58 protein-coding genes and 1 tRNA gene (1 of these 59 cut by a window edge) are annotated in these 54,223 nt (G+C 68.2%); 32 read left to right on the forward strand and 27 right to left on the reverse strand.

What is annotated here, in order from left to right:
* Positions 1-237: 237 nt before the first annotated feature.
* Positions 238-669 carry an OsmC family protein gene (locus FBZ89_RS11475; protein WP_145750134.1) on the reverse strand — a complete coding sequence of 144 codons (432 nt, stop codon included), beginning with the start codon at positions 667-669 and terminating at the stop codon, positions 238-240.
* 240 nt (positions 670-909) lie between these two features.
* Here FBZ89_RS11475 and FBZ89_RS11480 point away from each other — a divergent pair, with 240 nt between their 5' ends.
* Positions 910-1,698, forward strand: coding sequence for a hypothetical protein (locus FBZ89_RS11480; protein WP_145750135.1), 789 nt, complete (start codon positions 910-912; stop codon positions 1,696-1,698).
* A 2-nt stretch (positions 1,699-1,700) separates the two neighbouring features.
* Here FBZ89_RS11480 and FBZ89_RS11485 read toward each other — a convergent pair whose 3' ends face one another.
* The 3 genes from FBZ89_RS11485 to FBZ89_RS11495 all read right to left on the reverse strand — a co-directional run bounded on the left by FBZ89_RS11485 (position 1,701) and on the right by FBZ89_RS11495 (position 3,597).
* Positions 1,701-2,228, reverse strand: a complete 528-nt coding sequence (locus tag FBZ89_RS11485) for a hypothetical protein (protein WP_145750136.1) — start codon at positions 2,226-2,228, stop codon at positions 1,701-1,703.
* An 86-nt stretch (positions 2,229-2,314) separates the two neighbouring features.
* Positions 2,315-3,010, reverse strand: a complete 696-nt coding sequence (locus FBZ89_RS11490; RefSeq protein WP_145750137.1) for an aspartate/glutamate racemase family protein — start codon at positions 3,008-3,010, stop codon at positions 2,315-2,317.
* 38 nt (positions 3,011-3,048) lie between these two features.
* A complete protein-coding gene (locus tag FBZ89_RS11495; RefSeq protein WP_186457308.1) occupies positions 3,049-3,597 on the reverse strand; it encodes a TetR/AcrR family transcriptional regulator in 549 nt (182 codons plus the stop codon).
* Positions 3,598-3,692: 95 nt separating this feature from the next.
* Between FBZ89_RS11495 and FBZ89_RS11500 the strand changes: the two genes are divergently transcribed.
* A complete protein-coding gene (locus FBZ89_RS11500) occupies positions 3,693-4,562 on the forward strand; it encodes an alpha/beta hydrolase family protein (protein WP_145750139.1) in 870 nt (289 codons plus the stop codon).
* Here FBZ89_RS11500 and FBZ89_RS11505 read toward each other — a convergent pair.
* Positions 4,559-5,233: a hypothetical protein gene (locus tag FBZ89_RS11505; protein WP_145750140.1), complete on the reverse strand. Its 675-nt coding sequence runs from the start codon at positions 5,231-5,233 to the stop codon at positions 4,559-4,561. The two genes, FBZ89_RS11500 and FBZ89_RS11505, sit on opposite strands and share 4 nt — an antisense overlap.
* Positions 5,234-5,444: 211 nt before the next feature.
* Here FBZ89_RS11505 and FBZ89_RS11510 point away from each other — a divergent pair, with 211 nt between their 5' ends.
* On the forward strand, positions 5,445-7,829 hold the full coding sequence (locus tag FBZ89_RS11510) for a FecR family protein (protein WP_145750141.1): 2,385 nt from the start codon (positions 5,445-5,447) through the stop codon (positions 7,827-7,829).
* A 31-nt stretch (positions 7,830-7,860) separates the two neighbouring features.
* Here FBZ89_RS11510 and FBZ89_RS11515 read toward each other — a convergent pair whose 3' ends face one another.
* Entirely contained in the window at positions 7,861-8,178 is a 318-nt protein-coding gene (locus FBZ89_RS11515; RefSeq protein WP_088873795.1) for a chorismate mutase, read from the reverse strand.
* 168 nt (positions 8,179-8,346) lie between these two features.
* Here FBZ89_RS11515 and FBZ89_RS11520 point away from each other — a divergent pair, with 168 nt between their 5' ends.
* The 4 genes from FBZ89_RS11520 (at position 8,347) to FBZ89_RS11535 (ending at position 11,608) form a co-directional block, all read left to right on the forward strand.
* Positions 8,347-8,883, forward strand: a complete 537-nt coding sequence (locus tag FBZ89_RS11520) for a DUF3291 domain-containing protein (protein ID WP_211115198.1) — start codon at positions 8,347-8,349, stop codon at positions 8,881-8,883.
* 119 nt (positions 8,884-9,002) lie between these two features.
* Positions 9,003-9,245, forward strand: a complete 243-nt coding sequence (locus FBZ89_RS11525) for a hypothetical protein (RefSeq protein WP_145750142.1) — start codon at positions 9,003-9,005, stop codon at positions 9,243-9,245.
* A 305-nt stretch (positions 9,246-9,550) separates the two neighbouring features.
* Positions 9,551-10,177, forward strand: coding sequence for a hypothetical protein (locus FBZ89_RS11530; RefSeq protein ID WP_145750143.1), 627 nt, complete (start codon positions 9,551-9,553; stop codon positions 10,175-10,177).
* Positions 10,178-10,393: 216 nt separating this feature from the next.
* Positions 10,394-11,608: a glycoside hydrolase family 27 protein gene (locus FBZ89_RS11535; RefSeq protein WP_145750144.1), complete on the forward strand. Its 1,215-nt coding sequence runs from the start codon at positions 10,394-10,396 to the stop codon at positions 11,606-11,608.
* On the opposite strand, the gene FBZ89_RS11540 is transcribed toward FBZ89_RS11535, so the two are convergent.
* Genes FBZ89_RS11540 through FBZ89_RS11550 form a run of 3 tightly spaced genes read right to left on the reverse strand, consistent with a single transcriptional unit; the run spans position 11,580 to position 12,842 of the window.
* Complete coding sequence (locus tag FBZ89_RS11540; protein WP_145750145.1) at positions 11,580-12,098, reverse strand: YeeE/YedE family protein; 519 nt, start codon at positions 12,096-12,098, stop codon at positions 11,580-11,582. The genes FBZ89_RS11535 and FBZ89_RS11540 overlap by 29 nt on opposite strands.
* Before the next feature lie 4 nt (positions 12,099-12,102).
* Positions 12,103-12,528, reverse strand: a complete 426-nt coding sequence (locus FBZ89_RS11545) for a YeeE/YedE family protein (protein ID WP_145750146.1) — start codon at positions 12,526-12,528, stop codon at positions 12,103-12,105.
* Positions 12,525-12,842, reverse strand: coding sequence for an ArsR/SmtB family transcription factor (locus tag FBZ89_RS11550; RefSeq protein ID WP_145750147.1), 318 nt, complete (start codon positions 12,840-12,842; stop codon positions 12,525-12,527). Before FBZ89_RS11550 ends, FBZ89_RS11545 begins: the two co-directional genes overlap by 4 nt.
* Positions 12,843-12,950: 108 nt before the next feature.
* On the opposite strand from FBZ89_RS11550, the gene FBZ89_RS11555 reads away from it, so the two are divergent.
* Positions 12,951-13,814, forward strand: a complete 864-nt coding sequence (locus tag FBZ89_RS11555) for an MBL fold metallo-hydrolase (RefSeq protein WP_145750148.1) — start codon at positions 12,951-12,953, stop codon at positions 13,812-13,814.
* 25 nt (positions 13,815-13,839) lie between these two features.
* On the opposite strand, the gene FBZ89_RS11560 is transcribed toward FBZ89_RS11555, so the two are convergent.
* From FBZ89_RS11560 to FBZ89_RS11575, 4 genes are all read right to left on the reverse strand, one after another.
* Complete coding sequence (locus FBZ89_RS11560; protein WP_145750149.1) at positions 13,840-14,937, reverse strand: alpha/beta fold hydrolase; 1,098 nt, start codon at positions 14,935-14,937, stop codon at positions 13,840-13,842.
* Positions 14,938-15,014: 77 nt separating this feature from the next.
* A complete protein-coding gene (locus FBZ89_RS11565) occupies positions 15,015-15,239 on the reverse strand; it encodes a helix-turn-helix transcriptional regulator (protein WP_145750150.1) in 225 nt (74 codons plus the stop codon).
* A gap of 4 nt (positions 15,240-15,243) precedes the next feature.
* Entirely contained in the window at positions 15,244-15,645 is a 402-nt protein-coding gene (locus FBZ89_RS11570) for a hypothetical protein (RefSeq protein ID WP_145750151.1), read from the reverse strand.
* Between the two features lie 127 nt (positions 15,646-15,772).
* A complete protein-coding gene (locus FBZ89_RS11575) occupies positions 15,773-17,134 on the reverse strand; it encodes a chloride channel protein (RefSeq protein ID WP_145750152.1) in 1,362 nt (453 codons plus the stop codon).
* Between the two features lie 277 nt (positions 17,135-17,411).
* Between FBZ89_RS11575 and FBZ89_RS11580 the strand changes: the two genes are divergently transcribed.
* Positions 17,412-19,238 carry a tetratricopeptide repeat protein gene (locus FBZ89_RS11580; RefSeq protein ID WP_145750153.1) on the forward strand — a complete coding sequence of 609 codons (1,827 nt, stop codon included), beginning with the start codon at positions 17,412-17,414 and terminating at the stop codon, positions 19,236-19,238.
* A gap of 39 nt (positions 19,239-19,277) precedes the next feature.
* Here FBZ89_RS11580 and FBZ89_RS11585 read toward each other — a convergent pair whose 3' ends face one another.
* A complete protein-coding gene (locus FBZ89_RS11585) occupies positions 19,278-19,619 on the reverse strand; it encodes a BufA1 family periplasmic bufferin-type metallophore (protein ID WP_145750154.1) in 342 nt (113 codons plus the stop codon).
* A gap of 178 nt (positions 19,620-19,797) precedes the next feature.
* Between FBZ89_RS11585 and FBZ89_RS31925 the strand changes: the two genes are divergently transcribed.
* Positions 19,798-22,041 (forward strand): tetratricopeptide repeat protein, encoded by a 2,244-nt coding sequence (locus FBZ89_RS31925; protein ID WP_145750155.1) that lies wholly within the window; start codon positions 19,798-19,800, stop codon positions 22,039-22,041.
* Positions 22,042-22,129: 88 nt separating this feature from the next.
* Entirely contained in the window at positions 22,130-22,813 is a 684-nt protein-coding gene (locus FBZ89_RS11595) for an alpha/beta hydrolase (RefSeq protein ID WP_145750156.1), read from the forward strand.
* A gap of 34 nt (positions 22,814-22,847) precedes the next feature.
* Here FBZ89_RS11595 and FBZ89_RS11600 read toward each other — a convergent pair whose 3' ends face one another.
* From FBZ89_RS11600 to FBZ89_RS11625, 6 genes are all read right to left on the reverse strand, one after another.
* The gene (locus FBZ89_RS11600; protein ID WP_040845296.1) at positions 22,848-23,048 is read right to left on the reverse strand and encodes a helix-turn-helix transcriptional regulator; all 201 of its coding nucleotides are present in this window, start codon (positions 23,046-23,048) and stop codon (positions 22,848-22,850) included.
* Between the two features lie 33 nt (positions 23,049-23,081).
* Complete coding sequence (locus FBZ89_RS11605) at positions 23,082-23,486, reverse strand: hypothetical protein (protein ID WP_186457309.1); 405 nt, start codon at positions 23,484-23,486, stop codon at positions 23,082-23,084.
* A 108-nt stretch (positions 23,487-23,594) separates the two neighbouring features.
* The gene (locus FBZ89_RS11610) at positions 23,595-24,356 is read right to left on the reverse strand and encodes a substrate-binding periplasmic protein (RefSeq protein WP_186457310.1); all 762 of its coding nucleotides are present in this window, start codon (positions 24,354-24,356) and stop codon (positions 23,595-23,597) included.
* A gap of 208 nt (positions 24,357-24,564) precedes the next feature.
* Entirely contained in the window at positions 24,565-25,440 is an 876-nt protein-coding gene (locus tag FBZ89_RS11615) for a protein phosphatase CheZ (protein WP_186457311.1), read from the reverse strand.
* A complete protein-coding gene (locus FBZ89_RS11620; protein WP_040842469.1) occupies positions 25,440-25,811 on the reverse strand; it encodes a chemotaxis response regulator CheY in 372 nt (123 codons plus the stop codon). Before FBZ89_RS11620 ends, FBZ89_RS11615 begins: the two co-directional genes overlap by 1 nt.
* 295 nt (positions 25,812-26,106) lie before the next feature.
* Positions 26,107-27,357 carry a glycosyltransferase gene (locus FBZ89_RS11625; protein WP_145750158.1) on the reverse strand — a complete coding sequence of 417 codons (1,251 nt, stop codon included), beginning with the start codon at positions 27,355-27,357 and terminating at the stop codon, positions 26,107-26,109.
* A 180-nt stretch (positions 27,358-27,537) separates the two neighbouring features.
* Between FBZ89_RS11625 and FBZ89_RS11630 the strand changes: the two genes are divergently transcribed.
* The 5 genes from FBZ89_RS11630 (at position 27,538) to FBZ89_RS11650 (ending at position 34,079) form a co-directional block, all read left to right on the forward strand.
* Positions 27,538-28,221 (forward strand): hypothetical protein, encoded by a 684-nt coding sequence (locus FBZ89_RS11630; protein ID WP_145750159.1) that lies wholly within the window; start codon positions 27,538-27,540, stop codon positions 28,219-28,221.
* Positions 28,222-28,366: 145 nt separating this feature from the next.
* A complete protein-coding gene (locus FBZ89_RS11635) occupies positions 28,367-28,909 on the forward strand; it encodes an FKBP-type peptidyl-prolyl cis-trans isomerase (protein WP_145750160.1) in 543 nt (180 codons plus the stop codon).
* A gap of 186 nt (positions 28,910-29,095) precedes the next feature.
* A complete protein-coding gene (locus FBZ89_RS11640) occupies positions 29,096-32,248 on the forward strand; it encodes a ligand-binding sensor domain-containing diguanylate cyclase (protein WP_145750161.1) in 3,153 nt (1,050 codons plus the stop codon).
* A gap of 66 nt (positions 32,249-32,314) precedes the next feature.
* Positions 32,315-33,178, forward strand: coding sequence for a type 2 periplasmic-binding domain-containing protein (locus FBZ89_RS11645; RefSeq protein ID WP_186457312.1), 864 nt, complete (start codon positions 32,315-32,317; stop codon positions 33,176-33,178).
* Between the two features lie 103 nt (positions 33,179-33,281).
* Positions 33,282-34,079 (forward strand): crotonase/enoyl-CoA hydratase family protein, encoded by a 798-nt coding sequence (locus tag FBZ89_RS11650; protein ID WP_145750163.1) that lies wholly within the window; start codon positions 33,282-33,284, stop codon positions 34,077-34,079.
* On the opposite strand, the gene gcvA is transcribed toward FBZ89_RS11650, so the two are convergent.
* From gcvA to FBZ89_RS30850, 4 genes are all read right to left on the reverse strand, one after another.
* On the reverse strand, positions 34,080-34,985 hold the full coding sequence (gene gcvA / locus FBZ89_RS11655) for a transcriptional regulator GcvA (RefSeq protein WP_145750164.1): 906 nt from the start codon (positions 34,983-34,985) through the stop codon (positions 34,080-34,082).
* Positions 34,986-35,066: 81 nt separating this feature from the next.
* A complete protein-coding gene (murA, locus tag FBZ89_RS11660; RefSeq protein WP_145750165.1) occupies positions 35,067-36,350 on the reverse strand; it encodes a UDP-N-acetylglucosamine 1-carboxyvinyltransferase in 1,284 nt (427 codons plus the stop codon).
* A 137-nt stretch (positions 36,351-36,487) separates the two neighbouring features.
* A complete protein-coding gene (gene dcd, locus FBZ89_RS11665) occupies positions 36,488-37,042 on the reverse strand; it encodes a dCTP deaminase (protein ID WP_088873773.1) in 555 nt (184 codons plus the stop codon).
* A 169-nt stretch (positions 37,043-37,211) separates the two neighbouring features.
* Positions 37,212-37,367, reverse strand: coding sequence for a hypothetical protein (locus FBZ89_RS30850; RefSeq protein ID WP_186457313.1), 156 nt, complete (start codon positions 37,365-37,367; stop codon positions 37,212-37,214).
* 223 nt (positions 37,368-37,590) lie between these two features.
* Here FBZ89_RS30850 and FBZ89_RS11670 point away from each other — a divergent pair.
* From FBZ89_RS11670 to FBZ89_RS11680, 3 genes are all read left to right on the forward strand, one after another.
* Positions 37,591-37,665: transfer RNA gene (locus FBZ89_RS11670), tRNA-Thr, on the forward strand.
* 259 nt (positions 37,666-37,924) lie between these two features.
* Positions 37,925-39,334 carry a DUF2252 domain-containing protein gene (locus FBZ89_RS11675; protein ID WP_145750166.1) on the forward strand — a complete coding sequence of 470 codons (1,410 nt, stop codon included), beginning with the start codon at positions 37,925-37,927 and terminating at the stop codon, positions 39,332-39,334.
* Positions 39,335-39,644: 310 nt separating this feature from the next.
* Positions 39,645-42,053, forward strand: coding sequence for a TonB-dependent receptor (locus tag FBZ89_RS11680; RefSeq protein ID WP_145750167.1), 2,409 nt, complete (start codon positions 39,645-39,647; stop codon positions 42,051-42,053).
* A 62-nt stretch (positions 42,054-42,115) separates the two neighbouring features.
* Here the strand turns inward: FBZ89_RS11680 and FBZ89_RS11685 are convergent, their stop codons facing one another.
* Complete coding sequence (locus tag FBZ89_RS11685) at positions 42,116-43,120, reverse strand: helix-turn-helix transcriptional regulator (RefSeq protein WP_145750168.1); 1,005 nt, start codon at positions 43,118-43,120, stop codon at positions 42,116-42,118.
* Positions 43,121-43,228: 108 nt separating this feature from the next.
* Here FBZ89_RS11685 and FBZ89_RS11690 point away from each other — a divergent pair, with 108 nt between their 5' ends.
* From FBZ89_RS11690 to FBZ89_RS11700, 3 genes are all read left to right on the forward strand, one after another.
* Positions 43,229-43,870 (forward strand): DUF1579 domain-containing protein, encoded by a 642-nt coding sequence (locus tag FBZ89_RS11690; RefSeq protein ID WP_145750169.1) that lies wholly within the window; start codon positions 43,229-43,231, stop codon positions 43,868-43,870.
* A gap of 89 nt (positions 43,871-43,959) precedes the next feature.
* On the forward strand, positions 43,960-44,790 hold the full coding sequence (locus FBZ89_RS11695; protein WP_211115199.1) for an NIPSNAP family protein: 831 nt from the start codon (positions 43,960-43,962) through the stop codon (positions 44,788-44,790).
* 96 nt (positions 44,791-44,886) lie between these two features.
* Positions 44,887-45,237 (forward strand): hypothetical protein, encoded by a 351-nt coding sequence (locus tag FBZ89_RS11700; RefSeq protein ID WP_211115200.1) that lies wholly within the window; start codon positions 44,887-44,889, stop codon positions 45,235-45,237.
* Between the two features lie 18 nt (positions 45,238-45,255).
* Here the strand turns inward: FBZ89_RS11700 and FBZ89_RS11705 are convergent, their stop codons facing one another.
* On the reverse strand, positions 45,256-45,777 hold the full coding sequence (locus FBZ89_RS11705) for a hypothetical protein (RefSeq protein ID WP_145750170.1): 522 nt from the start codon (positions 45,775-45,777) through the stop codon (positions 45,256-45,258).
* A 511-nt stretch (positions 45,778-46,288) separates the two neighbouring features.
* On the opposite strand from FBZ89_RS11705, the gene FBZ89_RS11710 reads away from it, so the two are divergent.
* Positions 46,289-46,705: a hypothetical protein gene (locus FBZ89_RS11710; RefSeq protein ID WP_145750171.1), complete on the forward strand. Its 417-nt coding sequence runs from the start codon at positions 46,289-46,291 to the stop codon at positions 46,703-46,705.
* A 41-nt stretch (positions 46,706-46,746) separates the two neighbouring features.
* Here the strand turns inward: FBZ89_RS11710 and FBZ89_RS11715 are convergent, their stop codons facing one another.
* Positions 46,747-47,220, reverse strand: a complete 474-nt coding sequence (locus FBZ89_RS11715; RefSeq protein WP_145750172.1) for a helix-turn-helix domain-containing protein — start codon at positions 47,218-47,220, stop codon at positions 46,747-46,749.
* A 144-nt stretch (positions 47,221-47,364) separates the two neighbouring features.
* On the opposite strand from FBZ89_RS11715, the gene FBZ89_RS11720 reads away from it, so the two are divergent.
* The 9 genes from FBZ89_RS11720 to FBZ89_RS11760 all read left to right on the forward strand — a co-directional run.
* Positions 47,365-47,619: a hypothetical protein gene (locus FBZ89_RS11720; RefSeq protein WP_145750173.1), complete on the forward strand. Its 255-nt coding sequence runs from the start codon at positions 47,365-47,367 to the stop codon at positions 47,617-47,619.
* Entirely contained in the window at positions 47,616-48,242 is a 627-nt protein-coding gene (locus FBZ89_RS11725; protein WP_145750174.1) for a hypothetical protein, read from the forward strand. The genes FBZ89_RS11720 and FBZ89_RS11725 overlap by 4 nt, the downstream gene beginning before the upstream one ends.
* Positions 48,243-48,262: 20 nt before the next feature.
* Positions 48,263-49,489 carry a hypothetical protein gene (locus tag FBZ89_RS11730; RefSeq protein ID WP_145750175.1) on the forward strand — a complete coding sequence of 409 codons (1,227 nt, stop codon included), beginning with the start codon at positions 48,263-48,265 and terminating at the stop codon, positions 49,487-49,489.
* Between the two features lie 85 nt (positions 49,490-49,574).
* Positions 49,575-50,198, forward strand: a complete 624-nt coding sequence (locus FBZ89_RS11735) for a hypothetical protein (RefSeq protein ID WP_145750176.1) — start codon at positions 49,575-49,577, stop codon at positions 50,196-50,198.
* Positions 50,195-50,755 (forward strand): hypothetical protein, encoded by a 561-nt coding sequence (locus tag FBZ89_RS11740; protein WP_145750177.1) that lies wholly within the window; start codon positions 50,195-50,197, stop codon positions 50,753-50,755. Before FBZ89_RS11735 ends, FBZ89_RS11740 begins: the two co-directional genes overlap by 4 nt.
* Before the next feature lie 303 nt (positions 50,756-51,058).
* Positions 51,059-51,931, forward strand: coding sequence for a YfgM family protein (locus tag FBZ89_RS11745; RefSeq protein WP_145750178.1), 873 nt, complete (start codon positions 51,059-51,061; stop codon positions 51,929-51,931).
* 9 nt (positions 51,932-51,940) lie between these two features.
* Complete coding sequence (locus tag FBZ89_RS11750; RefSeq protein WP_145750179.1) at positions 51,941-52,333, forward strand: SEL1-like repeat protein; 393 nt, start codon at positions 51,941-51,943, stop codon at positions 52,331-52,333.
* Between the two features lie 356 nt (positions 52,334-52,689).
* Entirely contained in the window at positions 52,690-53,244 is a 555-nt protein-coding gene (locus FBZ89_RS11755; protein ID WP_145750180.1) for a helix-turn-helix domain-containing protein, read from the forward strand.
* Positions 53,162-54,223: the 5' portion of a terminase family protein gene (locus FBZ89_RS11760; protein ID WP_145750181.1), read on the forward strand. It continues 519 nt past the right edge of the window; the window shows 1,062 of its 1,581 coding nt (coding positions 1-1,062); it begins with the start codon at positions 53,162-53,164; its stop codon lies beyond the right edge, outside the window. Before FBZ89_RS11755 ends, FBZ89_RS11760 begins: the two co-directional genes overlap by 83 nt.

Here is a 54,223-nt window from a genome sequence, read left to right on the forward strand (position 1 = left end):
CGCCTAAACCACGCTTCATGAACCGCCGTATACGGAACCGTACGTACGGTGGTGTGGGAGGGGGGAGGTGTGAACCTTCCCCCTACCCGATCTGCACCTAATGGCCCTGCGTACGGGCGACCGCGCCCAGGGATAGCCCGCGACCGCGGGCGCCGCAGATTTCCGGGGAGCGGAGCGAACTGGAAATCGAGGACAAGGCAAGCCGGCGGATGCCGGCGCCTGCCGCTTGAGGGCGCATCAGGCTAAGACCGCATCCAGCGTGATCTCGGCGTTCAGCACGCGCGACACCGGGCAGTTGGCCTTGGCCTCGGCAGCCAGGTCCTGGAACTTGCCGGGCTCGATCCCCGGGATCTTGGCGCGCACCGTCAACTTCACGGCGGAGATGCGCCAGCCGCCACCTTCGCCTTCCATTGTCAGCACCGCGTCGGACTTGATTTCCTCCGGGGTGAAGCCGGCGCCGGACAGCATGAAGGCCAGCGCCATGCTGAAGCAGCCGGCATGGGCGGCGGCGATCAGTTCTTCGGGGTTGGTGCCTTTGCCGTCGCCGAAGCGGGCGACGTAGGAATAGGGCACGCTGGACAGGGTGGCGCTCTGCGTCGTCAGGGTGCCGTCGCCATCCTTGCCGGTCCCATGCCAGACGGCATTCGCGGTGCGCTTCAACTGGGCCATGACGATCCTCCTTGATGCAATGGATTACACCGTTGGCTGCTCTATCGAGGGCCTGGGCGTTGGGGGTAGAGTAGCAAGCTATCGTGTCAGTTCCATGCGGCGACTCCCGTGATGCGCTGATCGCAACCACTCCAGGCCGTCCATGCACCATCTTCCGCGCCGCTTGTATTTTCCTCCGGCCGCCCTGTGAGGTGCCGGCTTTTATATATCAGCCTGCTGACCCTATTCCTGCTGCACCCAATGGCGGTATGCGCCCAGGCCTACCAGGACAGGGCGTGGCAGCGGGTGGACGTCGCCACCTTGGCCTTCCATGGTGAAATCCTGCCCCGCCGCTTCCTGCCGGGCGAGCATCCGCTCGGGGACGCGGACCTGCTGGCCCGCAACCTGACGCCAGAGACACGGACCCTGGTGCTGGATTCCGGGGGCGGCGATGTGGCGGTCGCTCTGGAAATGGCCCGCCTGATCCATGGCCGGCAGTTGGATGTGGTGGTCGAGGGGCGCTGCGCCTCGGCCTGCGCCCTGCTGCCCTTCCTGGCGGGACGGCGCAAGACGGTGGCGCCCGCCGGGGTGGTGGAATTCCATTCGACCAACAGCCTGGATCCGCGCGACACGGCCGATGCCCGCGCCCGCCTGGCGGCGCAGATGGCGGCTATCCGTGGCCAGATCCCCAACCTGGCCCAGGACGGCGTGACCGTGACGCCGCCCGACCTGGGGGGCGCCACGGTCGAGGCCATCCTGGCCGCCCGCCGCCAGAACGCCACCGGACTGCGCCAGGCTATCGCGGCGCTCTATGGGGAGTGGGGCGTCGCCCCGGCCCTGCTGGATGACATCGACCAAGCGGCCGACACCTATCTGGCCGATCATCCCGGCGTGGCGCGCGACCAGGTGTGGTGGTGCCTGGCGCCGGGCCTGTTGGCCGGCCGCTACGGTGTGATGGGACTGGAGGCGCCTGCAGGGCCCTTGCCTCCAGACGTGCTGGCCAATCTGCAGCGCACCGTTGGCGGCGTGCATCTCGTGCGTGAGCGGTAGCCTCAAGAGGTGTGGGGTTCCATCCACCAGCGCCGGCTGAAGGTCAGCACGTCGTCCATCTGCCGGTCCAATACGCCCAGCATGCCGCCGGTCCAGGTCTCGAACGCGGCGTTGCCATCCAGGGTGCGCACGTTCTGCGGCAGGGTGCGAATCAGGGCCGTGGCGTTCTCGCCCTGGCCGTAATCATGACCCAGCTGCCGGAAGTAAAAACCGGGCAGGGTGAAGCGGGGCCGGCCGCGATAGGCCAGGACTACGGTGTCATAGCTGCGCTCATCCAAGGTGGCGGCGGCTTGCAGCAGGACACGCAGCACATCCAGCGGCGTGGTCGTGGGCGCCGCCCCCCAGACGTCCACCACCAGAGTGCCAGGCAGCACCAGGGCCCGGTGGTAGGCGACGACATGGACGGCGGTGTTGCGCGAATCCTGATCCAGCGCGCGGGCCACGGGCAGGGTGACGCTGACCAGATTCCATCCGGCAACGACGATGGCCACGATGGCCAGGCCCAAGGCCCCCTTCACCCACTTGGACAACACCCATACCCCGCCAACCGACGCGCTGGCGCCATGCTAGCGTTCCTATGGAGGATTGCAATCCATAGGCGTAAAACGTTTTGATATTAATCTGTTAACGCGAAGTCCATGGCCATCTCGGCGTGCAGCCGCGTTGTATCGAACACCGGCAGATCACTGTCGCCCTGACCCATGATCATGCCGATTTCCGTGCAGCCCAGGATGACGCCGTCGGCACCTGCCGCGCGCAGGCGATCCACCTCCGCCAGGATGGCGGCCTTGGAGTCGGGCAGCACGATGCCCCGGCACAGTTCCTCGTAGATGATGCGGTGGACGGTGTCCCGCCCGGCGGCGTCCGGCACCAGGGCATCCACGCCGTAGTGTTGGGCCAGGTGGCCGCGGTAGAAGTCCTGCTCCATGGTATAACGCGTGGCCAGCAGGGCCGGGCGGGTGCTGCCGGCGGCCTTCAGGGCGCGGCCGGTGGCGTCGGCGATGTGCAGCAGGGGGATGCTGGTGGCGGCGCGCACGGCGTCCGCCGTCTTGTGCATGGTGTTGGCGCCGATCATCAGCGCCTCAGCGCCCGCGTCCTGCAGGCGGCGCGCGGCATCGGCCATCAGGGCCCCGGCGCCGGCCCAGTCGCCCGCCTGCTGCTTGGCCGCCACCTCGGCGAAATCCACCGACCACAGCAGCAGGCGGGCGGAATGCAGCCCGCCCAGCCGGTCACGGGCGATGGTGTTGAGATGCCGGTAATAGAGCGTGGTGCTTTCCCAGCTCATCCCCCCGATCAGGCCTAGCATACGCATGGTGGATGCCCCTTTCGCTCCGTGCGAGGGAAACGCTCTCACAGCACCATGGCGGCCGCCAGCTTGAACGGCGCACGGGTGCGTTGCACCCGGGCCAGCAGCCAGGCGCCCTCCAGCGCGATGAAAAAGCGCGCCGCCCGCTCACGCGGGTCGCCGACGCCCAGGCGTTCAGCGTGGCCCGCCGTGCGCACGGCCCAATCCTCCAGCACCTCCGCCACCACGGCGGACAGACGGGTGCTGTCGGGAATGGCGCCGATGACCAGGGCGGTGACGGGGCAGCCGTCACGCCAGTCCGACGCCTCGAACCAGTCTGCGATGGTGTCGGCCAGGGCGTGCACGCCGTCGGCGAAGGTGGGCGCGTCGGTGAAGGCCTGGTCGATCAGGCGGGCGATGCGGTGCCCGGCCAGACGGGCCGCCTCTTCCGCCAGCTCTTCCTTGCCGCCGGGAAAGTGGTGATAGAACGAGCCCTTGGGCGCGCCGCTGACGGCGATGATCTCGTTCAGGCCCACGCCATTGTAGCCCTTGCGCCGGAACAGGGTCACGGCGGTATCGACGAAATGCTTCTTGGCATCGGACAGGCGCGGCATGCCCCTTAATGCCAATTGTATGTCGGTCGGTCTAGTGATATCCCGTTCTATGGCGATCACCATAGAACGGATCGCGGCGGACGGGGAGGGGGGGGATGACCGAAGATACGGGCGACCAGGCGGTGCGCATCACCACCCCGGACGGGGCCCAACTGGCCGGCCGGCTGACCCTGCCGCCAGACGGGCGCGAGCCCCGGCTGGCCGTGGTGCTGCATGGCGCCACCGGCGTGCCGCGCGACTACTACGCGCGTTTCGCCGCCTGGCTGGCGGCGGCGCGTGCCGCGGCGGTGCTGACCTATGACTACCGCGACTTCGGCGCGTCGGCCGCCGGGCCGATCACCCGATCCGGCGCCACCATGGCGGCCTGGGGTGTGATCGACCAAGCGGCGGCCCTGGACTGGCTGTGCGATCGTTATCCGGGGACCGAGATTTGGGTGGTCGGCCATTCCCTGGGCGGCATGTGCCTGCCCTTCCATGCCAATGCGGGGCGGGTGGCGCGGCTCATCGCCGTGGCCTCCGGTCCCGCCCATTGGACCAAGCACCCGCTGAGCTACATGCCCTCGGTCCTCGCCTTCTGGTTCCTGCTGGGGCCGCTGGCCACCTTGTTGTGCGGTTATCTGCCGGGGCGACTGCTGGGCCTGGGGGCGGACTTGCCCAAGGGCGTGTTCTGGCAATGGCGGCGCTGGTGCACCTCACGCGGCTTCTACCGGGTGGATTGGGGACAGTCCATGCCCCACCCCACGCCGGATCGCATGACCGGCGCCGTCACTCTGGTGGGCATCGCGGATGATGAGATGATGCCGCCGGAACGTGTCCGGCGCCTGGCGGACTTCTACCCGGCGGCCACCATCCGCCACCGGGTCATCACCCCGGCGGAGGCCGGGGCCAAGGCCATCGGCCATCTGCGCCTGTTCGCCGAGCGCAATGCCCGGGCGTGGCCGTTGTTGCTGGACGGTATTTCCTAGGCCGCCACGGCAACGGGTGCTGCGACCGCCCGTTCCAGCCGGCCCAGCAGGGTGCCGAACAGGGCGGTCTCCGCCCGGCACATCAGCGCCAGGCGGGTCGGGTCCCAGGCGCCCAAGACGTCCAGCCGCTCCGCCATGTCGGACAGGTGGCCCTGCTCTTCCGCCAACAGGCTTTTCAGCGAGATCTTGGACCCCGCCTGACGCAGCGCCGCTTCATAAAGGTGGTAGAACCACACGGCGCGGAATTCCACGATCAGCGACATGTGCAGGTACAGTACCTTTGAGCGGGGCGGTTCGCCTGCCAGGGCCTGTTCCACGGCGATATCCAGCTTCTGGAAATACAGGCGGCCGGCGGCCGGCGACAAAAGGTCAGCCTGCACATAATCCATGGTGCGGCGGGCCACGCCCTCGGCATGGCGCTTGAAGAAGAAGGCGTGGCGCGCCTCTTCCGCCAGGTGCTTCAGGGTGGGCAGGTCCATGCCGGCGCCATGCTGGGTCGCCATGATCTTGTTGCTGCCCATATGCTCCATCAACGACAGCTCGTTCATGAAGCGGGCGTGGGACGCGGGCGTGCGCAGCACGTCGGCCAGGAAGCTCCGGACCCGGGGGACCAAGGGGGCGTTGTCACTCTCGAACGCGCCGCGCACGGCATCCAAGGACTGCTGCATCATCTGAAAACCCTTCCGCGCCCCGGCTTCCTTGCCGGGGCCGGCGCACTCTGCGCGCGGCGTTTGGCGCCGGGCAATAGGATTCGCCCCCCGTCCAAATAGGGGCCATCATTCGTCGCAGTTATGCCACCATGCGCGCGCAGCCTGGCATGGATCGATGAGAACCAGGGTGGAACCTGCCATCATGCCCAGTTATGCGGTACCTGAACGCCCCATGGCCCGGCGCCTCGGCCTACGCCACGGCGCCATGACGGCCCTGGCGCTGCTGATGACCATATCCCCGTTCATGGGCGATCTGGCGCGCGCCCAAGAGGGGGCCCCTACCTACGACGATGGCGGCGACCAATACGCGGGCGATCCGCCGGCGCGGGTGGGACGGCTGGCACGGGTTCAGGGCACCGTTTCCTTCCACACCGCCGACGGCACCCAGTGGGACCCCGCCACTCCCAACTACCCCCTGACCAGCGGCAACGCGCTATGGACCGAGCCGGGGGCCAGCGCCACGGTCGATATCTCCACCACCCGGCTGGTCATGGACGGCACCACCGAGCTGGATATCGACAGCCTGGACGACCGCGATTTCACCGCCGACTTGGCGCAGGGCCAGGTCTATGTGCGCATACGGGGCCTTATGCCCGGCGAACGCTACAGCCTGCGCACGCCGCGTGGCCTGGTCACGCTGGAGGGGCCCGGCAGGTACGAGGTTTCGGCCGGCGATACCGACACCCCCACCCGCGTCACCGTGCTGGAAGGGTCGGCGCAACTCAGCGGCCAGGGCCTGTCCCTGCGGATCAATGGCGGGCAGACGGGGGAGATCACAGGCGACAATCCGCCCAACGTCAATGTGCGGCCGGCCGAGCACGACCCCTTCCTGACGGCCATGCTGCGCACCGACCGCGTCGGGTCTTCCACACCCCCGCCGGATGTCATGGCCATGCCCGGCGCCGACGATTTGGGCGAATATGGCAGCTGGCAGGCCACGCCCGACTATGGCCAGGTCTGGTATCCGCAGGTCGAGTCCGACTGGGCGCCCTATCGCGACGGCCACTGGGCCTATGTCGCCCCATGGGGATGGACCTGGATCGATGACGCGCCGTGGGGGTTCGCCCCCTTCCACTACGGGCGCTGGGTGGACATCCATGGCCGCTGGGCCTGGGCGCCCGGCGGTGCCGTCGTGGTCGGCGGGCCGCCGCCCCCGCCGGTCTACGCCCCGGCGCTGGTCGCCTTTTTCGGGGCCGGCGTCGCCATCGGCGTCAGCATCGGCGGCCCCCATTACGACGATAGGGGACACCCGCCCGTCGGCTGGTGCCCCCTGGGCTGGCAGGAGCCGTACCACCCCTGGTACCGGACCAGCCCGCGCTATGTGGAATACGTGAATCGGCCCGTGGTCCGCAACCTGACGGTCGTGAACAACGTCACCCAGGTCACCAATATCACCATCAACAATTACGCCAACCGACGCGGCGCCTCGATGATGCCAGCGGACGCCATGGTCGCCGGCCACTACGGCCGCTATAACGGCGGCGCCCGGCCTTGGGACGAGCACCAGTTCGCCAACGCCCGCGCCGTTGTGGGGCGACCGCCATTGCAACCCACCGTCGCCACCGCCGGCGTGACGCCGCAGGTGGCGCAGCGCCTGCACCTGCCCGACCCGCCGGGTGGAACGCCTGCCCCGCGTCCCGCCAACCCCGGCCCCCGGTTCGACCCACGGGCCGAGGGTGCCGGTCCCCGGCACCTGGACCTGCGCGGGCCTAATGGCGCCCCAGTCGGGGGGCCACAGGCCGGTGCGTTCCGGCCCGGCGACCCGCATCCCAACGGCAACCGGCCCAACGGCAACGGCCCCAACGGTAACGGGCCCGGAGCGGACCACCCTGGCGGATTCCGTCCGACGGACCGTCGGCCGGACGAGCCGGGGTTCCATCCGGGCCAGGCAGGGCCCAACCGGCCCGAGGGCGCCGCCTGGGCCAACCGGGGTCCCGGGGGGCTGCCCACCCTGCGCGACCATAGCCAGCCGCCCGGCCTGCCGCCGGTGCACCAAGCGACGCAGGAACGCCCCGGGCCCGTGGCCAATCAAGCGCCATCCCCGGTGCCCCAGGCTGGGGTTTCTCAGCCCGGCGGCCCCAACCAGCACCCCAACCATCAGGAAGGGGGGCCGGGCGGGATGTCCCATCCGGCGGGCCATCCGCCGCAGGGTCAGCCAGGCCCCGCCCAGGCCGGTCCCGCCCAGGCCGGTCCCGAACGTCCGCAAGGGGCGCCCGCGGCTCCGCGTGGGGAACGTCATCGGCCGGACGCGCCGAACCTTGAGGAGCGGCGCCAGCCGCAGGCGCCGCAGCCGCCGCGCCAAGCCGACCACCCGCCGCCGCAGCATGAATTCCATCAGCAGCCCCGGCCACAGTCACCGGCGGAGCCCCGGCCCCATATGGACATGCCCCCCCGGCCGGAACCGCAGCGCATGCCGCCGCCTCAGGCGCGGCCGGAGGCGCCGCATCCGCAGCCCCCGCAGCATCCACAACCGCAGCAGCATCCGGCGCATCCCGAACCGCAGCATCAGCAGGCGCCGGGCCATCCCAACGACCCTGGTCAGCCCCACCGCAACTGACGGCGCCCGTCATAGATGCCGGCGGTGGGGTTCAGGCCTGTTCGGCCGCGCGGAAGCCGTCGTGATGGCGGATCACTTCCTTGATGATGAAGTTCAGGAACTTGGCCGCGAAGTCCGGATCCAGATGGGCGCCCTCTGCCAGGCGGCGCAAGCGCTCGATCTGGGCCGCCTCGCGGCCCGGGTCGCTGCTGGGCAGGTCGATGCGCGCCTTCAGCGCCCCGACCTGCTGGGTACACTTGAACCGTTCCGCCAGCATGTAAATCAGGGCGGCGTCTATGTTGTCGATGCTGTCGCGCAGGCGCTTCAGTTCGGGATGAATGGCGGGGGCAGGGTGCTCGGCGCCGGACATGGCCACTCCTTGGGATCACGGACGGGCCGACAGTACAGTTCCCCGCCGAGCGCCGTCAGTGAAAATTATGAGGGGCTTTTATAACAAACGGTCGCGCGTGGGCTGGAAGCCGCAACAGCCGATGCATAAATTCAGACCTTCCTGAACCAAATTTACGGAAGGTGGTCCATGGAGGCCGGGGGAGAGACGGGGGCCGTGGCGGGCGGCTGGCAATTGGCGCAGATGAACGTCGGCACGGCGCTCTACGCCATGGACGATCCGCGCATCGCCGATTTCGTGAACCAGTTGGACGAGATCAACACCCTGGCCGAAGGCAGCCCCGGCTTCGTCTGGCGCCTACAGTCAGACAGCGGCAACGCCACCGACATCCTGGTCAGCGACAATCCGCGGTTCCTGGTGAACATGTCGGTGTGGGCGTCGGCCGAGGCGCTGTTCGATTACGTGTACAAATCCGCCCATCGCACCGTCATGGCGCGGCGGCGGGAATGGTTCGAACGGCCCATCGACATGTACCAGGTCCTGTGGTGGGTTCCCGCCGGCCATCGCCCCACCCCGCAGGAGGGGTTGGAGCGCCTGGCCCATCTGGAACGGCACGGGGCCACGCCGCATGCCTTCACCTTCAAGCAGAAGTACCCGTACCCCGCCGCCCCGCCGGCTGCGCCCGAGGACATGGCGCCGGAACCGCATTGCGTCGGCTGGGAGTGAGCACGCCCAGGGAAGGTCTCATTAAATCCCGGGGGGTGGCGTTTTTTCGCCACCTTTGGGCGGTGTCATGAAAGTGCCCGGCGAGGCCGGGCCCTGTTCATGTCGAAAGGATCGAGACCATGCCCGTCCTGACCCGCCCCACCACCAGCGCCTCCCCGTCCATCGGCATATCCTGGCGCCGTCGCGGGGTCGCTGCCCTGGCCCTGGCCTTCGGCCTGGCGTTGGCGCCGTTCATGACGGCCGGCAGTGCCCAGGCCGAGGTGGTCCATCACCGCGTGGTGCATCACCGCCATCATCATCACCACCATCACCACGTGCACCATGTGGCGCATCATGCCCCGGTGCATCATCCCCATGGCTAAGGCCGGGTGACGGCGGGCCAGGGCCCGCTCACTTTTGTGGGGTAATCCCCGCCAATCAGCCGGCCACGCGCCTCTGATGGAACGTCCTGGCGGAACTTTGCGGTCCCCAGGGCGTTTCCATATCCGTTCCGCCCCGCCTACCCGCCGGCCCCGGTTCCTGGGGGCGGCCCATCTCAGGGGTGCCGTTGGGGCAAAGGGCATACCCCCGCCCGGATCACATTGTTTGCGGTGTTGCGACGTTTTTTCGCCACCATTGGGCGGTCCCCTGATGTCACGCCTTTCTTACGAGGAATGGAGGACGACCCATGTTCACGAAGTTGACCACCGCGGGCTGGGCCCGCACGGCGACCGCGCTGACCCTGGCCGCCGGCCTGGCGTCCGCCCCTGTCTTGAGCGCTGCCGCCTGGGCGCAGACCGCGCCGCCCGAGGGCACGCCCATGCCGGGCACGCCGCAATCCGAAGACACCACCCGCAGCGGCACGCCGTCGACCCTGCCGCCGGGGCCGGACGCCACCAGTCCCAGCCCGTCCAATTCCCACGGCCTGCCGGGCGACCGCGCCGGGATGGGCCAGCAGCCGGGCCAGCAGCCGGGCCAGCAGCCAGGAATGAACCAGCCGGACGTCTCGTCGCCATCGACCATGCCCCCGGCCCCGTCGGACCAGAGCGGTTCCATGTCCTCGTCGTCCTCGTCCAGCCAGGCGGTGACGGAAAAGCCGCCGGTGGTGCAGCCGCTACCGCCGCATGACCCGAACGACGACAAGGGCAAGGCCGCGAAGTCGGCCCATGCCAAGAAGTCGGCCAAACATATGGCGCAGAAGAAGACCGATCCGGGCCAGAGCCCGGAGGAGGCCGCGCCGCCGCCCCCGGCGCCGTCCAGTCCGGATAGCGGCACCACCGGCTCGACCAGCCAGCCGGACAATCCCCGTCCGTAAGGTGCGGCCGGACGCGCGCCTGCGAGGCAACCGTCCATCTCCCTTCAGGCGCGTTGTGCGAAACCCCCGGGGCCCGGTCCCCGGGGGTTTTGTCATAGCCACATGTCATCGAATGATTTTTCAAAAAGGCTTATTTATCCTATAAATTACGCATGGCGGCGCCGACCGTCCAAAAACGGCCCCCGGCTATGGGGCCGATCACTCGAGGAACGTCCCATGCGAAGAATGCTCCTGGCCCTGGCGGCCTTGCTTGTCGTGCCGCTGCTGATGCTGGCCCACCCGGCCAAGGCGGATGATCCCAAGGATGCGGAGCCGCCGCGCCAGCCCAACGGCCTGGCCTTGACCCCGCCCATGGGCTGGAACACGTGGAACAAGTTCGCCTGTGAGATCAATGAGGATGTCATCCGCAGGGCGGCCGACGCCATGGTGTCCTCCGGCATGGCGGGTGCCGGCTACAAGTATGTGGTGATCGACGACTGCTGGCACGGCGCCCGTGACGCCCATGGCGACATACAGCCCGACCCGGTCCGCTTCCCCTCCGGCCTCAAGGCCCTGGGCGACTACATCCACTCCAAGGGCCTGAAGTTCGGTATCTATTCCGACGCTGGCAAGGAAACCTGCGGCAAGCGGCCGGGCAGCCTGGGTCATGAATACCAGGACGCCGCCCAGTACGCCGCCTGGGGCGTGGATTACCTCAAATACGACTGGTGCTCCACCGGCACGCTGGACGCCAAGGCCGCCTATACGCTGATGAGCGACGCGCTTCGGGCATCCGGCCGCGACATCGTCTTCAGCATGTGCGAATGGGGCACGGCCAAGCCTTGGCTGTGGGCACAGGCCGTGGGCAACCTGTGGCGCAGCACCGGCGACATCTATGACGGCTGGCAGGGCAAGAAGGGCTATTCCCTGGGTGTCATGGACATCCTGGATCTGGAGGCCGACCTCTATCCCTATGCCGGCCCCGGACATTGGAACGATCCGGACATGCTGGAGGTCGGCAACGGCGGCATGACCGACACGGAATATCGTGCGCACTTCAGCCTGTGGGCCCTGTTGGCGGCCCCCTTGATCGCCGGTAACGACCTGACCAGCATGAGCCCAGCCACCAAGGCCACCCTGACCAATGCCGAGGTCATCGCCGTGGACCAGGACGCCCTGGGGGCCCAGGGTCGCCGTATCGCCAAGCAGGGCGACATGGAGATATGGGCCCGGCCGCTGGCCAGCGGCGACCGCGCCGTGGTGCTGCTGAACCGGGGCACGGTGCCGGCCAGGATCACCGTCAACTGGGCGGATCTGGGCTACCCGGCCAAGCTGCCCGCCAAGGTGCGCGACCTGTGGCTGGCCAAGGACCAGGGCACGACCAAAGGTGGCTACACCGCCGAGGTGGCGCCGCACGGCGTGGTCATGGTGACGGTGCGTCCGGCCGTTTGATGACCTGTGGGCGCTCCGCCGGGGCGCCCACTCGATTCATTCTCTGCCTGGTCACGCGGCGATCGATGAAGGCGACGGCGGCCATCCCGACCAACATGGCCAGGATGAACAGGGGCGCGCCCGCCAGGTCCACCCCCTTGGGGTCGGCCACCGTGACGCCCAGGGCCGCCAATGCCGGACCGGGGCAATACCCCACCAATCCCCAACCCACGCCGAACAGGGCGGCCCCCGCCACCAGCCGTCGGTCGATGGCGCGGACGGCCGGGGGCTGGAAGGCGGGCGCGGCCAGGGGCGCCTGCCGGCGGCGCCCGAGGACGAAGCCGGCCCCCGCCACCGGCACCGCCGCCGCCATGACCAGGGCCAAACTGGGATCCCAGCCGCCGGCCACATCCAGGAAGGCCAGCACCTTGGCCGGGTTGATCATGGATGACACGGTCAGGCCGAACCCGAACACCAGGCCGGCCGCCAAGGCCAGGATGAGACGGCGCATGGGATCAGCCCCCCAGGACGTGGCGGTGGAGAAAGACGGTCAACGCGGCCACGGCCATGAAGACCCCGGTGGCTGTCGCGGAACGCGGCGACAGCCGGGCCAGGCCGCAGACGCCGTGGCCGCTGGTGCAGCCGCCCGCCAGCCGCGTGCCCACCCCCACCAGCAGCCCGCCGACGATGACCAGCGTGGGGCCGGTCCCTGATGCGCCGGTTGGCACGGCGCCGCCCGCCAGCCGGTACATCACCGGCGCCGCCATGATCCCGGCCAGGAAGGCCAGGCGCCAGATCCGGTCGCCCCGCGCGGCGGTCATCAGGCCGCCCACGATGCCGCTGATGCCGGCGATGCGGCCCAGGCCCAGCCACAGCAGGGCCGTCGCCGCGCCGATCAAGGCGCCGCCCACCAAGGCGTGCGTGGGGGTGAAGCCGCTCATGGTTGTTCCTCCGGCGCGCAGAACAGGGCGTACAACGCCTCCAGCATAGGGCGTACCTTGTCGGACCCGATGCGGTAGTGGATCACCGTCCCCTCCCGCCGCGTGGCCACCAGCTCCTCATCCCGCAGTTTCGCCAAGTGCTGCGACAGGTTGGACTGCGCCAGTCCCAGGTGCTGCGCCAGAGCGCCCACCGTCATCTCCCCCTGCACCAGGGCGCACAGGATCATCAGCCGGTGCCGGCTGGCCAGCGACCGCAGGAAAGCCTCCGCCTCCGTTGCGCGGGCCTCAAGGGCGGTGGAATCAGGCAGATCCATTATACATTCCTAATTTATAAATTAGACTTGACTAATATATAGGATGGCACCAGCTTCAGGCAAGCGTTCCGGCGCTCGCCGGACATCTTCTTGGAAGGGACAGCGGCCATGGCCCCCGACGTGCAGGCCTTTTTCGATGACGCCACCAACACCGTGACCTATCTGGTCGTCGACCCCGCCACAGGGGCGGCCGCCATCATCGACAGCGTGCTGGACTTCGATCCCAAGTCGGGGCGCACCGGTACGGCTTCGGCCGACCGGATTATCGCCGCCGTGCGGGCCCGGGGCCTGTCGGTCCAGTGGATTCTGGAGACCCATATCCACGCCGATCACCTGTCCGCCGCCCCCTACCTGCAGCGGGCGCTGGGCGGCCGGACCGGCATCGGGGCGGAGGTGCGTCAGACCCAGGCCATCTTCGGCCGCCTGTTCAACCTGGGGGGCGACTTCGCGACCGACGGCCGCCAGTTCGACCATCTGTGCCGGGATGGGGAGGCGGCGGCCCTGGGCTGGCTGACCCTACGGGCGCTGCATACCCCCGGGCATACGCCGGCCGACGTCAGCTATGTGATCGGTGACGCGGCCTTCGTGGGCGATACGCTGTTCCAGCCGGATTACGGCAGCGCGCGCACGGATTTCCCCGGGGGCGATGCCGCCACCCTCTACCGTTCCGTCCGCCGCCTGCTCAGTCTGCCGCCTGAGACGCGGCTGTTCACAGCCCATGATTACAAGGCGCCGGGCCGCGACCATTATGCCTGGGAAAGCACGGTGGCGGACCAGCGCGCCCACAACATCCACCTGCGCGATGGGGTGGACGAGATGGCCTTCGTCACCCTGCGGCGGCAGCGCGACGCGGGCCTGGGCGCGCCCCGCCTGCTGTTGCCTTCGGTCCAGGTCAACGTGCGGGCGGGGAACCTGCCCTTGCCCGAGGGGAATGGCGTCCGCTACCTGAAGATCCCGCTGGACGCCCTGTAATCCTGCCGCTCCATAACCTTGCCGCTCAGTTCTTGGCGGCAGTGCGGGCCAGCAGGTCGGCCAGCTTATCCTGCCACAGCACCGCCCAGGTGTGGCTGCCGTGACCGTGGGTCTGGTCGCTGGCCGGGATCAGGATGAACTGGCCCTTGGGGATGCGCTTCGCCAGTTGCTCGGCCAGGCCCAGTTCCGGCGGATTGATGAAATCGTCGCCGGAATTGATCCACAGCACCGGCGCCTTGATGGTTTCCAGCTTGGGCGACGGGTCATAGAAGCGTGACGCGTCCAGCTGATAGATCAGGTCGTTGGCCTCCATCCCGCTCACGTCCAGGATTTTCTCCACCGCGGCGTCGGCCGCCTCGCGGGTGGGATAGGTTTTCTGCATCTGGATGGGGGCGCTGCCGGCGATAGACAGCAGGGCGGCGGCGGTGCGCAGGCCCTCCTTGGGCTGGGCCTTGTACTCGCCCCCCTGCCAGGCGGGGTCGGCCTTGATGGCGGCGATGGACATCTGGCGCCACAGACGGTTGCGTCCGGCGATGGTCTGAGGCAGGCACGCCAGCGGCATCAGCGCGTCCATGGCGTCGGGGTAGGTCTCGCCCCAGACGAAGGCGTGCATGCAGCCCATGGACGTGCCCATGACCAAGCGCAGGTGGTCCACGCCCAGCCGGGTCACCAACTGGTGTTCCAGCGCCACCATGTCGTCGTAGTCATACCGCGGGAAATGGGCGTGCAGGCCGTCGCTGGGCTTGCTGGACTTACCGTGGCCCACGTCGTCAGGCAGGATGATGTAATAGCGCGCCGGGTCCAGCACGCCGCCCGGCTGGAACAGCACGTCGCTGAACTGCGGGCGCAGGAACTGGGCGCCGGTGCCGCCCGTGCCGTGCATGATCAGGATGGCGTTGTCGACATGGCCCTTGGCGTCGCGGTGCGGCGCGCCCAGGGTGGTGTAGTGCAGCCGCACCTCGGGCAGGATCTCACCGGTCTTGAAGGTGAAATCCTTCACCATCACGTCGCCCTCCTTGGTGGCGGGCTTCACCGGCTCGGCGGCCAGGGCGGCGGGGGCGGCCAGCAGGGCGGCGCCCAGCAGCAGGGGCGCGCAAAGGGCGCGGGCAGCGGATCGGATCATGGCGTGAAGGCTCCAGGCGGGATTCTTATCGTATGCAATATACGGTGAGGGCTGCCGAACCTGGTATAGGCGGATGGTCAGCCTTCCCCGCCGCCATCGTACTGGAACACCGCTTCCAGCGGCACGCCGAAGACGGCGGCGATGCGGAAGGCGGCCTCCAGCGAGGGGGAGTAGCGCCCCTGTTCGATGGCGATGATGGTCTGCCGGGTGACGCCCACGCGGTCGGCCAGGGTCTGTTGCGTCATCTCGCCATTCTGGAAGCGCAGGGCGCGGATGGTGTTGCGGATGGTGGTCTGGCCCATGGGCTCAGTATCCCCACCGGTAGAACACCAACTGCGAGGCGTGGCGGACGATTTCCGCCAGCACGACCGAGGCCAACATGGCGTGGGCCACGGTCAGGCCGGGCATGCCGCGCAGCGCCAGCCACAGCACGCCGATGGCCCCCGTCAGCAGCACGTAATAGGCGTTGCGCTGGCCGCGCAGGGCGGCGGCCTGGTCACGCTCATCCGGCCGTTCGGGCCGGCGGTGGATGGCCAGTGCGATATGGGCCGCAGTCACCACGATGGCCTGCGCCAGGGCCACACCCACCATGCCCGGCATCGCCGCTGCCGGTGGGACCCCCACGCCCCATACCCGCCAGGCATAAAACCCATAAACAAATGCCAGCGCGAGGGCGGTCGCCAGCGCGCTTTTCTCCCGGAACGACATGCGGCCTCTCCCTTCATGGGTAAGGAATAGCGGACATGATGTTAAATATACCGGACATGGCCCCATGTCAAAGATAAGTTACATCATGTTCGCTATAGCGGACATGGCGTATATGATGGGAAAGCGTTCAGCGGGCGGCGGACGGTCCCCGGGCGGCGATGGCCTTGTGCGCCTTGTCCAGGAAGCCGTGGGACAGGGCGTGGTACACCGCCTCCGCCCCCATCATGCGGGCGGCGCCGCAACCGATGAGGCTGCCGGCCATGATGGGCACGGCCATGGCATGGTTACCCGTCATCTCCAGCACGATGACGAAGGCGGTGATGGGCGCCTGCACCACGCCGGCGAAATAGGCGACCATGCCCACCAGCACCGCGACCTCGGCATTGGCGCCGGGCAGCAGGTGCCCCAGTTCCGCACCCAGACCCGCGCCCACGGCCAGCGAGGGGGAGAAGATGCCGCCGGGGATGCCGCTGACGGAGGACAGGGCCGTGGCCAGCCACTTGGCCGGCCCGAAGATGGGAGAGACGGCGCCGGCGGCTTGCGGATGGGACGCCGCCTCCAGCAGGGCCTTGGCCTGGGCATAGCCGGTGCCGTAGGTGTCGCCGCCGGTGGCCAATCCCAGCAGGGCCAGCGCCAGGCCGCACAGCGCGGCGAAGGGGATGGGGTGGGCCTTGATCCAGCGCCCGGCGCGGCCGGCGTGGCCGGGCCAGTGGCCGACACCCTTGGCCATGCGGACCACCACGCGGCTGAAGGCGCCGCCGGCCAGGCCACCGATGATGCCGCACAGCGGCACCAGCGCCCAATCCTGCCAGGTGGCCATGTGTGCCGTGCTTTGCCCGAAATAGAGGTAGTCGCCCTGGATGGCCAGCGGGGCGGCACCGGCCACGGTCACGGCGGCCAGCACCAGGGCGCCGGTGCGCATATCGAAGCCGCGCCCCATCTCCTCGATGGCGAAGACGATGCCGGCCAGGGGCGTGTTGAAGGCCGCGGCCACGCCGGCGGCGCCGCCGGCCAGCAGCAGTCCGGGGAAGCGTCCGCCGAAGGTGGCGCCCACCCGGTGCATGAGCGAGGCGCCCACCTGCACCGTCGGCCCCTCGCGCCCGATGGACGCGCCGACCGCCAGCCCCACCAGGGTCAGCACGATCTTGCCCACCGCCAGGCGGATGGAGACCAGGGCGGTCCGTTCCCGCTGGTCGCGCAATTCGCGGGCGGCGATGGCCTGGGGGATGCCGCTGCCGCCGGCATTGGGGAAATAGGCCCGCGTCAGCCAGGCCGACAGCGCCAGCCCCGCGGGGGTGAGCAGCAGGGGCAGCCACGGCCGACCGGCGATGGCGCCGCCGAACAATTCCTGCGCCTTGTCCGCCAGGGCGGCGAAGACGACCGCCGCCAGGCCCACCAGCACACCGCCGCCCCAAAACACCAGCCGCCGTTGCCAGCCCTCGCGTGAAAGCCACAGGCGGCGGGTGCGTCGGTATGCTGCCAATGCCATGGGACGGGGCGCCTTCTCGGGGAATCGTATCTGGAGGGACGGTGAGGATGTCGATGCACCCTAGACCATGATCCGCTGGGGGGCGACCTGATCCTACCCTTGATAAGGTGAACGCTGGACCGTTGGCATGTCATGCCTGCGGCCTCGAGGGTGGGTGGCCATGGCAATGTCCAGGCCCGCGGTGGCGGTTTCAATTCGGCCCGATGCCAATCGGGCCCGCTGGCTGTAAGGTGCGGCGAATTGACAGACCCTCGTGCCTCCAAGGACGTGTTCGCCCATGACAGACGTGCCCGATGCCGACGAGCGCGCCCGTATGCTGCTGGCCCAGGCGCACGCGCGGCTCGACGCGGGTGATGGTGCGGGGGCGGAGGCGCTGTGCCGTGACACGCTGGCCCAGGATCCCGCCTGCGCCGCCGCCTGGAACATGCTGGGCGCCCTGTTGCTGCAGCGTCGGGATGCGACCGCGACGGAGTGCTTCGCCCGGGCCGCCCACCATGGCCCCCAAGTACTGGAGCATCACCGCAACCTCGCCGGTGCGCTTTACCAGATGGGCCGCCCGGCGGACGCGGCCACGGCACTCGGCCGCGCCCTGTCCCTGCTGGGCCCCCAGGGCGGGCTGCTGGCGGCCCTGGGCGATGCGCGGATGGCGCAGAGCGACGCGCCCGGCGCCGTCACGGCCTATCGCGCCGGGCTGGATCATCTGACGCCTGGCGCTGAGAGGATACGGGTTCAGGGCAATCTCGTGCGTGCCCTGTGCGCCTGCGGCTGGTGGGATGAGGCGGTGGCGGTGGCGCGGGAACGGACGGCGGCGGCGCCCGGCGCCCTCACCTGGTGTGACCTGGCCAATACCCTGCTGGCCGCCGGCCAGGCGGACGCGGCGGTGGAACCCGTGCTGGCCGCCGTGGCGCTGGCGCCGGACCGGGCCGATTTGCATGTCATCGCCTCCGCCGTGCTGATCGACGCCAACCGCATCGATGAGGCGGCGGCGCAGGTGGCGGCCGCCCTGGCCCTGGCGCCGGACATGGCCGAGGCTCACGCCAACCGCGGATTCATCGCGCTGCGCCGTGACGATGCCGCCGGGGCCGCCGCCGCTTTCCGCGCCGCCCTCGATGGCACACCGGCCGCCGGCGGCCTTCCCTTGGCCGCCCTGCATGAGGGCCTGGGCACGGCCCTGCTGCGCCAGGGCGACATCGCCGGCGGCGCCCCCCATTTCGCCTGGCGCTACCGCACCCCGGGGCTGGGTCCGGCGCTGGCCGGCGTCCCGGTATGGGATGGCGTGGTCCGGCCCGGTGTCGCGCTGGTGGTGACGGCAACCCAGGGACTGGGCGATGTCATGCATTTCATCCGGTATGCCCGGTTTCTGCGCCAGGCGGACATGCGGGTCATCTTCCGGGGCATGGGTGCCTTGGTGGATCTGCTGAACGCATCCGGCTTGGTGGAAGGGGCGGGGCCTTTGGCCCAGCCGCTGCCGCCGGATGCCGGCTGGGTACAGGCGGATTGCCTGGCGCTGCTGCCCCTGGCGGCGACGCCCCTGGGTTTCGCGGCCGATACCGTGCCCTATCTGGCGCCGCCGGCGGACGCCGTTCAGCGCTGGGCCGGGGTGCTGGATGGCCTGCCGGCGTTCCGCGTGGCGCTGGTGTGGGCGGGGTCGACCCGCCTGTCCTACCATCGCCACCGGGCGCCGCGCCTGGCGCCGCTGCTGCCGCTGCTGAACGATCCGGTGCTGGCGGGCCGGGTGGGCTGGGTCTGCGTCCAGACCGACGACGGGCGGCGCGACTTGGCCACGGCGGGTGCCGCCTTGGCTAAGCGGGCGGATTTCCTGGATTTGGGTGATAGGCTGCACAGCCTGGCGGATACCGCGGCCATACTGGCGCAGGCGGATCTGGTCATCGCGCTGGACACGGGCGTGGCCCACCTGGCCGGGGCCCTGGGGCGCCCGCTGTGGCTGATGCTGGATACGGGCAGCGAATGGCGCTGGTTCTCAGGGCGGGAGGACAGCCCGTGGTACCCGACCGCCCGTCTGTTCCGGCAGCGGCGCCCCGGCGATTGGCCGGGCGTGGTCGCGGATATGGCGGCGGCGTTGCGCGCCCAGGTCACGGAATAGCGGCGGGGGCCTTGATGGCCAGTCCCCGCCGCCGGAACCTTACTTGCCGTCCTTCGGCGTGCCGGTGCCGTTGAACGCTTCGGTCTTGCCGCCCATGCTGGCGCAGGTGCCGGCCTTCACGGCCTTCCAGTCCTGGCCGTCGTAATTCTTGGTGGACTGGCCGGCGCAGGAATGGCTGCCGGAGCTGTTGGCGCAGCTGTTCTGCCCGGCCTTGGAGATGCCGTAGCACTTCTCGGTGGCGTCGGCGGCGTGGGCCGGACCGGCGAACGCCGCCAGTGCCAGGGCGCCGGCCAGGGCGGCCGCGACGGTCACGGCCGTCTGCGGCGTGGCAGGAACGTCGGCGGCCTGCCGGACGGCGGACGAAACACGGGATTGAGACATGGGCCTTCCTCCTGTTGGGACCGGGTGACGGCCGTATCGGCCCCTCCGGCTAGGGGGAAGATAAGGGCAGGCGGCGATACTTGCAAAACAGCCTTTAGCGCGGATCGTGCGACAAAACGGATAGTATCGTGCGTGCAGGTCTCGAAAGACGGGAAAGCCTGAAGGATAGCCGCCCCCTATGACCGACACCTTCCAAACCGATGACCTGATCCGTTACGCCGTGGGCCTGCACAAGGCCGGCAAGCACGAGGCGGCGGAGACCATCTATCGCCAGGTCCTGGCCCGCGACCCCGGCCGGGGCGACGCCGCCCACCTGCTGGGCATGCTGCTGGCCCAGACCGGCCGCCTGAGGGAGGCGGAGGCGCACATCCGTCAGGCCCTGACGCGCTTCGACGCCATGGCCGACCTGCACGCCAGCCTGGGCCTGGTGCTGGCGGACCTGGAACGGCTGGAGGACGCGGCGGCCAGCTGGCGGCGGGCCCTGGCGCTGGCGGCACCCGGCACACCCTGGGTGCCGGAGGTTGCGGCGCGACTGGCCGCCGTGCCCGTGGTTCCCGCGCCGCCGCCGCAGGGGGATGCCGTGGCCCTGCTGGCCCTGGCGCGGCAGCGGCTGCGCGCGGACGACCTGGGTGCGGCGGAAGCCTTGTGCCGCGAAGCCCTGGCCGCCGACGGCACGTACGCCGACGCCTGGAACATGCTGGGCGTGCTGGCGCTGCAGGTGCGGGACGAAGCCGCTGTCGGGCACTTCGCGGCGGCGGTGCGGCATGCACCCCAGAACGTGGCCCACCACAGCAACCAGGCCGCCGCCCTGTATCAACTGGGTCGGCCGGCCGAGGCGGCCGAGGTGATCAACAACGCCCTGACGGTCATCGGCGCGCGCGCCAGCCTGTTGGCCCAGTTGGGTGACGCCCGCTTCGCCCAGGGCGACAGCGTCGCCGCCGCCGCCGCTTATCGGTTGGCGCTGGATTATCTGGCGCAGGAACAGGCCCGGGGGGTGATCTCCGGCATCGACGCCCCCCGCGTCCAGGGCAACCTGGCCCGGGCGTTGTGCGCCTGTGGCCTGGCGCGGGACGCGGTGGCCGTGGCGCAGGCGCGGGCGGCGGTGGTGCCGGGGGTGGACGCCTGGCGCGACCTGGCCATCACCCTGCTGGCAGCCCATGACCCGGACGCCGCGCTGGCGCCCATCCTGCGGGCGGTGGAGGCGGCGCCGGAACGGGCGGATCTGCGCGTGACCGCGGCCGCCGCCTGTATCGACGCCAACCGCCTGGACGAGGCGGCCGCCCAGGTGGCCGCCGCCCTGGATCTTGACCCCCACTCGGCCGAGGCGCACGCCAACCAGGGCTTCCTCGCGCTGCGGCGCGGGGATCCCGTGACGGCGGAATCCTGTTTCCGCACGGCGCTGGACCATCATCCGCCCACGCGTGACGCCAACATCGCCGTGCTGCACCAGGGGCTGGGCATGGCCCTGCTGCAGCAGGGGGACGTGGTGGGCGGCGCGCCCCATTTCGCCTGGCGCCGGCATATGCCCGGCCTGGGGCAGGGTTTGGCCGATGTGCCCCCCTGGGATGGCGTGGTGAGATCCGGCACCCATCTGGTCATCACCGCCACCCGGGGACATGGCGATGTGATGCAGTTCATCCGCTATGCCCGGCCGCTGCGGGCGGCGGGCATGCGGGTGGTGTTCCGGGGCATGGATATCCTGCAGGACCTGTTGGCGGCCTCCGGCCTGGTGGAGGACGTCGGCACCTTGCGCGACCCTTTGCCGTCGCCCTGGCCGGGGTACCAGTGGGTGCAGGCGGACTGCATGGACCTGCTGCCCCTGGCGGGCACGGGCCTGGGCTGGGCGGCGGACACGGTGCCCTACCTGACCCCGCCAGCCGATGCCGCCGCGCGCTGGGCCGGGGTCCTGGACACCCTGCCGCCGGTGCGGGTGGCGCTCAGCTGGGCGGGCTCGACCTTGTTTCCTTATCACCGCCACAGGGCGCCCCGCCTGGCGCCCCTGCTGCCGCTGCTGACCGATGCGCGCCTGGCCGGCCGCGTGGGCTGGGTGTCGGTGCAGACCGACGACGGCCGTCGGGATCTGGAAACGGCGGATCTGCCTCTGGCGGTGCGCGAGGACTTCCTGGACATGGGCGATGGCCTGCGCAACTTCGCCGACACCGCCGCCATCCTGGCCCAGGTGGATGTGGTCATTACCCTGGACACCGCCGTGGCCCATCTGGCCGGCGGCTTGGGCCGGCCCTTATGGCTGATGCTGGACACGGGCTCGGAATGGCGCTGGCTGACCCGACGGACGGACAGCCCCTGGTACCCCACCGCCACCCTGTTTCGCCAGGCCCGCCCCGGCGATTGGCCCGGCGTGGTCGCCGCCCTGGCGGACGCGCTGTCCGCCTATGTGGGGACGGTCCCCGGGGCAGCTTGAGCTGATGCCCAGTCTTTTGGGTTAGGGTGCCGTCTCGGCGCTTGAACCGGTCCGCCTCACCGCCAATCGTTTAAGGGGTGAGGTGGTGATGCGGGATTTGACGGACGTTTTTGACCGGACGGGGACGGTGGCGCGCCCGCCGTATCGCGGCTTGTGGGGCGAGCTCTGGTCGCTGCCCAGCTATCGTCCCGCGCCGCCGCCGCCCCTGCCGGCCGGCGACCGCACCGTCCTGGTCATACCCGCCTTCCTGACCGCCGATCCCTTCACCCGGCCTCTGCGCACGTTCCTGGCCCGGTGCGGCCATGCGCCCCAGACCTGGGGGCTGGGCGTCAACTGGGGGCCGACCGCGCCGGCGCGTGCCGGCCTGCGCCAACGACTGGATGAGCTGTGCTCCGAGACGGGCACGACCATCGATGTGGTGGGCATCAGCCTGGGCGGCCTGCTGGCCCGGGACCTGGCGCAGCACAGGCCGGACCAGGTGCGCCGCGTGGTCACCATTGGCAGCCCGGTGCGCCTGCCCACGGCCACGCCCCTGGAACCCCTGATCCGCCTGATCGCCCGCCATTATCCCGAGGATCTGGAGCCAGGGCGGCTGTCCCAGCCCCTGCCCATGCCCACCACCGCCATCTACAGCCGCGACGACGGTGTCGTCGCCTGGCAAAGCTGCTGGGTGACGGAACCGCAAGGCCGGGTGGTCGCCGTGAATGGCGCCCATGTCACCATGTGCCGTAATCCGGACGTGCTGCGCGCCGTGGCGGAGGCGCTGACCTGATCCCGTGCCGCGGCACCGGTTCTGAACCGCCCGGTCAGGACGCCGCGTCGTCGCGGAAGATCATCTCGATGGGCAGGCCGAACAGGCGCCCTATCTTGAAGGCCAGGGGCAGCGAGGGGTCGTAGCGCCCCGTCTCCAGCGCATTGACCGTCTGGCGCGACACGTCCAGCCGGCGGGCCAGGTCCGCCTGGGTCCAGCCATAGCGGGCGCGCATTTCACGCAGGCGGTTGTTCATGCGGGCGGCCCCTTGTGATGGCGGGTGGCGGCATCACTCCTCGTCATTCTCATCCCCCTCCGGCATCTGCAACCATCGGCCCAGGAATTGGCCGACAACCAGCAGCAGCACCATCAGCGGCCACACCGTGAACATGGACAGGCGCGGGAAGCCCGCGACCTCCAGAAAGCCGTAGGTGAAGGTCAGCAGGGCGGTCCCGGCGAAGGCGAAGCCGATGGCGATCAGCTGCACCCGTCCCTCTTCCGGCCCGCTGCGGCGCAGGTGGCGCACCACGGCCCACCAGATGCCGGCACAGGCCACCATGGGGGCGAAGGCCACCACGGTACGGGTGCCGCCCTGGACCCAGCCGTTGTTCAGGGCCATGAGGGCGAGGGTCATCAGCAGGCCATAGGCCAGCAGGGCGACGACGAATTCGATGAGATAGCGTTTGCCGGGCATGGGTGGGATCCGTTAGGCGGGCGGGGGCTATCCCCCGGAGAATACAGACAGCTTGCTCACCCAGACAAGTATGCGCGACATGGCGACGTCGTTGCCGTGGCGTCGGTGTCACGCGGCGGTGATCAGGGGGTTCAGGGCGTCCAGCCGGTCGGCCAGGGGGCCGTCGCGCCGGATCAGCATGCGGATTTGCACGCGCGCCAGCGCGAAGGGCAGGGGCGCCAACTCGCCCGCCAAATGCAGCGCCTCCAGCAGATGCAGTCCGTTGCGGTGAACCAGGACGCAGAAGTCTGCCCGGCCGTAGCGCACGCGCTGCAGCATGCCCTCCGTCGTGCCGCTGCGTTCCAGGTTCAGGCCCCGTGTCTCCAGCGCGTCCATCTCGGCGCCATACGCGCTGCCCAGCGGGGCCACGCCCGCACGGCCGAACAAATCGGCAACGGTATGGTAGCGCCCCACATCGGTACTGCGCACAAAGGCGCGCACGTCGTCACTGGCATAAGGGGCGGTATAAAGCATGCGGTCCGTCCGCTCGGCGTTCCACAGGGCGGAGACCAGCAGGTCCACCCGGCCGTGCTCCAGCGCCGCCAGCGCCCTTTGCCAGCGGCCGAACGCCATGGGCACGGCCGCCAGCCCCAGGTGGCCCAGGGCGGCCTGCGCCTTTTCGACACCCAGGCCGCGCAGCCGGTCCCCCTCCTCCCAGCTATAGGGGAACCACGCCGGGTTCCCGCCGATGCGGATGCCGGGCGTTTGCGCGTCAGTCCGCCGCGCGGCCGTGGCCCAGAGCGCGGCGGCGCCCAGGACGCCGCCTAGTACCCCGCGTCGCGTGATCACGCCGGCGGCGGTGTCGTTCGCACCGGTTGCCGTTATCCTCATTTGCCCCATCCGGTCCCACCCACCCGGACCGGCCGCCCGCCGGCCCCACCGTTGGCGGCGGTATTCGTTCCCGCGCAGGATGGCAAAGGATGGTCGGGCTGTCGCCAAGGTTCTCGGCCCGTCAGCAATCTTTCATGGGCGTCTTCGAACGCGGATCGGTGGTCGCCGCAAAAGCGAACCCCCGGATGTGGGGCATCCGGGGGCGGTCTTACGGGAACATGTCGTCCACGGCGCTCTGGCTCAGCTTGCCGTCGCTGCTGGGTGGCTCCGGCGCCTTTGCCGGCTTGGGTGGCGGGGGCGGGGGCGCCACCGGTGGCGGTGCCGCGACCGGGGCGGGCGGCGGCGGTGGAGGTGGCGGGGGGGCGGCAACCGGGGCGAAGCCACCGCCGTCCATCAGGGCGTCGACCATGTTCTGGTCGATGCCGCCGCGCAGGGCGGGGCCGTGCATCAGGTGGGAATCGGGCCGGACATCCTGCGGGTCGTCCATGATGGCCTCGGCCGCTTCGGTTTCCAGGCCCCAGATTTCGATCATGGTGTGCACCCGGCGCTCGATATAGCGCATGGTGTTCACGACCTTGGTCATGCGCTGGCCGGTGATGTCCTGGAAGCTGCACGCGGTCATGATCTCCATGACCTCGTTGTCCAATTCGCTGGCTACGGCCGGCGACTCGCCGCGCAGGCGGTCGGCCACCGACTGGATGCGCTCTGCCCCGTTCAGGATCTCGGTGGTGGCGTGCTCGGTCGCCTGCAGGATCGCGTCCAGTTCCTCGGTCGCCAGCATGATGCGATTGGCGGAGGGGTCGTCCGGCTTCAGGGCCGCGATCTCACGCCGGGTCTGGGCGATATGCGACGCCATTTCCTGCAGTTCCCGCCGCAGGATACGGATGTGGGCGCCGGAACTGTCGACCTCGCCCCCCGTCTTGGCTTCCTTCAACAGGCGGCGCACGTCGTCGATGGCGACGACGCGGCCCCGGCGGTCCCGCATGCGCAGAAAGGCACGCCCGCGCGCCGTGGACTGCAGCGCGTCCTCGATACGGGCGTATTCCTCGTCAGACAGGTCGGAAAAGAAATCCGACACAGGCATCACCCCAGCGCGCCGATGACGCTCTCGATCTTTTTCTTCAGCGTGTCGGCGTTAAAAGGTTTCACGATGTAGTTGTTGACGCCGGCTTCCTTGGCGGCAACGACGTTCTCGGTCTTGGACTCCGCGGTCACCATGATGAAGGGCGTGCCCTTCAGGCGAACGTCCGCGCGCACCTCCTTAAGGAGTTGAAGGCCGGTCATCGGCTCCATGTTCCAGTCCGAGATGACCAGGCCGAAGGTGGACGCGCGCAGCTTGGCCAACGCCTCGGCGCCGTCGGCGGCCTCGTCGATCTTGGTGAAGCCGATCTGCGTGAGCAGGTTCCTGATGATGCGCCGCATCGTCGCGTAATCGTCGACGACGAGGACCTGGATATTCAAGGACACGCAAACCCCCAAGTGCCAAAAGTTGAGCGGAGGATGGAAACAGGGCGCGGGAGAGTGCCCCCTCCGATCCGGTGGCCGGTCAGGAAATCCTGCCGGGTGGGCGTTCTGCCCGTTCCGGGACATGAAAACACTCCCCGGCGCGTCCCTTCTGAACGGCGCCGCGCGGCACTTTGGAAGGCGCCCAAACGGTTGTCAAGCATCGCCCCGGGATAGCTTGTCTCTTTGCCGGAATCACCAATAGCCGACCCCAAGGGCTTGAGCGCCCTGCAACTCCCGGGCGCTCTCAGGGGTGCTGGACCAAGGCCAGGATGCGGTCGCACGCCTCGGTGATCGCGGTGTTGGTGTCGAGACGGGTGGCCACCTCGGCACAGCGCCGTTTCATCGCCCCGTCGTTGGTCAGGCGTTCCAAGGCCGCCGCCACGGTGGCGGGGCGGTAGTGGCGCATGGCGATCCGCATGCCTACACCCAGGGCCACGGCGCGGGCGGCGTTGTCGAACTGGTCATGGGCCATGGGACGGATCAACTGGGGCAGGCCGGCCGCCAGGGCCTGGCTGGTGGTGCCGATGCCGCCATGGTGGACGAAGGCGGCGCAGCGGGGCAGCAGGCGGCTGAAGGGCGCGTAATCCACCCGGATCATGCCGGGCGGCAGCGGGTCGGGCACCTGGTCGGGATGACGGGTCAGCAACACGCCGCGACGGTTCGACAGGCGACAGGCCGCCACCGAGGCGGTGAAGAAGTCCAGCGCCCGGGCCGTGGCGGTGCCCGAGGTGAAGGCCACGGGTGGCGGACCGTCGGCCAGGAAAGCCTCCAGCGCCGGTGGCAGGACCGTGCCGGGCGCGCTGTCGTACAAGGGGAAACCGGGCAAGGCCAGGCCGGCGGGCCAATCCGGCTGGCGCGGCGCGAACCAGTCCGGAAACAGCCCGATGACCAGGTCGGCCTGGTTCAGCCAGTCGTGCATGGGCCGGCGTACCGGCGGCAGGCCCACCGCCCGGCGATGGCGATTCAGCGCCGTGCCCAGGGTGGGCGCCACCACCAGATCGTCGATCAGGCGCCAGAACAACCGCTTCAGCCAGCGCGGTGCGCGAGCGCCAGGCACGGGGCCGCCGTGGCGGGGCGGGGCATGCAGGGTGCGCAGGACATTGGGCGCCAGGTGGACGGTGACGGTGGGCAGGCCGTGGCGCTCCGCCAGCGACCGGGTGACGAAGGCCAGCGTGCTGCCCACCACCAGGGTCCGCCCCGGCACCACGGCGGCGTCCAGGGCGGCCCAGGCCATCTCACCCACCTGCTCCATGGCCTGGGCCATGACGCGCAATGATCGGGTGGGATGGTTCAGGTCGGGGTGGCGCAGCAGGCTGCCGTAGAATTCCGCGCTGCCCAAGGCGGTGAAGGGCAGGCCCACCTGGCGTGCCAGCGGCTCGAACACCGCGATGGCGAAAAGGTGGGGCTCATGCCCCCGCCGCCGCAATTCCGCGCCCAGGGCGATGAAGGGCAGCACGTCCCCATGCGATCCGGCGGCGACGATCAGGATTCTCACGGGATGCCAACGCCCTTATCCACGACGATCACCTGGGCTTACCTTGGCGGCGGCGTGGCGGCAAGGGGCGCCTGGGTTCTTTGTCCGCCGGCGTATAAGGGCGGCTGGCCGTTGCCTGGACCCCCGCCCGGGCGCTAGGGTCCCAGCCCACCCCGTTCCTGTTGAAAGGGCTACCCGCCCATGCGCCGTGCCGTCCTTATCGCAGCCCTGCTGCTGTCGCCCGCCGCCCTGGCCCAATCGGCGCCCGCGTCCAAGCCGGCCGCATCCAAGCCTGCGGCCAACTTGCCCGCGGGGGGGCTGCCCAAGATGGGCGGCGACTACCAGGCGGCGGAGGCCTTGACGGTCAACGGCGTGCGCCAGGACCTGCGCGTCTTCCATGACCAGGGGCGGGAACGGCGCGAGATGAGGGAGGGGGAGCTCAGCACCATCCTCATCCTGCGTCCCGATCGCGATACCGCCTTCGTGCTGCAGCCGGAGTCGCACATGGCGGCCCCCCTGTCTCCCCAGGATCCGGAGGCGGCCCCCGACCTGACCCGCCTTTCACAGCTGGATGCCGAGGCGCTGGGCCGGGACACGCTGGGGGGTGAGGCGGTGGTCCGCTACCGCGTCATCGACACCTATGACCAGGGCGGCGGCTTCGAGGGCCAGGTCTGGTCCACGGTGGACGGCATCTACATGCGGGTCGAGGGCACGGCCAACGACGGCAACGGCCCCGTCACCATTCGCCTGGACCTGGCCGACCTGAAGCGCGGCCGACAGGACGGGGCCCTTTTCGAGTTGCCTAAGGGCTACACCATGATGAACTTCGGCCCAATCGACGCGCCCGTTCCGGAAGGCTTGCGCGGGGATACGCCCAAGCCGTAATCCTTATCCCCGCGGGTGGGCCCCTGGGGTGGCCCTATCGGGTGGGGGAAGCCACCGTCCAGGACAAAACAACCGGCACCGTCCGGCGTTCGACCTTGATCTCAAGGGCGGCGGGAGGGGCGGCCGGCTTCGCAGGAGCGGTTTGATGCGCGGGCACAGCTTTATCTATTCCACCCTGCTGGCGGCGACGCTGGCCCTTCCGTTCGCGGCCGGCACCGCCCAGGCGCAGGTGCCGCTGAACGCCCGCCCCGCGATTGGCGGCCAGGTCGACGCCCAGCACCAGTTCATCCTGGATTATGCCAAGCAGCCCGGCGTGGAAATGTCGACCAACGGCGTCGCCTATCGTTTCCTCCGCAAGAAGGAGCCGGCGGTCGGCCAGCAGCCCAACCCCAGCAACCGCATCCGGGTGCATTACGAGGGCAGGCTGACCGACGGTACCGTCTTTGACAGCTCATACCAGCGGGATGAGACGGCCGTCATGTCCCTGGAAAAGGTGGTGAAGGGCTGGGTCGAGGTGATCCCGCGCATGCATGTCGGCGACAAGATCGAAATGGTCATCCCGGCAGAGATGGGCTACGGCCAAAAGGGCTCGGGTGACGGTGTCATCCCCGCCGGCGCCACCCTGATCTTCAAGGTCGAGTTGTTCGAGGTCATGCCGGGCGAACTGCGCAGCAAAGGCGCCGGCTGATCGGGCGCGCGATCGTCCCGGGGGCTTGCGCGCCGGGCGTCGCCGCCTAAAGACTCTTGCGTTGTTGCGCCTAACCCCGTCACATCTTGGGGCGTATGCCGTTCGGGGAGCCCCGCCGGTACCGAGGGAACAGGCACAGGCAACGTTTTGGGATCAGTCGCCGTCGTGAGCGTAGGGACGACCGCCATGGGGTGGGGGCGAGTGCAGCGCCGGCTGGCGGCCGCCTTGCTCTGCGTTCTGGTCTGGCTTGGCGCCCTGCCGGCGCCCGCGGCGGCGCAGGAATACGCCTTCCGCTCCTACACCCAGGAAGACGGCCTCGCCAACTTGTCCATCACCGCCCTGGCGCAAGACGCCATGGGCTTCCTCTGGGTGGGGACGGAGAACGGACTCTATCGTTTCGATGGCGGAAAGTTCCAGCGCTTCGGTCCCGTCGAGGGGTTGAAGGAACCCTACGTCAGCGCGATCCATGTGACGCCGTCGGGCGTGCTGTGGGTGGGTACCACCGGCGGCCTGTACCGCTGGGACGGCCGCACCTTCGCCCCCGTGTCCCAGGACGGGCGGCCTGTGCCCGTATGGCAGGGCCAGAAGCTGGCATCGCTGGATGCGGGCCACCTGCTGGTGGTGGGCCGCGAGGACCTGCTGGTGGTGGAGGCGCACAGGGCCGAGGCCGCGCCGGGCGCCACCGCCGCCGTCGCCTGGGTCGCCCGCCCTTATTTCACGCCGGACCAGAAGGCCGCCCAGCCGGCGCTCAACCGAATCCAGAGCGTGCGGGTGTTCGGTGTGGGCGAGCAGGGCGGCGGCGACATATGGCTGGGCTGCGGCCAGGCGCTCTGCGAGGCTCGCCAAGGCCGGCTGAAGCTGTGGGGGCCCGACCAGGGCGTCGCTCCCGATCGCTGGGGCAACGTGCTGCGCGATGTCGACGGCACGTTGTGGGCGCGTGGTGAACACCAGGTGCTGGCGCTGGCGCCGACGGCGGCCCAGGGCGATGGCGGGCGCTTCACGGCGCAGCTGCCGCTGCCCTCGACCCGCACCAACGTCCGGGTGTTCCTGCCCCTGCTGCAGGATATGGATCGCAGCATCGTCACCTTCGGCGACCAGGGCCTGCTGCGCCTGGCGCACCCTGGCAATGGACAAGCACCGGGCCGCTGGGAGCAGCTGGGCGACGCCAATGGACTGCCGGCGCGGGAGGTCAGCGCCCTGTTGGTCGATCACGACGGCGACCTGTGGGTGGGATCGGCCGGCTTGGGCCTGACCCACTGGGTCGGCTATCGCAGTTGGGCCAATTGGACGGCGCGCCAGGGGTTGATCCATGAATCCGTCTGGTCCTTCCGCCGTGACGGCGCCGGACGCCTGGTCATCGGCACCGACGGTGGCCTGGCCCGGCTGGAAGAGGGGGGCGATACTCCCCCGCACATCATTCCGGCGCCCGGCGGCCAGCCCGTTCTGAACCATCAGGTCGGCAGCCTGACGTTGGACAAGTCCGGGCGCCTGTGGGGCGGCACCTTCTCGGGCCTGCTGTTCTACCAGGATCCGGGGAAGGACGGGGCGCCGCCCCCGGCGGCCGTGGTCGTGGCCCACCTGCCCCTGATCTTCCAGGTCTTTGTCGATGCGCAGGGCCGGCTGTGGGTCATGACCCGGAAGAAGGGCCTCTACATCATCGACAAGCCGGAAGGCCCGAACCCCCAGGCGGCGCCCCTGGGTGCGGCCCTGCCCATTCCGCCCGACAGCTCGGTTTCCAGCGCCTGCCAGGCGCCCTCCGGTACCCTGTGGTTCGCGACGGAAGCCGGCCTGCTGCGCTTTGGCGAGGGCAAATGGACGGCGCCGGCCATCACCGGCGTCCCCCCGGTCACGCGCTTCAACGTCATCGCCTGCGCCCGTGACGGCAGCCTGTGGCTGGGCGGGGAGACCGTCCGCCTGGCCCATGTGCAGGAGCCACCAGGCAACGCGCCGGGCACCGGCACCGGCGTCCTGCAGCCTGTGGGCGACGTGACCGGGGATCTGGTGGGCGACCGCCAGGTGCTGGGGCTCCTGGAGGACCGGCGCGGCTGGATGTGGCTGGCCACCGACAGCGGCGTGCTGGTGTGGAGCGCCGGCGCCCTGCGCCAATACAGCCACGACACCGGCCTGGTGTGGAACGACTGCAACCAGAGCGCCCTGATCGAGGATGATGACGGAACCCTGTGGGTGGGCACCAGCAAGGGCCTGACCCACATCACGCGGCCGGACCTGCTGTTCAACCGGCCGGCGCTGGTGACGCGGGTGACGGGCATAGAACGCAACGGCATGGCCTTGCCCACGGATGGCAATTTCGAATTGCCCTGGGACACGGCCCCCCTGACCTTCCACCTGACCACGCCCAGCTTCCGCAGTCGCGGCGGGCAAATCTACCGCTATCGCCTGAACGGCCTGGAAAGCGACTGGAACGTGACGGCGGCGGAGGAAATCCGCTACTCCGCCCTGCCGTCGGGGATGTACGAGCTGGAGGTCGTGGCCCGCAACACGGCGTTGCAAGCCATGGCCCCCTCCATCCTGGTGCCTTTCAGCATCCGGCCACCTTGGTGGCAGACCAAGTTGTTCTTCGCCGGCTGCGCCCTGTCCGTGGTGGCGGTCGGTATCGCCATCTACCGCTGGCGCTCCCATGCCGACATGGAACGGCGGCGCACCCTGGAAATCCTGGTGGAGGCGCGGACCCGGGAGTTGGAAGCCTCGCGTGAGCAGCTGCGCCAGTTGGCCATGTACGACAGCCTGACCCATCTGTGGAACCGCCGCGCCATTCTGGATTTGCTGGAGTTGGAGCTGGCGCGGCGGCGTGAGGACGCATCGCTGACCGTGGTGCTGGCCGACGTCGACCACTTCAAGCGCATCAATGACACCCATGGCCATCCCGCGGGCGACGCCGTGCTGGTCGAGGTGTCGCGCCGTCTGTCCGCCGCCGTGCGCAGCTACGACGCGGTTGGTCGCTACGGTGGCGAGGAATTCCTGATCCTGTTGCCCGGCCTGGGGCGGGACGACTGTGGGGACGTGTTGCACCGCCTGCATGGTGCCATATCCCTCACCCCCATTGCCTTGGCCCCCATCGCCGCAGGTGACGTGCCTGCTGGCGTGGTCCAGGCCCATGAGGAAGGGCGGCCTGAGGCCGCGCCGGATGTGCACATCGACGCCTTTGGCGTGGGCGTGACGGTGACCTGTAGCTTTGGCGTGATCTCCGTCGGGCCAACCTCCAGCCATGGGTCGACGGGGGTGCCGCCGCTGGCGGAAATCATCAAGCGGGCGGACCAGGCCCTGTATCGGGCCAAGCACCTGGGTCGCAACCGGGTGGAGTACGCGACCGGAACGTGACCGGCCCGCACGTGTGAAGATGGGGCGGGAAAAGCCGGGGGGTAGGCCATGGGCTTGGACAGGCGCATGTTCATTCGGGCCATATCAGGCGGCGCCGCGCTGGCCGTGGCCGGGCGCGTCTCCGCCTCGCGGGCTATGCCCGAGGATACGGGCCCAGAGGCGGGACCGGTGCGCTTCCTACTGTCCGCCCTGCCCTTGTGGACGGAAGGGGACGGGGATGGCGCGACCGGCCCCATGCCCGACATGGCCAGGACGATCTTGCGCCGTGCCGGCCAGCCTGGCCACCTGGAAGTGATGCCGCAGTTACGGCTGTACGATGAACTGATGCGGGCGGGCACGGTGGTTTTCGCCCTGTCCGACAATCATCCGCCCGACAGCCGGCTATCAGGCACCCAATTGCCGGGCGCCCAACTGTCAGGCACCCCGGACGCGGGTCGCGAGGGGATGTCCACCATCGCCTTCGTGCCCCTGGCGCCGGTGCTGCAGATGCCGTTGGCGGTGGTGGCCCGCACCGGCACCCGGTTGGCCAGCCAGGAGGATGTGCAGGCTCTGGGCCCTGTAGCCAGCACCCGCACCACCGGCGGCAGCGTCGCCCGGCTCATGGACCGGCTGGGCGTTCTCGTGGTGCCGGCCCCCTCGCTGGAAAGCGCCCTGCGCATGCTGCGCGCCGGCCGGGTCAACGGCGTGGTGGGGGCGGAGGTGATGCTGGACGCGCTGGTCGGCCGCCTGGGGCTGACCGATACGCTGGGCAGTAAATTGCGGGTGGGGGCCATGGAGGGATGGCTCAGCTGCTCCCGCGACGCGGCCACCACCAAGGCGGCGCGGGATTTGCGGCGGGCGGCGGACGAGTTACGCGCGGAGGGGGTGTTCGACCAAATCGTGGAACGGTATCTGGGCGCGCCCGTCCAGCCCGCAGGTCCGGTGCCCTGATCGCCCAGGTGAGTTTTGCTCATGTGAAAGTGCGAAAGGCGCGTTTGTCCGGGCTACAAGGAAACGGGAACAGTGGGCACCTCTTCCCTCGCAAAGGTGTCCCATGACCACCCTCGTCCTGTTGCGCGCCGTCGATGACGATGGTATCGCCACCCTGACCCTGAACCGTCCGGAAAAGCTGAACGCCCTCAGCTACGCCCTGGTCGACGCCCTGCTGAAGGCGTTGGAGGAGATGGAGGGGGACGACGCGGTCCGCGCCGTCATCCTCACGGGTGCCGGCGATCGCGCCTTTTCCGCCGGCGGCGACATTCCGGAGTTCGCCGGCAGCGTACGCCTGGGCGCGGCGGTGGCGGTGCGTGACTTCGTGCGCCGGGGCCAGGCCCTGACCAGCCGCATCGAGGCCTACTCCAAACCCGTCATCGTCGCCGTCAACGGCCTGGCCTACGGCGGCGGCTGCGAGATCACGGAGGCCGCACCCCTGGCGGTGGCCAGCGACCGCGCCGTTTTCGCCAAGCCGGAGATCAAACTGGCGATGCCGCCCACCTTCGGCGGGACCCAGCGCCTGCCGCGTCTGGCGGGGCGCAAGCGGGCGCTGGACCTGCTGCTGACCGGCGACAGTTTTTCCGCCGACCGGGCGCTGGACTTGGGGCTGGTCAACCGGGTGGTGCCGCATGATCAACTCATGCCCGCCGCCCGTGACCTCGCCCACCGTATCATCCGCCACGCGCCCGGCGCGGTGGCCGCCATCCTGGCCGCCGTAACACGCGGGGTGAATATGCCGATCGCGGAGGGCTTGGCGGCTGAAAGCGCCGCCTTCGCCACCCTGGTCCCCGGCCACGACCTGGAGGAAGGGCTGGACGCCTGGATCGCCCGCCGTCCCGCCGTTTACACCGGCACCTGACTACGCTATCGGGGACGCGGCCAGCTCCGCCTTGACCCAGGCGCGGAAGGCCGCCACCTCCGGCCGGTTGCGGCCGGCCCGGCTGGTGATGAGCCAGTAGCCGGTGCGGATGGGCCTGGGCGGGCCCAGCACGGCCACCAGGCGGCCGGTGGCCAAGTCGGTGTCCACCAGGGGCAGGCGGCCCATGGCCACGCCCAGGCCGTTGGCCGCCGCCTCCAGCGCCATGTGCACCGTGTCGAACCGGGCGCCCCCGGTCAGGGCGCTTAAATCCACCCCGGTCAGCACCGCCCACGCGGCCCATTCCTCCGTCACGCTGTCGACGTGCAGCAGGGGCAGGGACTCCAGGTCGGCCGGGGCGGTCACACGCGCCGCCAGGGCGGGGGCGCAGACCGGTATCAACGCCTCGCGCACCAGGCAGGCGGCGTGCAGGTCGGCCCCCTCGTCGGGCCGCCAGTCGTCCTGGCGCATGCGAATGGCCACGTCCACGCCGTCGCGCGGCAGGTCCGCCGGGCGCTGGCTCGTGTCCAGGGTCAGGGTGATGTCCGGGTGCTGGTCGCGGAAGCGGGGCAGGCGTGGCACCAGCCAGCGCAGGCCGAAGGTGGGCGCCACGCTGACCACCAGCCGGCCGCTGGGCGCGCGGCCGGGCAAGGCGGCCGTGGCCACGGCCAGCCGTTCCAGCATGCCGCGCACCTCGGGCAGATAGGCAGCACCCGCCGGCGTCAAGGCCAGGCTGCGGTGCCCCCGCGTGAACAGCGGCGTGCCCAGCCAATCCTCCAGCGTCTGCAGGGCATGGCTGATGGCGCTGGGGGTGAGGTTCAATTCCTCCGCCGCCTGCTTGAAGCTGAGATGGCGCCCCGCGGCCTCGAAAGGGCGCAGGGTGCTCAGCGGCGGCAGATGGTAGGGCATGGCGGCGGCTCATCCATTTTCGGATGAGGATAGTTCATCCGTGGGGCGGCACGCCACCGCGCCCACGAATTCCCTTCCGGCTCAGTCGCCCTTCAGGCGCTCCATCTGGGCGCCGCAGGCGTTCAGCTTGTCCTCGATGCGCTCATAGCCGCGATCCAGGTGATAGATGCGGTTGACCGTCGTTTCGCCCTGCGCGGCCAGCCCGGCCAGCACCAGCGAGACCGAGGCGCGAAGGTCCGTGGCCATCACCGGCGCGCCGGTCAGGCGCGGCACGCCGCGCACCAGGGCGGACGAGCCGTGGACCGTGATGTTGGCGCCCATGCGCGCCAGTTCCGGCACGTGCATGAAGCGGTTCTCGAAGATGGTCTCGGTGATCATCGATGCGCCCTTGGCCGTGCACATCAGCGCCATCATCTGCGCCTGCAGGTCGGTGGGAAAGCCGGGGAAGGGCTCCGTCATCACGTCCACGCCCAGCACTTCGCCATTGGCGCGGCGCACCTTGAAGCCGCTGTCGGTGGGGGTGAAGACCACCTCCGCGCCGGTCAGGGCCGTGGCCACGGCCTGGATGTGCTCCAACTCGCCACCCACCAGTTCCAGTTCACCACCGGTAATGGCGGCGGCCATGACATAGGTGCCGGTCTCGATGCGGTCGGACACGATGCGGTGGCGGGCGCCGTGCAGCGACGGCTTGCCCACGATGTGCAGGCGGTCGGTGCCGATGCCGCCGATTTCGGCGCCCATGGCCACCAGGCAGTGGGCTAGGTCGGTGATTTCCGGCTCACGCGCGGCGTTGATCAGGACGGTCTCGCCCTTGGCCAGGCAGGCGGCCATCAGCAGGTTCTCGGTGGCGCCCACCGACACCTGGGGGAAGACGAACTCCGCCCCCCGCAGCCCCTCGGGCGCGGAGGCATGGATATAACCGGCCTCAAGCTCGATCCTGGCGCCCATGGCCTGCAGGCCCTTGATGTGCAGATCGACGGGGCGGGTACCGATGGCGCAGCCGCCGGGCAACGACACCTTGGCCTGGCCGAAGCGGGCCACCAGCGGGCCCAGCACCAGCACGCTGGCGCGCATCTTGCGCACCAGATCGTAGGGCGCCTCGGTGGAGGTGATGGTGGCCGCGGTCAGGTTCACCGCGCGCTGGGCGCAGGAGGTGGCGCCACCCTCGTACACCATGTCCACACCGTGCTGGGCCAGCAGGTTGGCCATGGTGGTGATGTCGGCCAGGTGGGGCAGGTTGTCCAGCGTCAGCGTCCCCTCGGTCAGGAGACACGCGGCCATCAGCGGCAGGGCCGCGTTCTTGGCGCCGCTGATGCGGATACTGCCGTTCAGCGGCGCGCCGCCGCGTATGCGTAACTTGTCCATGGGGAAGGGCCGATCGGTTCGAACGTGCCGGCTTTGGTCCCTGTCTTGGGGGCGGTGCCGGCTGATTGGGTGATGGCGTAGGCGTATGGCGGAATTGGGGCGGCTTTCCGCCGCCCGATGTCAATGCCGGACGGGGCTCACAGGCGGGGCAGGGTCACGCCGCGCTGGCCCATGTATTTGCCCGACCGGTCGGCGTAGGACGTCTCGCAGATGGTGTCGCCCTTCAGGAACAGGAACTGGCACAGGCCCTCGTTGGCGTAGACCTTGGCGGGCAGGGGCGTGGTGTTGCTGATCTCCAGCGTCACGTGGCCCTCCCACTCCGGCTCCAGCGGCGTGACGTTCACGATCAGGCCGCAGCGGGCGTAGGTGCTCTTGCCCAGACAGATCACCAGCACGTCGCGGGGCACGCGGAAATACTCCACCGTGCGGGCCAGCGCGAAGCTGTTGGGCGGGATGACGCAGACGTCGGTCTTGCGGTCCACGAAGCTGGCGTCGTCGAACCGCTTGGGATCGACGATGGCGCTATCGACGTTGGTGAAAATCTTGAACTCGTCCGCCACCCGCGCGTCATAGCCATAGGAGGACAGGCCGTAGGAGATGACACCCTCGCGCTTCTGCGCCTCCACGAACGGTTCGATCATGCCCCGGTTCTGCGCCATGTCGCGGATCCAGGTGTCGGGCATGATGGCCATGGGCGTCGCTCCTGCGGTCGGGGGGGGCTATGGGACGTGCGCAAACGGTGCGCTTCCCTTTCTTAGACCCTCCCCGTCCGCCGCTCAAGGTGACTCTGTCACCTGCCTGGCGGGGATATGCACCAGGAATGGGCGCGGGTATGTGGCCATACCCACCACATGTGGGAACTCACTCGGTTTCGGCCACCGGGGCGTCGGCGGCGTCTTCCCGTTCGCGCGACTGCGCCTTGCGGCGGCGCAGGTTTTCGCGCAGGGCGGCGGCCAGGCGTTCCTCCCGGGTCATGGTCTTATCGGCGCCGGGTTTCGCGGGCGGCTTGTCGGTCATGGGGCGGTGTTACTCCTAAGGGGCCGGGTTGATGGTGGACGCCCTGGCCTTTGCCCTATCGCGGGGTCCCGAAAATAAGCGCAGAATGGCGGCACGCCAAGGGCTTCGACCCCGACGGCCGGTCGGGCGTTGAACCCCCCGATCAAAATTCTTTCATTTTCTTCGCTCAAAAGGCTTGCATCCCCTCCGCCCCTGTGGCAATTACCCCGCCCACCGGACGGGCGCTGCCGTAGCTCAGTGGTAGAGCACTCCCTTGGTAAGGGAGAGGTCGAGAGTTCAATCCTCTCTGGCAGCACCATCCGAACTTCCTTAAAATCAGATACTTATGTCCGCATCGTCCATCGGGGCGAAGGTGCGGCCAATCGTCGTTTCCCATGAACAGTCATGGAACGGCGCCGGTATCCTGGTGGAAAATCCGTGCCCCTGTGAGTCCCCCCCATGCCGCCGGGCCGATGGTGGGAAAGGTTCACATCGGTGCCATAATCGCTTCCGACACTTCGGACGTTCCTCGGCGGCACCTGCCGCTTTCCCGAGCCTTCATCAGCCCGGAGACATCCATGCCCGATCTCGCTGCCCTGCGCGCCCTGCCCGCCGACAAGCGTAAGGAGGCCGGCAAGGCCTTGCGCGACGCCGCCCCCCGTTCCGGCAATGCGACCCTGCCGCCGCTGAAAGGCCGGGGCGATCCTATCGCGCTGCTGGTGGCGACCTCCGCCACGCGCATCCAGTCGCTGCTGCCCGTGCGCTGGGCCCGCATGGTGGCCAGCCCCTTCACCTTCCTGCGCGGGGCGGCGGCGGTCATGGCCCGCGACCTGGCTCAACTGCCCGTCAGCGGCATTCGCGTCCAAGCCTCCGGTGACTGCCATCTGATGAACTTCGGCATCTACGCCAGTCCTGAAGGCCGGCCCGTCTTCGACCTCAACGACTTTGACGAGACGCTGTCGGCGCCCTTTGAATGGGATGTAAAGCGGCTTGCCGCTTCGCTGGTCCTGGCGGCGCGGGACGCAGGGCACACGCCTGGTGCTGCCAAGGACATGGCGCGCGCCGCCGTCACCGCCTATCGCCTGCGCATGGGGGAACTGGCGGGGCTGGATCCCCTGACGGCATGGTCCAGCCGGGTGGACATCACCGCCATGGTCCAGGGCATCAACGATGAGGCCACGCGCGCCAAGGAAATGGACCTGTTGGCCAAGGCGGCCGCCACCCCGTCCGCTGGCGACGACTTTCCCCGCCTGGTCCAGGGCGACGGAAGCCAGGCCCGCATCCGTGACGCCCCACCGCTGATCTATCATTTTGACGAAAAGACGGACCGCCAGGGCCAGGCGGCGCTGCGCGCCCGCGCCCTGTTCACCCGGTACCGGGACACCCTGCCGGAGGAGCGCCGCTTCCTCATCGACCGTTATCAGCTGGCCGATGTGGCCTTCAAGGTCGTGGGGGTCGGCTCCGTCGGCACCTTCTGCGCCATCGGCCTGTTTGTCGATCCGGATGGACACCCTTTGTTCCTGCAGGTGAAGGAGGCAACCGCGTCGGTGCTGGCGCCCTACGCCGGCGCCTCGCCATACGCCAACCAGGGCCAACGGGTGGTGGTGGGCCAGCGGACCCTGCAGACGGTCAGCGACGGGTTCCTGGGATGGGCGGCGGATGAGGCCGGACGCCATTTCTATATCCGCCAGCTGAAGGACCGGCGGCTGGCGTCGGCCGGCACGCTGATGGAAGACGACCGGCTGGATTTCTACGCCACCCTGTGCGGTGCCACGCTGGCGCGCGCCCACGCCCGGTCCGGTGATGCGGCGTTGATCGCGGGCTACCTCGGCAATTCCGGTACTTTCGACAACGCGGTGGCCGACTTCGCCGCCGGCTATGCCGAGATCAGCGCCGCTGACCATGGCGCGTTGAACCAGGCCGTGGCCGATGGCCGGCTGGAAGTGGCGGATCTGCCGCGCAAGGCCAAGGGAAAAAAGGCGGGATGACCGGCGCCCATCGCCTCCAATTCGGCAACCGTCGCGTTTTTGCCCCGATTCGCCTTTTCCGTGCGCTGGGCGCACCCAGGTGGTGCGACAATTTGTCTGTCCGGACGGTCAGAAAACAGTCACAAAACCTGACCATTTGATCAAGTTCTGGGCGAATTCGCCACTGCGAAGCGCAAAGGACGTACTGCAACCGACCTTTTCTCCCAACGCCTTGAAACTGCAACACTCCAATGTTAGTGCAGATGCACAAACATTGGTTGGCGGCCTCTTGGGAAGCAGGGCGCCGGTAGGAAAAGATCGGGGGATTCTCATGACGACTTTCACGCCGGGCGGCGTCGCCGCCCGCGAACGCTCGCGCCTGCGCCGCATCCTGCTGGCGGGGGCCGCCCTCAACGTGATGGTGTGCGGGGGCGCCATGGCGCAGGAGGCCTCGTCGGCCGGCGACGTGGAAACCATCCTGATCACCGGCGGCCGCCCCGTGAGCGCCACCGGCCAGATCACGATGCAGGAGGCGCCGAAGTCCGCGTCTTCCGTCACGCAGAAGTTCATCCAGGACCAGCCCGCGGCGGCCAACCCCTTCCAGCTGATCAACTTGGCGCCGGGCGTGAACTCCAACGGCCGTGACGCCACCGGCACCGGCCGTGGCGCCATCTCCGTCCGCGGCTTCCAGTCCAACCAGATCGGCCTGATCCTGGACGGCGTGCCGGTCAACGACAGCGGCACCTTCAACGTCTACCCGCAGGAATACATCGACGCCGAGAACCTGTCCCAGGTCTACATCATGCAGGGTGCCGGCGACGCCGACACACCCAACGTGGGTGAGACGGGCGGCAACATCGGCATGGTCATCCAGAAGCCGTCCGACGATTTCCATGTGACGCTGCAGCAGGCGCTGGGCGACAACAACCTGCGCCGCGAATTCGTGCGCGTGGATACGGGCGACCTCGGCTTCCGCACCAAGGCCTTCATCTCCTACTCCAATGCCGAGGTGGACGTGTGGCGTGGCGAGGGCACGACCAAGCGCCAGCATGTCGACGCCTCCATCGCGCACGACATTGGTGACAGCAGCCGCATCGCGCTCAGCGCGTTCTACAACACGGCTGAAACCTATTCGTACCAGGCGCTGACCAAGGCGCAGATCGCCCAGTACGGCTATGACTTCAATTTCGCCACCGCCTTCGCCCCCACCGCCCCGGCGGCGACCGGCACGGTGCAGAACGACAACAACGGCCCGCTGCTGACCCAGCGCTCCAACTACTACAAGCTGGCGACCAACCCGTTCGAAAACCTGGTGGTGTCGGTGAAGGGCAACTTCGCCCTGACCGACAGCCTGCGCCTCGATGTCCAGCCCTATCTCTGGTACGGCTTTGGCGGCGGCGGCACCGCCGGCTATTTCTCCGAGACCAACGCGGCGCAGTTCGGCGTTCCAGGCCAGGCGTTCAAGGGCATCGACCTGAACGGCGACCACGACACGCTGGACAACAAGCTGTTCTACAATCTCTTCGCCCAGCAGCAGATGCGCCCGGGCTTCGTCACCCGTGGCAAGTGGACCTATGGCCACAATGAGCTGGTGGTGGGCTTCCAGTACGAAACGGGCAAGCTGCGCGAATGGAAGCCGCTGCTGTCGGTCGACGCCAACGGCAACCCGGTCAGCCTGTGGCCCGACCTCTATAACGAGCATGTGTTCCGCGCCGACGGCAGCGTGGTCCGCACCCAGGACCAGAAGACGACGACGGAAGTGGTGCGCCCCTTCGTGGTCGACACCCTGAACCTGTTCGATGACAAGCTGGCGCTGAGCGTCGGCCTGCAGCATTCGCAGATCAACCGCAGCGGCATCAACTATCTGCCGCTCAGCCTGCGCACCGCGAACGCCAACGCCATCGCCCCGACCCATCCGGAACTGGACCAGGGCAAATTCGTGCCCAGCGCCGGTGCGGTCTACCATATCGACGACAGCAACCAGATCTTCGCGTCGGCGACGCAGACCTTCCGCGCCACCGACAACTCCGCCCTCTACACACCGGGCGTGAACCTCTCCACCATCCAGCCGGAAACCACGGTGGATCTGGAAGCGGGCTACCGCTACGCCGGGGAATGGTTCATCAGCTCCGTCACCGTGTTCAACACCAACTACTCCAACCGGCAGCAGTCGCTGTTTGACGTCACCGCCAACACCACGGTGTCGAAGAACATCGGCGGCGTCATCATCAAGGGCCTGGAGGCCGAGGTCGGCACCAAGCCCATCGACGGCTTCTCCGCCTATCTGTCGACGGCTTACACCCAGAGCCACCTGAAGAACGATCTGTACGTCGGCCTGGCCAACGGCTCGACGGTGCCGCTGCCCACGGCGGGCAAGCAGCTGACGGACACGCCGGAATGGCTGGTATCTTCCCTGCTGCGGTATGAGCGGGACAGCTACTTTGCCCAGATCCAGGGCAAGTACACGGCCCACCGCTTCAGCACCCTGACCAATGATGAAGAGGTGCCGTCCTTCTACACTTTCGACGTCGCGGCCGGGTACACCCTGCCGGAAGCGCTGACCGGCCGGTTCGCGACCAAGCTGGTGCTGTCGGTCACCAACCTGTTCGACAAGCGCTACCTGGGCGGCATCAATTTCGGCAACAACGCCCAACCCTACAATGGCGTCGCGGCCAACCTGCCCAGCTATCAGCCGGCGCCGCCGCGCTTCATCTCCGCCAAGATGACGGTCACCTACTGATCGTGGACGCATAAGTCTGGAAGGGGCACCGGTCCGGTGGCGACGCCGGTGCCCTTTTCCTTTCAGGGCGCGGCATAGCGGCGGTGCAACTCCGCCGCCATTTCCCCCATGTGGGCGCGCAATGCCGGCGGGCTCAGGACCTCTACCGTCAGGCCCAGGCCCAGCAATTGGCGGGCGGTCCATTCCACCGCCTCCAGGGGGATGTCGGCCTCGGCCCAGCCATCCGCGTCGGGCGGCCGCTGGGTGGCGGTGATGCGTTCGTTGAAGGCCGGGCCCAAATTGCGCAGGGATTTCAGGCCGGCCGCCGTGGCCTTCACCCGCGCCGTGCCGGTGTATAGGCCGGCCTCGAAGCTTTGCAGCGATTCCTGCCAATGGGCCGGCAGGTTGAAATCCGCCGGCCGGGCGAAGCGCCGGTCCAGCACGGTATGGGCCAGGATGTTGGAAACGCGGTAGGTGCGCGGGCCGCCCGTCGGTTTGCGGGCCTTCGCCTGCGCCGTCTCCACGTGGGACTGGGCCACCAGGTACCAGATGCCCCCTTTCAGGACCAGGCCCAGCGGTTCCACCGTGCGCTCCACGATGCCGGCCCAGCGTTCATAGCGCATGCGGATGACTTGCTCGTTCCACACCGCCCGGGCGATGTCGGGCAGGATGTCGATCTTGCCCGGCTCCTGGAACCAGCCCACCGGGTCCAGATGGATGCGGGCGTTCAGGCGCGATGCCGTCTGGCGCCCCTGTTCGGGCAGGGCCGCCAACAGCTTCAGCTGGGCGGCGGCCAGGGTGTCGCCCAGGCCCAGTTCCGCCGCCGGCCCCGGCAGGCCCGCCAGGAACAGGCTCTCCGCCTCCTGCGCCGTCATGCCGGTCAGACGGGTGCGGTAGCCATCCAGCAGCTGGAATCCGCCGGCGCGGCCCCGATCGCCGTAGACGGGGATGCCGGCGGCGCTCAGATCGTCGATATCGCGGTAGATGGTGCGGACGGTGACCTCAAGCTCATCGGCCAAGGCCTGGGCGGTCTGGCGGCCCCGGGTCTGAAGCAGCATGAGCAGGGAAAGAAGACGGCTGGCGCGCATGAATTTCAAACTAGCAGATTATACCTGACAAAGGATGTCAGGTTTTGTCCGGTAAAGTGCCTTCACCGGACAAAACGCCCGGTTTTCCCATCGCGGAGGACCGTTTCCATGCACGCCACCAGCACCCTTATCCCCACCCGCCGCGCCGCCCTGCTGGGTGCCGGCCTCATGGCCTTCACCGCCGCCCCGGCACGGGCGGAGCACCTGTCCACCGTCGATCGGCGCCCGGCCGATCCGGACCAACCCGACCTGCTGACCGGCGGGTCAGGGGTGGGCGACTTCGATTTTCTGGCCGGCCGCTGGTCGGTGCTGAGCCGGCGGCGGCTGAACCGCTGGGTGGGCGATGACCGCTGGGACGAGGCGCGGGCCAGCGCCCACGGGCAAATCATGCTGGGCGGTCTGGCCTGCCTGGACGAACTGGAACTGCCGGCCCCGGCGGACCAGTCCAGCGCCGCCGTCACCTTCCGCCTGTACGATCCGGCGGCCCGGCATTGGGCCCTCCACCGGGTGGACGGGCGCACCGGCACCCTGCAGGCCCCCCTGACCGGGCGTTTCACCGGCGGCCTGTTCGCCGGCCGGCGGGGTGACTTTCGCGGCTTGGATTTCGATCCGTTGCTGGGCCGGCCGGTTCAGGCGCGGGTGATCTGGTCCCGCATCACCGCCACCTCCGCCCTGTGGGAGCAGGCGTGGTCGGCCGATGAGGGCCACAGCTGGGAAACCAATTGGATCCTGGTCTTCACCCGCGCTTGAAGGGGGGCGCCCGAAGGGGCTTGACCTCAGCTTTACTTGAGGTTTTAGCGTGACCGACAGCTCAAACGACAAGAACAAGGAAAGCCACCATGAGACTGCAGACCGCCGTATTGCTGGCCCTGACCCTGTTGGTCGGCGCTGGCGTCGCCGACCGGGCGCTGGCCTGGCCCCCCGACCTGATGCCGGCTGACGCCCTGCCCCTGAAGGTGGCGCTGCGGGCGGAGGCGCCGGCGCCGAAGGCCAAGGTTTCGCCGACCATGGTCCCCGCTGCCGCTGCCTGTTGCGCTGTCCTGGAACTGCGTCAGTACACCCTGAAGCCTGGTCAGCGGGACGCGTTGATCGACCTGTTCGACCGCTATTTCTTGACCGGGCAAGAGGCGGTGGGCGTGCGCGTGGTAGGCCAGTTCCGCGACTTGGATGATCCCGACCGCTTCGTCTGGCTGCGGCGTTTCCCTGACATGCCGGCGCGCACCGCCGGCCTGGCGGCCTTCTATGGCGGACCCGTATGGCAGGCGCACCGTGAGGCCGCGAACGCCACCATGCTGGATTCCGACAACGTCCTGCTGCTGCGGCCGGCGATTGCGGGTTCAGGTTTCGCCAATGCCACGCCGGTGACGCCCCGCCCAGCGCCCCTGCCGCCCGTGCTGGCGCCGTCCGGCGCACCGGCCCTGTCTGCGGCGGACGGCCCCGTTCTGGCCGCCTTCGTCATCAGTTCTGAACCCAACAATTTCCCCCGCCTGCCGATGCGGGAGGGGGAGGCGGTGTTCATCACCTTCCAGGCATTCGCCGACGCGGCGGCCTCCGACCGCTCTCGCGGCCATGTGGCGACGCCCTGGTGGCGCGGGCATGTGCTGAAAGGCGCGCCGGAGGTCCGCCGTTTGGCCCCGACTTCCGGATCCCGGTGGCAAGGCCCCTTCTGACCAATGTCTAGGGCCCCGGCCCGCCTTTTAGGGGCCTTGGCCTCCGGCGCCCGCACCCGGACAGTGGCGGGACAGAGTCCTTGCCGGGAGGCCAAGATGGAACAGCCCACAGTTCAGTCCGCGTCATCCCCCGCGATTTCGCCCCTTACGGCCGAGCCGCGGCGCCGGCGCTGGTTAAGGCCCCTGCTGGTGGGGGCCGGTATCCTGGGCGCGGGGCTGTTGCTCAGCGCCTGCGCGACCCAGCCGCCGCCCATGGCGGGCCGTGAGTTGCCCGGTTTCCTCTACGGTCTGCTGCACGGGCTCATTGCACCCTTCAGCTTCCTGTACAGCCTGATCTCCGATACCCGGGTCTACGCCTATCCTAACCCTGGCCGCTGGTATGATTTCGGCTTTTTGCTGGGGGTCAGCGCCTGGGGCAGCGGCGGCACCACCGTGGTGCGCCGCTGACGCTCTTTCCGGCCAAGCTTAGGGCGACACCCTGGTTTCCGTGAAATATCGGGGTGGTAGGGCGCGGATGGGAATATCTGTCGCAGGCGCCGGGCTGAAGGGCGGCACCAGGGCCAAGCCCCGCTCCAGCGTCCACAACGCCGCCTCACGGCTGTCACCCGCCTCCTCCGCCAGACCGGCCCGGGCCAGCACATCGGCCTGTTTCAACAAGCTGGCCGCCGCTTCCATGCGCACGCGCAAGGTGGCGGCTGGGCGTAGATCCGCCTCCCGCACATGGCCGTGGGCCTCAAGCGCCGCTTCCAGCCGGCCCATGCCTTCCAGCACCCGCTCCAGCGATGGCGCCGCCGTATCCATCAGCTCATCCAGGGCCGCTTGACTGTGCCCCTGGTCCAGCCGCCGGCTGGCCAGACGAACGCTCAACGCGGCATGCGCCACCTGGCGGGCCAGGGGCGGCAGCTGTGTGGCCAAGGCGGGCGTGGCCGGGGCGCGCGCGGGAAGGGCGGCGACGGGGGTATGGGGGGCGGATGGCACGGACGACATGGGGCGGGCTCCGTCATTGATAAAAAAAGGAACCCCGGGGCGGTGGCGGCCAATCGGCGCCTGCCCGCCCCGGGGAAGAGGCGACCCACCCGGGAGGGGCAGGGGGCGGGTTGCCGCCGCCGGCCGGCGCTGATGGGGAAGCGCCGGCCGGTGAGAAGTACCCTGACAGGGGAAAAACACCCCGTCAAGGAAAATAGGGTAAAAATACCCTAGCGTAAAAATATCCTCAGTTGGTGCCTCTGGCGCCGCCGCTTGACCGTCCTGCGCTGAAATGAGAACGTACAGGGAACAAATGGCCACGGCGCTGAGAGGCGCCTTGTGTCCAACGGCGCACGTTAATCGGGAGTTTCAGGCTAAGAATTATCGATGTTGTATGGATTTCATAGGATCCACGGCCCGGCTTGCTGTCATGACGACCGAGCCAGAGGGCGACCAAGCCAGAGGGTGGCCAGCGTCAAGGAACGGCGTCTCGGGAACATGACCGGGGGCCATTGCGGAATAGAGGAGTGGAATGTCGGGTCGCGTGTCGCAACGGCGCTTGCCCCTGGCCGGGGAGGTTTATCCCGGCGTGCCCGAAGTGCCGCCCATCGGGCGACGCTTGCGGGTGGTGGTGGGTGGCGTGCCTGTGGTGGCGGTGGTCAGCGACACCTGGCCGTGGACGTTGTTGTCGCTGGCCCGGCATCGGCAGGTCGATATGCTGCCCTCCTTGCATCAGGTGGCGGGGCGCGCGGCCATTGCCGCCGACGCCTGGGTGGCGCTGGAAACGTCGCCAGCCCTTGTCGACGGGCCGGGCGGCCTGCGCGTGCGTCTCTATCTGGTGGATGCCTTGCCGGACGACCCTGCGGCGATGGCGGAGGCGAGCCGGGGGCCGGCCGATATGCTGCTCAGCCGCGGTCTAGCGGCCAGCCTGGGCTGGGTGTCATGCTGATGCACGCGGCGAAGACGGATGGGATTGATGCCGATAGCGGCTCAACGCCGCGCGATCTCGCGTTCTATCTTCAGCTTTTCCAGATCCAGCTGGAACAGGCGCGCCAGCTGGGCGGCCAGATCCAGGTCCCCTTGGCGATAGGCCGCGCGCACCTTTTCCAGCACCGCGTCCAACACCGCGTGCTCGGGCAATGGTGGCGGCTCCTGTCCGGCAAAAGGCGTGGACGCTGGAGCGGCAAGATGGTGGTCATCACCACCCGAGTCGCCGCCCAACCGGCTTTCACCGATCAGGTCCTCGATTCGGCAGCCCAGGCCACGGGCGATCTTATAGATGGTGTCCGCCCGGGGGGAGGCGGACTTGCCGTACATGATGCCCTTGATGGTGCCTTCGTTCAGGCCGGCGGCCCGTTCGAATTCCGCATACCCCAGGCCCAGCGCCGACAGGCGGCGGCCCAGCCGCTCAGCCAACGGGCTGGGTGCCGGGGTGTTCGGGATGATTTTGGCGGCGGTGCTCATGTGGGGAAATTTACCCTGAGGCGGAAGCGGCGTCGCGGGGGAATTATACCCTAGAAATCGGGAGAATTTTACCCTATCGTTGGCGGTATGACCAGGGGCTAATGCGGCCGCCGGTCCTGAAGCCCGAAATAGGAAAGGAAGTCCATGTCCCCCACTTCCCGGGGCGTCGCCCCCCGTCCATGCGCGGCAGGCGCGGGCGCGCCCGTCACCACCAGCTTGCAGGGCCGGCTGGGTCGCACGCCCTCCACGCCCGACGACTTGCGCTCCATGGCCACCGCCGCCTGGCACAAGCGCGGCGTGGCCATGATCCGGCTGGATGATCTGCCCAACGAATTCGATCGCCTGGCGGTGGAAGCCATCGCCACGTCCCTCTACGGCAAAAGGACGCCTTCGGAATGACCACGCCCGCCTCCGCTTCCACGGTCACCGCTTCTGGCGCCCGCAAGGCGCCATCCCGCCGCCGGGCGGGCCGTCCGCGCAAGGCCGGTGTCCGCCATGCCTGCGGCCAGCTGGTGCAGGCCGCCGACGCCGCCATCTTGCCCCAGGCGCTGGAGCGCCGGGCCGATCTCCTGGGGGCTCCGGTTTCGCTGCCGATGGCTCAATTGCTGGACCAGCGGGCGGGACAGCCCTTGGGACAGCTATTGCTGCGTGGCCGCCTGACCCAGCGGCAGCACGATGCCGGGCAGGCCGTGGGCGGCCTGTGGCGCGCTTGGCTGTCCTTGGCGGAGGCGCCCAAGCCCCACGCCTATGTGCCGGAGTCCGGCAGCGGCGTGGCCCGCCCGGATATCGACCCCGACCGCTGGGCCCGCACTGACGACCGCCTGGCCCAGGCCCGCGCGTTGATCCGCGCCAGCGGCCCCCATGGCCTGCTGGCCCTGACCTTGGTGGAAAGCCTCTGTGCCGACGAGGTCATGCCCCGCCGGTTCGAGGCCACCTGGGCCGGCGATTGGCCCCAGGGCTGGGCGGCATTGACCACGGCGCTGGACGCCTTGGCCGATCATTACCGCATCCCCCGTAACTGATCGCCCTTGGAGAACACACGATGAACCTGCGCACTTCCGTTGATGATTTGGCGTTCGACCGTTCCCCCCTGGCAATCGCCTGGCGCGACCGCCGGTGCCGAGGCATCGTCCGGCACCCCGTCCTGGCACCGGCTGGCCTGATCCTGGGCGCCGGCACCTTGTTGGCCAAGCGCGCCGATGATGCCCCGGCGCCGCAGGCCTTGGATTTCGATGCCGACCGCCTGCTGGCCTTGCTTACCATCGCCTATGACCGTCCCCACACGGCGGAGCAGGCGCGGCGCATCCTGGCCAAGGTGCGGGCCGCCGGCCGCGCCCTGGCGGCGGATGAGCCCGTTCAGGCGGCCATCCACCTGGCCCATGCCGGCCTGGGCGTCCTGCCGGATGCCGACATCGCCGCATGGCGTCTGTTCCTGGCGGAAACGCTGCTGGACCAGGGGATAAGTTCGGCAGCCTTGATGAAGGCGGCGGGTTTCGCTGTGGCCAAATACACGGCCGACCAGCCCCGCGACGACCGCGGGCGCTGGACATCGGAAGGTGGTCATGGCACGGCATCCGCCAGCTCCGGTCCCCGATTCATCGCCACTCCAGATGCGGAAGATGGCGGCTTGTCTCGTCCGCTTGCGGCCCGGGCTGTGGGATCGACATCGACGTCCGGAAAGCAGTGGCGTTCCGCTTGGGAGACACAGCCGGATAGCCAGCTCCGAGCTGCTGTGGCGTCGGCGGAAGAGTCCGAAAATGGACATATAGATTCCTTTGGTTATCAGGCTTTTAAGCATAATCCGAACAGAAATAAGAAAAATCCAGATGCTGGGGATAATAACGCTCTCGGGAGGTATCAGTTCTTGGAGGATAGCCTTGTTGGCCTTGGCATTAAGACCGGTCGTCACGCCAATGAGTGGGATTCAGATTTCGGAAGGAAATATGGAATAAAGAATGATACGGATTTTCTAAATAATGAAGATGCACAAGAGGCTGCATTTTCATTATATAAGAAGGATGTTGATCGACAGATAAATAAAATTTATCTTAATTATGAGGGGTCAAAATTTGTGGGCGTGCACGGGCAGTCGATTAAGATAACAAAATCCGGCTTATTTGCCGCCTACCATCGAGTGGGAATCGGTGGTCTCAAGAGTTATTTAGGAAGATACAAAGGAAAGGATACTAAAGGTCGTCCACTAACCGATCATGAGAAATGGGTGGAAACGCGTTTGCGCTTGTTCCAGGACGTGCCTTACGAAAATTGATTCCATGGAGGAGGTATAATTCTTAATGTATACGGTGCCGTACTGGGCTGCGTATAAGTAGTGCTCGACTGAGCGGGAGATACCGATGAGCTGTTATAGCGCTAGAATAATCCTGGTTGGTGCTTTGTCGGTTGGGGTTATCGCCTCCGGGGCGGTTTATCCGGCTTATGCTGCGAAGCGAAAGGCTGTAGATGCGGCCAACGATCCAGACCAGTCCCGGTTTGATGATCCCAGCTTGGGGCGCTACATGCTGCGCAGTAGTGTCCTTATTGGGCTGGAGTTGAAGCGCGGTTGGGGAAGTGATGGATGGGGGCGCACAGATTTCGCCAAGGCGTTCCATCTCTCGAGCGACGATGATTTCCTTAATAATGAGGATGCCCAAGAAGGCGCTTTTTCCACGCTTCTTGCCTTTCAGGAAGTGGCTTTGGCCCCTCTTATTCAACGATATGCAGGACGGACCTTTGTCAGTAGCGCTGGCGTCAGCATCAAAATTACGGAAGCGGGGCTGGTAGGGGCGGCGCAGCGGGTGGGCTCAGCCGCGGTAATCGCCTATTTCCAAACATATGATGGAAGAGATACGCGAGGCTTGGCGGATGCCATGCCGTCGCGTTTCCAGCAGGTGGAGCGCCGTCTCGCGGGCTTCCAGAACATCCCCTACACCGATTTGAACGGCACTAAAAAGCCCTCGGCGAAAGGTGACAAGAAATGAAGTCCATGTGGCATGCCGCAAGCCTTATCATCGCGCTGCCGCTGGTCCTGCTGGGGGCGAATCGGGCGCAATCGCGGGTTGGAGCGGATCTGATCGTCTTCAAGGAGATCAGTGGCAAGAAAATCGCGTTCGTACGTGACCTTTTGGCGCTGAACACGCCGCAGGACGACCGGCCCGGCCAGGTCGACTCGCCCAGGAAGTCGGTGCGATATGCCGAAGTCGACCTGGATGACGACGGCACGCCGGAAGTGTTGCTGGCGGTGGCCGATGCCTACCATTGCGGTAGCGCCGGATGCACCGTCTACCTCTACCAGAAACGGGGTGAGCGATGGACCTTTGTCACCCCGATCTGGTCGGATCCGGGCGACCTGTTGGTGCTGGGGCGATCTGACAAGGGATATCGGCGGCTGATACATATTTACGAAGACACCAACGCTGACAGGCCGGGCAAAGATGGTGTCTATCCCAGGCATTATGAACTGCTGTCCTGGACCGGTAGCGGCTACAGCTATGAACCGGTGACGTTCGAGACCTTCACGCGAGAAACCACCCCATAAAATTTCCACGCAGTGCAAAAGACACTTGACCCTGCTTTCCGATTCGGTTATATATCGAAACATGAAATGCCAATTTGTGCCCGGAAGGCTGAACGCCTTGCCGGGCGTTTCGTTTTTCGGACTAGCCTGGCCCAGGCGGTCGCATTCGGCCCATGCTGATTGGTTATTCAGGACCTGTGAGAAGCGGGCGCGGGTCAGATTTATGGGGCTATGGCTTTCCGGCCCCGGTCCAAGCCTTTTGATCATCACCGTTTATTCACCGTATCTTCCCGAGGCTGACTATAGCCGGAAAGGGCCTATTCCATGACCCTGTTCCCCATCCGAGACGAAGCGGCCTCCGGCCACCCCACCCTGGTCGTCGCCTGGCACGATCGCCGCAGCCGGGGCCTTCACCCATACCCGGTCCTGACCCCGGCTGGCTTGGTGCTGGGCGCCGGGACCCTGTTGGCCAAGCGCTCCGGTGATGCCTGGGCGCCGCAGGCTTTGGACGTCGATGCCGACCGTTTGCTGACCCTGCTGGCCGTCGCCTATCGTCGCTCCCCGACGGCGGCGCAGGCCCGGCACCTTCTGGCGAAGGTCGACGCCGCCGGCCGTGCCCTTGCCGCAGATGAGCTTGTGCAAGCCGCCATCCATTTGGCTCATGCTGGGCTGGGCGTCATGCCAGAGGCTGATGTCGCTGCCCATCGATTGTTCCTGGCGGAAACGCTGCTCGATGAAGGGATGGCGGTGGAGGCCCTGGCCAAAGCCGCAGGTATCCCGCTTGTCAAATACAGCCCCGACCAGCCCAGGGATGCCCACGGACGTTGGACGGCAGGTGGTGATAGCGCTGTGGCCATCGATTCCGCCCCCTATGATCTCGCAGGCGATGGGCGGCGCGCAGGTGTGGTGCCCATCGGATATGACGGTGAACGCAATTGGTCCAGCAGCAAAGCGGGAAGTGGGAATCAGTTTAAGAAGCTGCGGCCGCATCCCGACAAACCCGGATGGACCCAGTGGAAAGATCAGAATGGTAAAGATCGAGAACGCCCTTCGACAAAGGAGGAGTTGGAATATTTTGCTAATCGGGCCCTTCGGAGGGTGCCCGGGTTATTTCCATTCACCATTCTGCCCGGTAAGCTTCTAGAGGAGCAGATGTGCCAATTCACACCCGGCAGATGTTTGCCCGATTCAATATGAGGCATGGCAATGAGCGAGGATCAGGAACGATTCAATCTCAATGTTGACGATAAGGATCTGGAGAATCTTGGTATTCTTGCGCAGAAACTAGAAGAATCCGGTGACACAGCAGGCGCAGTTTCGCTTTTGAAAATTGGCGCGCACCTGGGGGACACCTGGATAACAACGATGCTTGCCGATTATCTGAGTACGCCCCCGTCTTTCATAGACGCCAAAACGGCGGAGGTCCTTTATAAAAAGTCCTGCATGGCGGGAAGCTCTGCGGCGTGCAGCAATTTGTCCCTTCTTTATTGGCAGTTGGGCAAAACGGAGCTGGCGCAAAGATATTGGCAGAAGGCCAAGGATCGCGGCAGTCCATGGGCTGATGATGGGCCCCCATGGGAGAACCACGACGATGATTGATGCGCCGGGGGGAGAACTTGATGGTCTTGAGCTTTCCCCGCTCAATGCGCCTTTTCAACAGATTGCGGCCGCACATCAACGGGATGCGTCTCGGGTTCACGGCCGCGTAAGCCGTATGCCCTGCGGTTAAAGAAAAGTGTTTCGTTAGCGTAAAAGAGACTTGACGCTGATTGCCGATCCCAGTATATATCGAAATATGAAATGCCGATTTGCGCCCGGAAGGCTGAACGCCTTGCCGGGCGCTTCGTTTTTTAGGCTGGATCTCCGGTGCCGCTGGCGGGCCTGATCCATCACATCCATCAGACATCGCAGCCTTCGAGAGGTGCGCCGCCGTGCCGACGCGCAAGACGCCGCCCATGCCGTCCCTTGTCCAGGGGGCGGAACCTGAAACCCTATCCTCTCCTCCCGCAACCGACAGTCAGGCACTGCCCGTCCTCGCCCGCACCGTCCGCACCCGCCTGGTGATCAGCGACGATCGCCGGGCGGAGGTGGCGGACCTGGCCGGCAAGGGGGTCCCCCGGGGCGTCATCGCCCGCATGTTGGGAATCAGCCCGCGCACGCTGCGCCGCCATTTCGGGCGTGAGCTAGAGATGGGCGCTGCCCGCGCCCATGCCCGTATCGTGGAAACCCTGTACGCCAAGGCGCTGGAGGGCCACGCCCCCTCGCTCATCTTCTGGTGCCGGGTGCGCCTGGGCTGGGGTGGCAAGCCAGGTGAAGCCGATGATGGCGGTCCGCTGGAAGGCGAGGGGGAGGGCTACGGCCCGTCCCCCCGCAGTGGTGGCGCCGCGTCGCCGCCCATCGACCCCGTGGCCTTGGAAAGCCTGAACGATGCCCAACTCGAAGCCCTTCTCCGCCGCCTGGAAGCGGCGGGTCTTGACCCGGGCCCTGACGGTGGTTCGGGCGGAGATTGAGCGGCGGGCGGCCACACGCTGGGTGCCCTTTCCCGGGCCACAGACCCAGGCGCTGACCAGCGACGCCGATTTCCTCTACTACGGTGGGGCCGCTGGCGGCGGCAAGACCGACCTGCTGCTGGGTGCTGCCCACACCCGCCACCGCCTGTCCATCATCTTCCGTCGCGAATTTCCGCAGCTGAAGGGCATCAGCGACCGAGCCCAGCAGCTGTTCCGGGGCCGGGGTCGCTGGTCCAAGTCGGACTGGACCTGGCGCCTGGACGACGGCCGGGTCATCGAATTCGGTGCCGTGCAGCACGCTGACGATGTGCACAAGTACCAGGGCCGCCCCCACGACCTGATCGCCTTTGACGAACTGCCGCACTTCACCGAGGCGCAATTCCGCTTCCTGGTGGGGTGGAACCGTCCGGGCCCGGGCGTGGACCCGGCCCAGCGCTGTCGTGTCATTGGTGCCGGCAACCCGCCCACCGATGCCGAAGGCGCCTGGGTCATCCGCTTCTGGGCGCCCTGGCTGGATCCGACGTATCCCAACCCGGCCGAGCCGGGCGAGCTGCGCTGGTTTGTGACGGACGGCCAGGGCCAGGATCGTGAGGTGCCGGGACCGGAGCCTGTGGCCTTGGCCGATGGCGACGTGCTGACGCCTAAGTCACGCACCTTTATCCCGGCGCGGGTGGAGGACAATCCGGTCATGATGCGGGCGGGCTACATCGCTACCCTGCAATCCCTGCCGGAACCGCTGCGCAGCAAGATGCTGCGCGGCGACTTCGGCGCGGGGCGTGAGGACCATCCCTGGCAGGTCATCCCCACCGCCTGGGTGGAGGCCGCCATGGCCCGCTGGCAGCCGGCCGATGCGGCCGCCCCGCCGCTGGTGGCTTTGGGCGTGGACGTGGCGCGCGGTGGGCGGGATCGAACCGTCCTGGCGGCCCGCCATGGCGCCTGGTTCGCTCCGCTGGACATGGTGCCGGGACGCGACACACCC

Source organism: Nitrospirillum amazonense (genome assembly GCF_007828045.1).
Classification (GTDB): domain Bacteria; phylum Pseudomonadota; class Alphaproteobacteria; order Azospirillales; family Azospirillaceae; genus Nitrospirillum; species Nitrospirillum amazonense_C.

Coding starts and splice junctions, on each gene's coding strand:
- FBZ89_RS11740 (WP_145750177.1), top strand. CDS start 50,195: ATGAAGTCCATGTGGCATGCCGCAAGCCTTATCATCGCGCTGCCGCTG.
- FBZ89_RS31925 (WP_145750155.1), top strand. CDS start 19,798: ATGACCGACACCTTCCAAACCGATGACCTGATCCGTTACGCCGTGGGC.
- FBZ89_RS11500 (WP_145750139.1), top strand. CDS start 3,693: ATGACCGAAGATACGGGCGACCAGGCGGTGCGCATCACCACCCCGGAC.
- FBZ89_RS11510 (WP_145750141.1), top strand. CDS start 5,445: ATGGCCCGGCGCCTCGGCCTACGCCACGGCGCCATGACGGCCCTGGCG.
- FBZ89_RS11640 (WP_145750161.1), top strand. CDS start 29,096: ATGGGGTGGGGGCGAGTGCAGCGCCGGCTGGCGGCCGCCTTGCTCTGC.
- FBZ89_RS11715 (WP_145750172.1), bottom strand. CDS start 47,220: ATGAGCACCGCCGCCAAAATCATCCCGAACACCCCGGCACCCAGCCCG.
- FBZ89_RS11700 (WP_211115200.1), top strand. CDS start 44,887: ATGGAACAGCCCACAGTTCAGTCCGCGTCATCCCCCGCGATTTCGCCC.
- FBZ89_RS11475 (WP_145750134.1), bottom strand. CDS start 669: ATGGCCCAGTTGAAGCGCACCGCGAATGCCGTCTGGCATGGGACCGGC.
- FBZ89_RS11735 (WP_145750176.1), top strand. CDS start 49,575: ATGAGCTGTTATAGCGCTAGAATAATCCTGGTTGGTGCTTTGTCGGTT.
- FBZ89_RS11605 (WP_186457309.1), bottom strand. CDS start 23,486: ATGCCCGGCAAACGCTATCTCATCGAATTCGTCGTCGCCCTGCTGGCC.
- FBZ89_RS11570 (WP_145750151.1), bottom strand. CDS start 15,645: ATGTCGTTCCGGGAGAAAAGCGCGCTGGCGACCGCCCTCGCGCTGGCA.
- FBZ89_RS30850 (WP_186457313.1), bottom strand. CDS start 37,367: ATGACCGACAAGCCGCCCGCGAAACCCGGCGCCGATAAGACCATGACC.
- FBZ89_RS11580 (WP_145750153.1), top strand. CDS start 17,412: ATGACAGACGTGCCCGATGCCGACGAGCGCGCCCGTATGCTGCTGGCC.
- FBZ89_RS11745 (WP_145750178.1), top strand. CDS start 51,059: ATGACCCTGTTCCCCATCCGAGACGAAGCGGCCTCCGGCCACCCCACC.
- FBZ89_RS11575 (WP_145750152.1), bottom strand. CDS start 17,134: ATGGCATTGGCAGCATACCGACGCACCCGCCGCCTGTGGCTTTCACGC.
- FBZ89_RS11520 (WP_211115198.1), top strand. CDS start 8,347: ATGGAGGCCGGGGGAGAGACGGGGGCCGTGGCGGGCGGCTGGCAATTG.
- FBZ89_RS11750 (WP_145750179.1), top strand. CDS start 51,941: ATGAGCGAGGATCAGGAACGATTCAATCTCAATGTTGACGATAAGGAT.
- FBZ89_RS11730 (WP_145750175.1), top strand. CDS start 48,263: ATGAACCTGCGCACTTCCGTTGATGATTTGGCGTTCGACCGTTCCCCC.
- FBZ89_RS11495 (WP_186457308.1), bottom strand. CDS start 3,597: ATGCCGCGCCTGTCCGATGCCAAGAAGCATTTCGTCGATACCGCCGTG.
- FBZ89_RS11505 (WP_145750140.1), bottom strand. CDS start 5,233: ATGATGCAGCAGTCCTTGGATGCCGTGCGCGGCGCGTTCGAGAGTGAC.
- FBZ89_RS11710 (WP_145750171.1), top strand. CDS start 46,289: ATGTCGGGTCGCGTGTCGCAACGGCGCTTGCCCCTGGCCGGGGAGGTT.
- FBZ89_RS11645 (WP_186457312.1), top strand. CDS start 32,315: ATGTTCATTCGGGCCATATCAGGCGGCGCCGCGCTGGCCGTGGCCGGG.
- FBZ89_RS11480 (WP_145750135.1), top strand. CDS start 910: ATGGCGGTATGCGCCCAGGCCTACCAGGACAGGGCGTGGCAGCGGGTG.
- FBZ89_RS11725 (WP_145750174.1), top strand. CDS start 47,616: ATGACCACGCCCGCCTCCGCTTCCACGGTCACCGCTTCTGGCGCCCGC.
- FBZ89_RS11600 (WP_040845296.1), bottom strand. CDS start 23,048: ATGAACAACCGCCTGCGTGAAATGCGCGCCCGCTATGGCTGGACCCAG.
- FBZ89_RS11490 (WP_145750137.1), bottom strand. CDS start 3,010: ATGCGTATGCTAGGCCTGATCGGGGGGATGAGCTGGGAAAGCACCACG.
- dcd (WP_088873773.1), bottom strand. CDS start 37,042: ATGGCCATCATGCCCGACACCTGGATCCGCGACATGGCGCAGAACCGG.
- FBZ89_RS11560 (WP_145750149.1), bottom strand. CDS start 14,937: ATGATCCGATCCGCTGCCCGCGCCCTTTGCGCGCCCCTGCTGCTGGGC.
- FBZ89_RS11685 (WP_145750168.1), bottom strand. CDS start 43,120: ATGCGCGCCAGCCGTCTTCTTTCCCTGCTCATGCTGCTTCAGACCCGG.
- FBZ89_RS11595 (WP_145750156.1), top strand. CDS start 22,130: ATGCGGGATTTGACGGACGTTTTTGACCGGACGGGGACGGTGGCGCGC.
- FBZ89_RS11530 (WP_145750143.1), top strand. CDS start 9,551: ATGTTCACGAAGTTGACCACCGCGGGCTGGGCCCGCACGGCGACCGCG.
- FBZ89_RS11630 (WP_145750159.1), top strand. CDS start 27,538: ATGCGCCGTGCCGTCCTTATCGCAGCCCTGCTGCTGTCGCCCGCCGCC.
- FBZ89_RS11565 (WP_145750150.1), bottom strand. CDS start 15,239: ATGGGCCAGACCACCATCCGCAACACCATCCGCGCCCTGCGCTTCCAG.
- FBZ89_RS11675 (WP_145750166.1), top strand. CDS start 37,925: ATGCCCGATCTCGCTGCCCTGCGCGCCCTGCCCGCCGACAAGCGTAAG.
- FBZ89_RS11695 (WP_211115199.1), top strand. CDS start 43,960: ATGAGACTGCAGACCGCCGTATTGCTGGCCCTGACCCTGTTGGTCGGC.
- FBZ89_RS11525 (WP_145750142.1), top strand. CDS start 9,003: ATGCCCGTCCTGACCCGCCCCACCACCAGCGCCTCCCCGTCCATCGGC.
- FBZ89_RS11755 (WP_145750180.1), top strand. CDS start 52,690: ATGCCGTCCCTTGTCCAGGGGGCGGAACCTGAAACCCTATCCTCTCCT.
- gcvA (WP_145750164.1), bottom strand. CDS start 34,985: ATGCCCTACCATCTGCCGCCGCTGAGCACCCTGCGCCCTTTCGAGGCC.
- FBZ89_RS11705 (WP_145750170.1), bottom strand. CDS start 45,777: ATGTCGTCCGTGCCATCCGCCCCCCATACCCCCGTCGCCGCCCTTCCC.
- FBZ89_RS11610 (WP_186457310.1), bottom strand. CDS start 24,356: ATGAGGATAACGGCAACCGGTGCGAACGACACCGCCGCCGGCGTGATC.
- FBZ89_RS11535 (WP_145750144.1), top strand. CDS start 10,394: ATGCGAAGAATGCTCCTGGCCCTGGCGGCCTTGCTTGTCGTGCCGCTG.
- FBZ89_RS11680 (WP_145750167.1), top strand. CDS start 39,645: ATGACGACTTTCACGCCGGGCGGCGTCGCCGCCCGCGAACGCTCGCGC.
- FBZ89_RS11550 (WP_145750147.1), bottom strand. CDS start 12,842: ATGGATCTGCCTGATTCCACCGCCCTTGAGGCCCGCGCAACGGAGGCG.
- FBZ89_RS11635 (WP_145750160.1), top strand. CDS start 28,367: ATGCGCGGGCACAGCTTTATCTATTCCACCCTGCTGGCGGCGACGCTG.
- FBZ89_RS11545 (WP_145750146.1), bottom strand. CDS start 12,528: ATGAGCGGCTTCACCCCCACGCACGCCTTGGTGGGCGGCGCCTTGATC.
- FBZ89_RS11615 (WP_186457311.1), bottom strand. CDS start 25,440: ATGCCTGTGTCGGATTTCTTTTCCGACCTGTCTGACGAGGAATACGCC.
- FBZ89_RS11720 (WP_145750173.1), top strand. CDS start 47,365: ATGTCCCCCACTTCCCGGGGCGTCGCCCCCCGTCCATGCGCGGCAGGC.
- FBZ89_RS11585 (WP_145750154.1), bottom strand. CDS start 19,619: ATGTCTCAATCCCGTGTTTCGTCCGCCGTCCGGCAGGCCGCCGACGTT.
- FBZ89_RS11515 (WP_088873795.1), bottom strand. CDS start 8,178: ATGTCCGGCGCCGAGCACCCTGCCCCCGCCATTCATCCCGAACTGAAG.
- FBZ89_RS11555 (WP_145750148.1), top strand. CDS start 12,951: ATGGCCCCCGACGTGCAGGCCTTTTTCGATGACGCCACCAACACCGTG.
- FBZ89_RS11690 (WP_145750169.1), top strand. CDS start 43,229: ATGCACGCCACCAGCACCCTTATCCCCACCCGCCGCGCCGCCCTGCTG.
- FBZ89_RS11540 (WP_145750145.1), bottom strand. CDS start 12,098: ATGCGCCGTCTCATCCTGGCCTTGGCGGCCGGCCTGGTGTTCGGGTTC.
- FBZ89_RS11650 (WP_145750163.1), top strand. CDS start 33,282: ATGACCACCCTCGTCCTGTTGCGCGCCGTCGATGACGATGGTATCGCC.
- murA (WP_145750165.1), bottom strand. CDS start 36,350: ATGGACAAGTTACGCATACGCGGCGGCGCGCCGCTGAACGGCAGTATC.